Consider the following 57,256-nt stretch of genomic DNA (forward strand, 5'->3'; position numbering starts at 1 on the left):
ACGGCGAATTCATTTGTTAACATATTTGTGCCTTTTATTCCTTAATAAGCGCATTTGGCATATCAATATGAGAGATATCCCTTAATTGGTGACAAAATATGCACGGTTTGTGCAGACGAATAGTTATTGCAAGGAGGTGTGCACATGGAGAAAGAGGCCACATACTCGGAGTTGGAGAAGATGCTAGAGGCGCGTGGGGTTACGCGTCGTAGCTTTATGAAACTCTGCGGTGCAGTGGCGGCCGCCGCGGGCGTATCTTCGCTTACGGTAGCGCAAGTCGCTTCGGCTCTCGAACAGTCCGTGATTGGCGCAAAGGAAGGTAACCTCTATCCGGTTATCTGGATCGAAGGTGCGTCCTGCACGGGTTGTACCGAGGCTTTCGCTCAGATTGACGAGCCCGATCCCGCTACGGTAGTGCTCGAGCTCATTTCGCTGAACTACAGCGAAACGCTTTCGGCTGCTGCTGGTTACTCCATGGAAGAAGCCAAGGAGCAGACCATCGAGGCCGGCAACTACATTCTCGTTTACGAGGGTGCCGTGCTCGAAGGCTGGGACGGCCAGGCCCTGCGCGTGGCTGATAAGCCTGGTACCGAGCATTTGGTCGAGGCAGCCAAGAACGCCAATGCCGTTGTCGCCCTGGGTTCCTGCGCCACGAATGGTGGCTGGATGGCGGCTCATTCCGCGGTGAGCGCCGAGGTTGGCGCCACGGGCGTCCAGAAGTACCTGAAGGAAGTCGGCATCGACACGCCCGTCATCAACGTGCCTGGTTGTCCGCCGAATCCCGAATGGCTCGTTGCCATCCTGGTCGACGTTGTCCTTCTGAAGGTTCTTCCGGAACTGAATGCGGAAAACAAGCCTGCGGTCATCTTTAACCAGACCATTCACGACAATTGCCAGCGTCGTGGCCACTTCGAGAACGGTGAATTCGTTTACCAGTTCGGCAGCGAAGAGGAGAAGAAGGGCTACTGCCTGTACGCCGTGGGTTGCCGCGGTCCTCAGACGAAGTCCAATTGCGGTGTTGTTCGCTACAACCATCGTCGTAGCTGGTGCGTGGAAGCTGGCGCTCCCTGCATCGGTTGCTGCGAGGCGAACCCGAACGATCCCGGCGATAACTGGGTCGAGGTTAACACGCCGTTCTTCAAGCGTCATCGCGACCTGCGCATTGGCGACTGGATGGTGCAGCCCGAAACCATCGCGGTTGGCCTTACCGCCATCGTGGCCGCCGGTATTGCCGTTCACGGCTTCGGCATCAAGGCTTCTGGCCGCATGAAGGGCAAGGTCAAGTTTGAGGCCAAGCGCGCCGTCGACGCTAAGCGTCCCGGTACGTCGGGCGCCGACTACGACCAGGAGAAGACCATCCTCAACGCCGATGGCACCACTACTACGCTTTCCGCCGAGGAATTCCAGCAGAAGATGGAAGCCGATTACCAGGCGAAAGTTGAAGAGCTCAAGAATAGGAAAGGGGGCAACTAAAACATGGCACGTACAGTAATCGACCCGATTACCCGTATCGAGGGTCACCTGCGTGTGGAAATGGAAGTCGAAGACGGCGTCGTTACCGATGCATGGGTCTCCGGCGGCTGCTTCCGCGGCATGGAGCTGGTTGTGCGCGATCGCGCTCCCGAAGATGCTGCAATGATCGTGCAGCGCATCTGCGGCGTTTGCCCTGTCTCTCACGCGCATGCTTCCACGCTTGCCGCCGAGAAGGCATATGGCATCACCATTTCGAACAACGCCCGCATCATTCGCAACCTCGTCGAAGGTGCCCAGTTCCTGCATAGCCACATCCTGTGGTTCTACAACCTGGCTGCCCTCGACTACGTGAACCCGCTGCATGCTCTGGAAGCCAACCCGGCCGATGCCTGGGATCTGGCCACCGCTGCCGGCACTTCCACGAACACCGACTTCAAGGCCCTGCAAGAGCGCCTTACCACGTTCGCGGAGAACAAGCAGCTGTCCATCTTCAGCGGCAACTGGTTCGATTCCGAGAACTCGCAGGGCTACAAGCTGCCCGCCGAGCTCGACCTCATTTGCACCGCGCATTACCTCGAAGCCCTCACCATGCAGTCGAAGGCTTCCGAGATCGCCGCGCTGCTGGGCGGCAAGATGCCGCACATCATGACGAGCACGCCTGGTGGCACGATGTTCTATCCCACCGAGGAGAAGCTCGACGACCTGTGGTCCCTCGTCAACGAGGTGTACGACTGGGTCAAGGCAACCATGATTCCCGACACGCTGGCCATTGCTCCCTATTACGCCGACGCATTCAACTTCGGCAAGGGCTGCGGTCGCTACGTGGCATGGGGCGTTTTCGAAGATGCAAGCTTCGATATGAACAAGCGCTACCTGCCCGCTGGCGTTCTGGGCGACGGTCTGAAGCTTTCCGACGTCGACGAGTCCAAGATCAAGGAATACGTTGGCCATTCCTGGTACAAGGGCGATTCCGACCTCAACCCGCTTGAGGGCGTTACCGAACCCGAGTTCACGGAATACAACACCGATGATCGTTACACCTGGTGCAAGGCTCCTTCGTACGATGGTCAGTGCATGGAAGCCGGTTCGTTCTCCCGTCTGCTCGTTGCCTACAAGCGCAATGTCAGCTTCATCGTCGACCAGATCGACGGCCTGCTGGAAACGCTGGGCGTTCCGGGTCAGCTGGAAATCCTGCAGTCCACGCTTGGCCGTACGGCTGCTCGCCAGATCGAGACGCTCTACATCGCTGGCCTCATGAAGGAATGGGTCCAGGAGCTTATCGAGGCCGTGAAGGGTGGCGACTCGGAGTACTTCCGCACGCCTTCCACCACGACTGGCCAGGGTACGGGCTTCTGGGAGGCTCCGCGTGGTGCTCTCTACCACACGGAAAAGGTCTCCAACGGCAAGATCACCGATTACCAGATCATCATTCCCACGACGTGGAACATCGCTCCGCACGATGCCGACGGCGTTCCCGGTCCCATGGAGCAGGCCTGCATCGGCGTTCCCGTGGGCGACATGGAAAAGCCCATCAACGTGCTGCGTACCGTTCACAGTTTCGACCCCTGCACCGCTTGCGCAGTGCACATCACGGAGCCCAAGACGGGCAAGACCTTCAAGACGGTTACGAGCCCTTGGGGGGTGAAGTAAGATGGCCGAACTCGCACACTACAAGGACGCACATCCGCTGCCGTTCGTCATCACGCACTACGTGAACCTCATTTCGATGATTCTGCTCATTCTCAGTGGCTTCATCATTCACTTCCCGTACCTGCCCGCCATCATGGGCATTTGCCGCGGCGTGCATATCTTCTGCGGCATCGTGCTGGTTGTGAACTGCATCGTGCGCGTTATCCTGGCGTTCGTGCTGGATTCCGCTCCCGTTGGCGGCACGCGTCAGAAGGTTAAGGACATCAAGTCCTTCCTTCCGCAGGCCGACAACAAGGGTCAGCTCATCCCGTGGATCAAGTTCTACCTGTTCATCCAGAAGGACCATCCGTTCTCGGGTAAGTTCAACCCGCTGCAGAAGATGGCGTACGACCTCATTCCTCTGCTCATCCTGTTCATGGGCTATACGGGCTTCTGCCTGTGGTCGGTTACGGCTGACATGCCCATCTTCGCTGCTGGCACTGCAGCCATGGGTGGCCTTATGAGCGTTCGCATCATTCACTACTTCATGATGTTCGTTTTCATCATCTTCATGATTATCCATGTGTACATGGCCGTCATCGAAGGTGGCAAGCCGCTCATGAAGCTCATGTTCGCTCGCAAGGAGCATGGTGGCCTTACCTACGATATCAACGTTCACGATATCTCGGGCGAGGATCACACCGTCTAGGATTTCCTTCCTGGATTCTTTCTTGAAGGGGGCCTTCGGGCTCCCTTCTTTTTCCAGGCGGCTGATATGCTGTCTTCTAGGTTACGACGCGAAGATATGGGGTTTGCCATGAGCGAATACGAGGGCCTTACCGACGAGCAGGTGGAGCGCGAACGTGCGCTGCTCAAGGGCGTGCCCGTTTTGAATCTGGGGGCCTTGTTTCTGCCGCCCATTTGGGGTCCCGCCCATGGCATGTGGTGGACGATCGTGTTCTATCCCATTTGGGCGCTTGCTGACTCGTTGTTCTACTACGCCTATGCATCTGTCTCGGGCGTGGGGGAGAGCAGTCCGCTTGCCGTTGTGGCTGCCGTCGTTGTTCTTCTGCTGCTCACTGCCTTTACCTTCGCCTTTGCGCGACTGGCTCAGCCTGCCGCCCTGCATCGCGCCTTGGAGCATAAGGGCATGCGTAAGAGCGAGTATCTTCGCCGCGAACGCATCTGGGCGGTGGCTTCCGTGGTTGCGGGGTGCATTCTGCTTGCGTTGGCTACCTATTACAACGTCGTCGTGAAAGTGTCTCTGTAAGGTTTGCCATGAAGATTGCCGTGTTTTGCGTTGGTAACAAGCTCATGCTTGATGATGGCATTGGGCCTGCCGTGTACGACGAATTGTCCGCGTACGAGTTCTCTTCCGATGTGGAGTTGTTTGACGTTGGCTGCATGAGCATGGATTATCTGAATGCCGTCCAGGCGTTCGACCTGATCATTACCGTTGACGCCCTTGATGGAACAGGCGGCGAACCGGGTACCATCTTCCGCTTCGAGCCCGATGATATGGCTCCGCGTCCGTTTGGGGCGCAGTCTCTTCACGACCTGAAGCTATCCGATCTGTTCGAGACGGCCAAGCTGTTGGGCTACCAGGCCCAGGGCGTGTGTCTGGGTATGCAGGTGGCTAACGCCGAGCCTGCCGAGTTGACCGTCGGCCTCACTCCCCGCGTGTCAGAAAAGCTTAATGACCTGGTTGATTGCGTTCTTGCCGAACTCGTTCGCGTGGGGCAGGTCATTCGACTGCGCGAAACGGGCCAGCAGGTTGCCCCAGGCTGGCATCATACGAGCGTTTCTGCGTAGCGGTTACGCCTCGCAGCTGGGGCAGAGGTCGCATACGGGGCAATCCGCGCAGAGCGGGTTGCGCGCGCGGCAGTATTCCCTGCCAAAGTGCACCCACTGATGGTTGATGAACAGCCAATCGGGTTGCTCGTATACGCGCATGAGCGCGCGTTCGGTCTTTTCGGGCGTATCGGCCGAAGGTCCTGCCAGCTTCAGTCGGTGAGCGATTCTGTAGACGTGCGTGTCAACGGCTATGCCTTGGGGGTTGCGAAACGCCTCGCACATGACCACGTTGGCCGTTTTTCGTCCGACGCCGGGGAGCTTCTGCAGTTGGTCCATGTCGTTGGGCACGATGCTGTCGAATTCGGAGGCTAGAATCCTTCCCAGTTGCACGAGGTGCTTCGCTTTGGAGCGGAAGAACCCCAGCGAGTGAATGATTTCCTCGACGCTTTCGATGGAAGCGGCTCCAAGGGCTGCAGGTGTGGGGTATTTCTCGAAGAGGGCGGGCGTTACCCTATTCACGGCCGCATCGGTGCATTGGGCGGAAAGCACCACGGCGACAACCAGTTGAAATGGGGTTTCGTAATCGAGTGAACATTCTCCGTCGCCGTAGCGCTCATGCATGCGCTCCTCGATGAGCTTTGCGCGTTCGCGTTTCGCTGCCATTGTCTCGCGTGGCATGGCCATCCTTTCCGCAGTTCCATAGGTTTATTGTACGACGGCTCTATGGGCTTTGCGGGGTGTCGGGCATTAATCGCCGTCCACGATATAATGGGCTTGCCGCATATGCGGCTTTTTCAGGTTAGTCGAAAGGCGCATCTATGCTCATTGACGCACTCGTACATCCGCTTTCCCGTTGCGAAGATATGCAGCAGTTCTGGGGCAAGCTCGATTCGGGCGAAGATGCGGCTCTGGGCATAGCCTCTTCTGCCAGGCCCTTCATGGTGGCTTCCCGCTTCGCGCGCACGCCACAGCCAACGCTCGTCATCATTGCCGGGGAGGAGGCTGCCGACGACTTCGCTCGCAACCTTGGCGCATACGTCGGGGAAGAACGCGTGCTTCGCTTTCGCGAGCGCGACGATTATCCCTTCGGCGAAAAGGAGGCGGATGCGCGCAAAGTGGCCCAGCGGATGGAATCGCTCTGGTCGCTTGCGCATGGACGCGAATGCATCGTTGTCGCCTCCGCGCGTTCGCTTCTTCGAAAGATGCCTCCGGCGGGAAATCCCTTTTACGAGCCCATCGAGCTTTCGGTGGGTGCCGAGGCTTCGGCATTTCTGCGTGACGAGTCTGCGACGTTTGAGAGCTTCCCGCTCGCGTTGGAAACGGCTGGCTATGTTAATACAGGCGATTTGGAGGGGCCTGGCACGTATGCCGTGCATGGTGGCACCATTGACGTGTATCCGGGGAATCTCTCCTTTCCTGTTCGAATCGACTTCTTTGGTGATGAGATAGACGAGATTCGTCGTATCGTGCCATCTACGGGGCAGACCATTGCCACGTTGGAGGATGTTCGCATTTTCCCCATTCGCGAATATGCTCCCAGCAATCGTGCCATTGCTCGAGCCCGGAAGGCGCTTCTGAATCCCGCGAAGACCAACCCGGTGCTGCGCGAATTGCTCGACAAGCTCGAGGGTGGTGTTACCGACGCCCAATCGGCGGCGTTGCTGCCGTACCTCTATGATCGGACCGATACGCTCGGTGCGTTTCTCGATGCGACGTGCCTGACGGTGCTCATTGAACCGCGTTCGCTTATCGATGACGCCCTGCATGCCTATGACGATATTCTCGCCCGTGCGCAAGGTTCGTCTATTTCCCCTGATGGGTTGTATTGCCCTGCAGCAAAGCTCGATTTCGGCTCAAACCAGCGATGCACGTATCAGTCAATCATGCGTATTGGCCAAGAGCTTGATGCACAGCTTCCCGTGAAGCGAACCGATGTGGCGGGGAATTCGGAAAAGCTCTTTGGCAAGCTCATGAGCTTGTCGAATGCCGATTTCACGGTCGTTTTTAGCGTGCCCAATTTCCGGGCCAGGCAGGATATGAAACTTGCCCTGGTGGATAGGGGCATTCCCATCGTGGAGACGCTTGATGCCGATGATGCCAACGTCGAGCGCCTGAAGCGTGGCGTGGTGAACGTGGTGGACGTGGACATCCCGCTGGGGCTGATTATCCCCAAGGCGAAGCTTGCCCTGGTGAGCATTGCCGATACTCAGGGCGCTGGTTCGTTGCGTACGCATAGGCGCATCGACATCACCGAAGTCACGTTTCCCTTTAAGCCGGGCGATTATGTCGTGCATTCGGCGCATGGCGTCGCCTTGTTCAAGGAGCTCGTGCGTCAGGAGGTCGGTGGCGTCCTGCGCGACTACCTGCTGTTGGAATACGCTGAAGACGACAAGCTCTACGTTCCCGTGGAGCAGCTCGACCGCGTTACCCGCTACGTGGGCCCCGAGGGTAGCAGCCCGCGCTTGACGCGTCTGAACACGAGCGATTGGTCGCGGGCGCTCAATCGCGCGCGCAAGGCGAGCAAGAAGCTTGCCTTCGATCTGGTGGATGTCTATACGCGTCGTGCGGCTACGCAGGGATATCGCTATTCTGCCGATACTCCTTGGATGCGCGAGATGGAGAGCGATTTCCCGTATCAGGAAACGCCTGATCAGCTTGCGGCTATCGCCGACGTGAAGGCGGATATGCAGTCGGCGCGCCCCATGGATAGGCTCGTGTGTGGCGACGTGGGCTTTGGCAAGACGGAAGTCGCCCTACGTGCCGCATTCAAGGCGACGCAGGACAAAAAGCAGGTAATGGTGCTTTGCCCCACAACCATTTTGGCACAGCAGCATTACACCACGTTCAAAGACCGCTTCGACGCATATGGCGTTACGGTAGAAGTGCTTTCTCGATTCCGCACGCCCGCACAGCAGAAGGCGGCTCTCGCAGGATTCGCCGATGGCTCGGTGCAGGTGCTCGTGGGCACGCATCGTCTGCTCTCTCGCGACGTGAACCCTTACGATCTGGGCTTGGTCATCATCGACGAGGAGCAGCGTTTTGGCGTGGGGCACAAGGAGCAGCTGAAGAACCTTCGCGAGAGCATCGACGTGCTCACGCTCTCGGCTACGCCGATTCCGCGCACCATGCAGATGTCGCTTTCCGGCGTGCGCGACATGAGCCTCATTCTTACGCCGCCTGACGATCGTCGCCCCGTTGAGGTGCATGTGGGCGAGTGGGACCCCGATGTGGTCAGCGACGCCATTCGACGTGAAATGGCCCGCGGTGGCCAGGTGTATTACGTGAGCAACCGCGTGCGCGGCCTCGATGATGCCGTGGCACGCGTAGCTCAGGCCGCTCCCGAGGCGCGCGTGGGAGTTGCCCACGGCAAGCTTACCAAGGAGCAGCTCGAAAGCGTCATGGAGGATTTCGCTGCCGCGGAAATCGATGTTCTCGTGGCTACGACCATCATCGAGAGCGGCATTGACAACCCTCATACGAACACCCTCGTCATCGAGGATTCTCAGCGTCTTGGCTTGGCTCAGATGTACCAGCTCAAGGGCAGGGTTGGGCGTAGCAACCTCCAAGCCTATGCCTACTTCATGTTCCCCGAGCATATGACGCTTACCGAAGAGGCCACGGCGCGCCTCGAGGCGATTAACGAGCATCAGGAGCTTGGCAGTGGCATGCGCGTCGCCATGCGCGACCTTGAGATTCGCGGTGCGGGTAGTTTGCTTGGCGCCGAACAGAGCGGCAATATGAGCGCCGTCGGCTTCGACTTGTTTGCCCAGATGCTTGCCGAGGCGGTGAACGCCACGCGCGAAGGCAGGGTGGAGAAGAGCGATCTTCTGCCGGCCGCCCTTTCTGACATCACCGTCAACGTGCCCGCTCATACGTATATTCCCGAGGAATACATCCCCGATGCCGACGAACGCGTGATGCTGTATCGCAAGGCGGCGTTTGCCGAGGAAGTGGAAGTCGTCGACGAGCTCGAGGAGCAGACGCGCAAGCGTCACCCCGACATGCCGCAAGCGACCATCAACTTCTTCATGAAGGCGCGCGTGAAGGCGCTAGCGAACGACATGCACGTGAAGACGGTCTCGGTGGTGGGCGGCAAGCTCAACGTGGAACCGGTCCCCAAGCCCGAAGGCGATCTGTGGCTTTCGCTTCGTCGCGCGAAGGCGCGCTACGTTACGCAGACGAGCAAGCTCCAGGTTCCCATGAAGTACTTCGCGCTTTCCGATGACGTTGCCTTGCTTGATGCTGTGTATGCGCTTTTGCGTGATTTGAGAGGTCAGCGTCGCGCTTAGTACACCCGCTGGTTTATTGTGCCGGCTCCCGCTGGGCTTTTCCATTTCGGGTCGGTTACGAACAAGCCTGTTGCCTGGGGAAATGCTACAATGTCCCCACGCGAAAACGCGCCCCTTAATTCTATCGAAAGGATTATCATGGCCATCTTCCAGCGCATTACCGACATCTTGAAGGCGAACATCAACGATATGCTCGACAAGGCAGAGGACCCCGAGAAGATGGTCAAGCAGATCATCATCGAAATGAGCGAACAGGTCGATTCTGCTACCGAGGCGCTTGGCCAGGCCATGGGTTCACAGAAGCTTGCCGCTCGCCAGCTTGAAGAAGCGAAGCGTGCTTCCGCCGATTGGCAGCAGAAGGCCGAGCTTGCTCTGAAGAGTGGCAACGAGGAACTTGCGCGTCGCGCCCTCGATTCCAAGGTTGGCGTCGATCGTCAGATCGCCGAAATGCAGCAGCAGTACGATGCACTCTCTGCTCAGGTTGACAAGCTGAAGGATCAGGTGAAGGTCCTCAAGCAGAAGCTCGACGAGGCTCGTGCTCGTCAGGATATTCTCATTGCTCGCTCGCGCATGGCCGACGCTCAGCAGGGCGTTGCCACGGCCGTTGGCGCAGCTTCTTCTACCTCCGCATTCTCCAAGCTCGATAAGCTCGAGCAGAAGGTTGCGCAGAAGGAAGCTACCGCCGAGGCCTTTACCGAGCTCAATGGCATGAACGTCGACCCTACGGAAGACGAGTTCGCCAAGCTGCAGCATGCTGCCGATGTCGATGCCGAAATGGCCGCGCTCAAGGCCAAGCTGGGCATGTAGCATGAGCCTATCTACGATCGCCATCGCCCTCATCTTCCTCATCGTTGCCGGTTTCGTCGTTTCGTTTGGCTACATCCGGCAATCCACGGCGGGGAAGAAGGAGACGCCTAGCGTTTCGCCCACCAGCGTGCACCAAACCCATAGCACCATGTCGCAGGACATGAAGAGCATGCAGACGTCGCGCGTCGTCGATGCCGTTTCCGTGCTCGACGAGCTGCGCATCGCTTCGCCTTCGTATCGTCATTACTGCGAGCTCGTTGGTTCGTCTCAGTCGGAAGGTGGGGTCATTGCCCCGTATAGCAAGCGCAAGGTCGCCTATTACGACGTTCGTTGCTATCGACTCGAGAATCGCGCTGGTCAGCACTACGAAACGCTCGTTGCGCACGAACGATCCATCGACCCCGTCTGGTTTTCCGATGGCAGCAGCGACGATCGGGTCTACATCGACGTCGCTTCCTTCGGCGAGAACGTCCTCCTGGTGAATTCGAAGGACCACGTGGAGCGCCCCGATTCGGAATTCTCCCGCACGTTTGGCCAGGCAGACCACGGTGGCTCCGTTGCGCCTTCGTCGGCTGTCTTCGGGCTTACCCCTCCGGGCTTCGATTTCGATCTGGGCGATATCGATCTCGATTTGTCATTCAGCGATTTGTCCAGCGGCTTCAATGACTTTCTGGGCGGCGCGTCCATGCCGCATGGCCATCACGACTACGGCTCTGACATTGGCACGCTTATTGGGGGCATTGCCCTGGGTACTGTCTTGTCACAGATGGGGCAGGATAAGCTGCCGCAATACGCTCAGCCTCAGCAACAGCAGAGTTCCATTTCCGGTTATCGCCTGGTAGAGGATGTCATCCCACTCAATTCGCCCGTCTATTGCATTGGCGAGTTGTATCGCACGGGCGATCGGCTGAGCATTGCCAAGTCGGTTTCCACCGATCATCCCACATCGTTCTTCGCGACGAAGCCCGAAGCTGAGGTTATTTCGCATTTAGCTGGTCGCTAGTTACGTTCCATAGCAAAGGGCTCCCAGCCATGGGAGCCCTTTTTACGTATGCGTTGATGAGCGCTTAATTGGCAGGCAGCGGCCGATGCATGAGCGAGTACGATCCGTGTGCCACCAGGCGTCCTTCGCTGTCGCAAATATCGATATCGTAGAAGCCCATCGTGCGACCGCGGCGTTTCGCCGAGCATGTGGCAATGAGCTCGTTTCCCCTTGGCATATCAGTGAATTGCATCGAACTGGACACGGTCATGTTGATCTCGTTCTCGTCCCAATCGGCAATGGCACTCGCGAAATCGGCCATCGTGAGGTAAAGACCGCCCATGACGCCGCCCTTGGCGTTGTGATGTCGCTCGTCTACCGTTACCGCTACAACCGAGCTTCCCGGCTCTGCATCTACGATGCGTATCCCCGACGTTTTCATCGCGAACAGGTCGTCTGCGAAGTAGGAGCGGACGGTTTCCAGATACGCATCGTGTTCCATTGCTACTCCTTGTGTCCTAGGCGTAGGCCGTGCTTGTGCTTTTCCTTCTTCGCTTTCGCTTCAGCGGATTCTTCGGATGCCTTCTCGAGCTCGTCGAGGTAGATTTCCGCCGTGGCTTCGTCGATGAACACCGCGCCTTGCTCGCATGCGTTCATGCATGCGCCGCACCCTACGCAGTACATGGGGTCGACTTCGGGCTTGCCCGTTTCCTGGTCGAGCGACCGAGCGCCCGTGGGGCAGGCGGCAACGCATGCTCCGGCACCCGTGCAGTATTCGAAGTCGGTCTTTGATATGCCCACGGGAATCTCGGCGGCGATATCGTGCCGACGCTCCACTGCTTCCAACAGCATCTTCTGACGTGGGAAGAGCGTATGCTTCTGGCGTCCTTCGGGCGTGAAATCCGCAAAGGGGCTATTCTCGGAGAGGTTCAGGCGTGCCACGGCGCGGGCACGTTCCCGCTTTGCGTAATAGTCTTGCAGCACCTCGGAGTTTCGCAGGCGACGTTTGCCGCTGGCGATTTCCCCTACATCGGAAAGCAGGCCGGTGAACGCGGCGCGGCGGTCTGTGGGGTCTTCCTCGTCGGTGTACTTCTCGATTAGCTTCTGGCTTTCGGGAATCCTATAGCTGAACAGGACGTTTTCTCCCGTGCGCTGTTCGGCAATCTCGATGGCGCGGGGGAAGAGCTCGCCGCCTATTTCGCCTGCGCGATCGCAGTCTTCGCAGTACTTCAGGTCGCAGGCGATGGTGAGCCTAATCTTTTCGGCCATGAGTAGCGTCCATAGCTCGGGTGGAACCATGGAAAGGCAGGGAAGCACCACGACGTTCGTGTCGATGTGCAGGTCGGGAAAGATATTCTCCTTGCACGTAAGGTATGCCCTGCGTCCGCTCGTGGCGATGCGGCGAATGCGTGCGTGCAAGTCGTTCATGGTGAGATGCGTGCTGGCGAACGCGTCGCATACGCCAAAGCAAATGCCGCATCCATTGCAGACGTCGTGGTCTACGACGGGCGCGGCGTTGCCTTCGGGCAGGCTGATTGCTCCATGCGGGCATGCATGCCCGCAGCGTGCGCAATCTGAGCCTGCCTGGCGCGTGCAGTATTCGTTTACGACAACGAGCTTATGCACCGAAGACTTCTTTCAAGGTTGTGTCGATACGGGCGACCACGTCGGCGCGGTCCATGAGCTCCACGCTTTCGAAGAGCGGGGGCGAAACCATGTTGCCGCAGACGGCAACGCGGATGGGCTGGAAGACGAACTTCGCCTTCATGTCGAGCTTCTCGCACAGGCCGCGAACGGTATCCTGCAGCGGGTCACATTCCCAGGCGATGGACTCGTCGGCAATTATGTCGCGAGCGGCGCGCAGCGCTTCCTCGGCGCGAGCGCCTTCCTTCAGCAGCACCTTCTTCACGCTCTTTTCGTTGAGCGTGACTTCGGGGCCCCAGAACAGGTAGGCAAGCTTTTCGGGCAGTTCGTCGAAGCGCTGCAGGCGCTCGGCGACAAGCGCGTACATCTTCATGAAGCGCTCGGGGTCGGCGTCGATATCGGCTTCGGTGGCACCAGCCTGCACCAGCCAGGAGCGGGCTGCCTTCAGCCATTCGCTTGCGCCCATATGCTGGATGTACTGGCCGTTCATCCAGTTCAGCTTCGTCTCGTCGAATACGGCATCCTTCTTCGTGATGCGTTCGAGCGAGAACTCGCGGCAGAGCACGTCGCGCGGAATGATGGTGGTTTCGCCGTCGAGGCTCCAGCCCAGAAGCGCCAGGAAGTTCACCATGGTGTCGGGCAGGTAGCCGCGGTCGCGGTATTCTTCCACGCTCGTTGCGCCATGGCGCTTCGAGAGCTTCTTGCCGTCGCCGCCCAGGATCATCGACAGATGCGCGAAGGTGGGCGTGGGATAGCCCAGGGCTTCGTAGATGAGAATCTGACGCGGGGTGTTCGACAGGTGATCGTCGCCGCGGATGACGTGCGTGATGCGCATGTTGGCATCGTCGCAAACTACGGCGAAGTTGTACGTGGGGCTACCGTCGGAGCGCACCAGGATGAGATCGTCCATGACGTCGGCGGGGAACTGCATGGGGCCGTATACGGCATCCTCGAATTCGATGGGGCCGTGGTCGGCGGGGACCTTCAGGCGCCATACGTGCTCTTCGCCTGCATCGATACGGCGCTGAGCCTCTTCGGGGTCGATATCGCGGCAGGTGCGGTCGTATCCGCAGTACGCCTGGCCGTTCTGCTCTGCGGCAGCGCGCTTGGCGTCGAGCTCTTCCTTCGAGCAGAAGCAGGGGTAGACTTTGCCTTCCGCCTTCAGCTTCTCGAGCGCTTCGCGATACGTGTCCAGGCGTTCCGTTTGCGTGTAGGGGCCATATTCACCGCCCGCTTCGGGGCCTTCGTCCCAATCCAGGCCCAGCCAGCGCATGGCGCGCAGGATGATCTGGGTGTTTTCCTCGGTGGAGCGCGTGGGGTCGGTGTCTTCGATGCGAAGCACGAACGTTCCGCCCATCGCACGCGCAAAGGCCCAGTTGTAGATGGCCGTGCGGGCGCCACCGATGTGGAGCTTGCCGGTGGGGCTTGGTGCGAAACGTACGCGTACTTCTGATGCTGTCATAGTGCCTTCCTTCATATGCTATGCCGCGAATGGCGCGGCGATATAACGGAGTTATGCGGCATGCCTCTTCATGCGGCCGCCGAGAACAATCGAAATGATACATGCGGTTGCCGTGACAGCCAACCACAGGGCGCCCATGCCCATCCAAAATCCCTCGGGAAGCATGCTGATAAGCAAGCTATTTGCCGAGAACGTCCAATTCCCTTGGGGAAAGAGCACTTCGTGGAAGAAGGCGAAGAAGGCGTCGAAATTGTAGATGGACCAGATGCCGCAGAAGAACAGAGGCGTGAGCACGAGAGTTCCGCCCCAGCTGAGCGCACGTCCTAGCAGTTTCTTGTTGTTGCGCAGCATGACGGCAAGGATGAGCGCAACGATGGCTATGCCCATGAATACGGGTACCGCCTTGGTGATGAGCGCGTTGCAATCTTCCAGATGGCTCATGGCGTCTTCGTCGAGCCCGTACGCGTCGGATACGCTTGCCATGGCGTACATGGTTTGCAGGCTATCGTCTTCGCTGTTCAGGTTGACGGAGTTCGTCACCCGCGTCCATGCGGACGCCTTCTGCGACCCCTCGCTGCTTGCTTCTTGTGCGGCGCTCACCACGCGCGAGGCGAGCAGCTCCTTGGCATCGGAAAGCAGACCGTCGTGGCCTTCGACCGTGTAGTCACGCGTGGCAACGGCAAGCTGCACGAGCTGGTCGTAGGTGTAGGGCGAAGCGTCGGCGCTACACGTGTTTTGGGCCAGCAGTCGTGTTGTGGGTTGTGCTGCGCAGGCAGCATAGCCTGTGAACAGGTATGTTGCCGCAAGGCAAACGCAGCATAGAATGGACGCCACGTTCGCGACGAACGTGGATAGCGGGGAAGACTCGTTTGGTTTGCTCATGTTAGTGAATTGCTCGTTTCGCTTACAGGTCGCAGTCGACCCAGATGGTTGCGCTCGTAAGGTCGCCCATGGGATTACTGATGATGGCATTTGGCCCCAGGCGGCTGAACACGCCCGCGAAGGTTCCGTTGAACACGTAGAGGCCATTCAGGTTCTTGTAGGGCCTCAGCTGACGCGGAATGTCGGCGGCATCGCGTTCCAGCATGTCGGGAACGATGGGCAGCACGTCGGTCTCGTAGGGCGTGAGGTACGTCTGCACCAGGAAGGGTGCGCCAGCGGCGCCATTTGCGAATTTGCTCACGATGGCTTCCCATTCCTCTTGGGTATGCATCTGGCCTGCGTAGACGTCGGCGGCGCCATACTGGTCGGTGGGCTTGATAATCCAGCTGTCCTTGTTCGCGCGCACCTCGTCCAAATTGATGTGAGCGTCGTCGAGGAACTTCGTCTGCGGAACGTGGGCGTCAACGAAATCGCATTCCTCTTGCGTAAGGAACGCGCGCGTCTTCGGATGAAAGAGCGCGTCGAAGATCTGCTTGTCATGAACGATGTGGCCCGCGAAGCTTCCGATGAGCGCCACGGCTCCCGCACGGGTGGCTTCGATGAGCGGCTGGCTTTCGTCCCAGTGGTTCAGGATGTCGTTGGTGACGCTGCGACGCCAGATGGCATCGACGCGGCGACCAGATTTCGTGCGGAGCACGCCGTCTTCGAAGACCAGGTCGCGCACATCGGCAACGATGCAAGGGTATCCGCGCTGCGCGAAGTAGGTGCAGTACACCTTGAATTCGTCGACCACGGCGTTTTCCATGAAGTCCACGATTGCGAACGTGGGATGCTCGACGCGGTTCTCGAACGTGTTGTAGATGCGGATGAACTCGTCGACCCAAGGGTAGAACAGATCGCTTGTCTGCACAGTATGGTTCTTCTTGAATTCCTGCATGGTCTTGCTGTTCGCAAGCGAGATGTTTAGCTCGCGGTCTTCGTTCATGCCCGAGGATCCGTCGGCATTTAGCTCGCAAAATCCGCTGGTCAGGTCGTCTTCGTTCAGGAAAATGTCGAAGCGGGCGAAGGGAAGCAGTGCATCATAGCGCTGGGGAATCATAATGAGATCCGCCAGGCGCTCGTCGTATTCGAAGATCTGGCGATAGTCTGCGTCGTCCAGGTAATGGCGCATGACCTTTTCGCAGATGGTATGTGTTGTTTCTGCTACGTGCTTCATTTCGTCGTAGGTGGCGCGATCGAACAGGCGCGGCACGAACGAGGACTCGGCGAGCTCGTAGTGCACGATGGCCGTGGAATTCTCCATATATGCGAATGCAGCGCGACGGCTGTCAATATCGCCATCGAGCTGCTCGATTATCCTCGTAAACTCATTGGTGTACTGTTTGTTCAGCGTCATGGGTTCTCTCCGAAAAGTTCGAATGGTTTTTTCCGTAAAAGTGTATCATTGCACGCAAGAAAAAATACGGGCGTAGAGCCCATCCGCCGCTACTTACGAAGGAGATAGTTCCATGGCGAATGAAACCCAGGGTCGTTCCTACCTGTTTACGAGCGAATCGGTCACAGAGGGGCATCCCGACAAGATTTGCGACCAGGTCTCCGATGCCATCCTCGATGCCATCCTCGAGCGCGAAGCCGCCCTTCAGGAAGCTGGTTACGTTTCGCCCAACAGTGGTACCGCTGCCGATATCAACGAGGTGCGCACCGCCATCGAGACGTTCACCACCACGGGCATCATTACCGTTATGGGCGAAGTTCGCACCCAGGCCTACGTCGACGTGGACACCATCGTGCGTGATGTCGTGCGCGAAATTGGTTACACGGGTTCCGACATGGGCTTCGACGCTGAAACGTGCGCTGTTGCCAACTACATGCACGCGCAGTCTGCCGATATCGCTGCGGGCGTCGACGAAAGCTACGAGGCGCAGCATGGCGAAGCCGCCGAAAACGATCCGTACGACACCATTGGCGCTGGCGACCAGGGCGTGATGTTTGGCTACGCGTGCAACGAAACCAGCACGCTTATGCCCATGCCCATCTTCCTGGCGCATCGTCTTTCCGAACGTCTTACCGAGGTGCGCAAGAACGGCGAGCTGCCGTACCTGCGTCCCGACGGAAAGACGCAGGTCACCGTTCGCTATGTCGACGACAAGCCGGTGGGCGTCGAAAAGGTGCTCATCTCTACGCAGCATGCTCCCGAAGTGGAAACGCCGCAGATCAAGGCCGACCTTATCGAGCATGTCATTGCTCCCGTATTCGAGCGCGAGGGCGTCGCTTGGGAAGGAGCCGAGGTCTTCGTGAACCCCACGGGTAGGTTCGTCGTGGGTGGCCCCATGGGCGATACGGGCCTCACCGGCCGCAAGATCATTGTCGACACCTACGGTGGCATGGGTCGCCACGGCGGCGGCGCGTTCAGCGGCAAGGATGCCACCAAGGTCGACCGTTCCGCTGCGTATGCGGCTCGTTGGGTTGCCAAGAACATCGTGGCTGCGGGCTTGGCAAGCAAGTGCGAAATCGAGCTCGCTTACGCCATTGGCGTGGCACGTCCCCTTTCCATCCTGGTGGAAACGTTTGGTACCAACACGGTGGAAATCGAAAAGATCGAAGCTGCCGTCAGCCAGGTCTTCGACTTGCGTCCGGCTGCCATCATCGATGCCCTCGATCTGCGCCGTCCCATCTTCCGCAAGACGTCCGCATATGGCCACTTTGGCCGCGAGCTTCCCGAGTTTACGTGGGAAGCCACGAACAAGGTCGACGAATTGCGCGCTGCTTGCGGGCTGTAGTCCATGCGCACTGCGCAGGTAGTCCTCGACATACCAACTCAGGCGCTCGATAGCGCTTACACCTACATTGCACCCGATCATCTGGATGATTTCCAGGTCGGGTGCTCTGTTCTGGTGCCGTTTGGCGGCCGGCAGGCCGTTGGCTTCGTTATGTGCGTGAGCGAATATGCGGAAGACGACCTTGCTTCGCTCGAGGCCGATGCTGGTTGCAAGGCGTCAAAGCTTAAGCCTATTGCGTCCGTGCTCAGCAAGCCCTTCTTCGATGAGAACGGCGCCGCATGTGCGGAATTCCTTGCTAATCGCTATGTCGCACCGCTTTCCAGCTGCGTTCGCCTGTTCACGCCGCCTGGTGGCGTTCCTCGTATGGTGCGGGGTGCTCATGGCTGGCGCTTGGAGCAGCCTACGGTTGGAGAGGTCGATGACCGTTGGGTGCGGCTTCTGCCGGCAGCGGCTGAATTTACCCCACGCAAGGGAGCGGTCAAACAAGAGGCCATTCTTCAGGCGCTTTCCGCGGGCGAGTTGCGCGTTGCCGAACTCACTGCGGAATACGGCTCGGTTTCGAGCGTGCTGAAGTCCCTTGAGAAACGGGGCGTGCTTGCGGTGGAATCGCGTCGTCGCATGCGTGGCATGGAGCGCGTTGACGGCGCGGGCACGCAGATGGACTATCGTTCCGTCGGCTTCGAGCCCACCGCCAAACCGCAGCTTACCGAGGGACAAGAACGCGCGCTTGCCGAAATCGAGCAGGCTTACAACGCCCATTGCGGGCGCGTCGTGCTCTTGGATGGCGTTACGGGCTCGGGCAAGACGGAAGTCTACCTGCAGGCCATCGAGCGTGTTATCAAGGCGGGTCAGACGGCTATCGTCCTCGTGCCTGAGATTTCCCTTACGCCGCAGACGGTTGCTCGCTTCAGGGGTAGATTCGGCGACATGGTCGCTGTACTTCATTCTCGTATGAGCGTGGGGGAGCGCTACGACCAGTGGGATTTCATTCGCTCGGGTGATGCGCGCGTCGTTGTGGGCGCCCGAAGTGCGCTCTTCTCTCCGCTTGCAAATCTTGGCCTCATCGTCATCGACGAGGAGCACGAAGGTTCGTATAAGCAAGACCAGGCCCCGCGCTACGTCTCGCGTGACGTAGCTGCGTGGATGGCTCAGCATGTGGGCGGTGCGCTCGTTTTGGGTAGTGCCACGCCTTCCATCGAAACGCTCCATCGTGTTCATTTCGATGAAGCGTGGTCTTGCGTCGAGCTGCCTGAACGCGCGAACGGCAAGCCCATGCCGCGCGTCGATGTCGTGGACATGGCGAATGAATTTGGCAGCGGCAGTCGTTCCATGTTCTCTCGCAAGTTGCAGAACGCCCTGAAGGAGACCATAGACCAAGGTCGCAAGGCCGTCCTCATGCTCAACCAGCGTGGCTTCGCCTCGTTTCTGCTTTGTCGCGAATGCGGGTTCGTGCCCACGTGCCCCAGCTGCTCTACGTCGCTTACCTACCATGAGCGCGGCGCTTCCCTGGTGTGCCATCATTGCGGCTATACCATGGCGGCACCAGCGCTGTGCCCCGAATGCGGTAGCCCCTACCTGAAGAAGTTTGGCGCGGGCACGCAGCGCGTGGAAGCCGAACTGCGGGGAACGATCGAGGCGTTTGGATCCCGCTACCACGTCACGTGCTCTTCCGATGCGGAAGCGCCTTCGTCCATGCCCATTTCCGAAGGCGACATCGTCGTCGACCTCATTCGTATGGACGCTGACACGACGTCGCACAAGGGTGCTCATCGTGCGTTGCTCGAGCGCTTTGCGTCGGCCGATGCCGCCGTTTTGCTGGGTACCCAGATGATCGCAAAGGGCCTCGACTTCGACGACGTGACGCTCGTGGGCGTCATCAATGCCGATACGCAGTTGCGTCTTCCCGATTTTCGTTCGGGCGAGCGTACGTTCGATTTGATTCAGCAGGTTGCGGGGCGTGCGGGTCGCGCCGATTTGCCGGGCCGCGTCATCGTGCAAACGTATAACGCGTCGTCTGCCGCCATACGCGCCGCCGCCCGTTACGACCGCGCGGCATTCCTGAAGGATGAGCTCCCCAAGCGAAAGGCCCTGCAATATCCTCCGTACGTGCGCTTGGCCGACGTGCGCATTTGGGGCAAGAACGAAGGGGAAGTGCGCGATCACGCCATTCAACTGTACGAGCAGCTACGCGATCAGCTATCGAAGGTAGCCGTGGGCGATTGGCTCATATTGCCTCCGGTGCCATGCGTGCTTTCGCGTTTGCGTGGCAACTATCGCTATCACATTAGCGTGAAGGCGCCGCTTGGGTCTGATATCGCCACGGTGCTGGCTCCCGTCTTTCGCGCTCGCAAGGCCCAGAGCACGGTGAGCGTCGCGATTGACGTGGACCCTCAGTCGCTGCTCTAGCTTACGTAGCTCGTTACGTCGGGGCAGGCGGCGATGAGCTTCTTCAGGTTCGCTATATACGAATGGAGCAACCAGCCCGTATCGCGGCCCTGGTGGATTACGTAGCCTACCTTCATGGTCTCCTTCGTTTCCAGTGGGATGCTCGCAATGCCCGTGTACATTTCGCTGGAAAGCAGACCCGTGGAAATGGTGTAGCCGTTGCAACTTGCAAGCAGGTTAGCGAGCGTTCCGCGATCGGTGATGCGCACGTTCTTCGCGTGGGGCAGGTAGGCGAAGGGCTCCTCGGAATAATAGAAGGAGTTTCGCTCGTCCTGCAGGAACGAATAACGAGGATATTCAGCCAAGTCGCCAGGCTGAATCGTCTTCCGTTTTGCTAACGGGTGATGTTCCCCCACGAACACGTGCACGGGCGCCTCAAAGAGCGGGTAGAACATGAGATGCGCGTCATCGAACGCCTTCCAGAGCACGCGCTGATTGTAGTTATCGGTGTATAGGATGCCGATTTCGCTACGGAACTCTTTTACATCCTCGATGATCTGCAAGGTGCCCGTTTCGCGGAGGACGAACTCGTATTCGTCGCCACCGCATTCTTCCAGCGTGCGTACGAATGCTTCCACGGAAAACGAGTAATGCTGCGTAGACACTGCCAAGCGGGCCTGGTCGGAATCGTCGTGGCTGTAGCGCGCTTCCAAGAGGTCTGCTTGCGTGATGACCTGCCGTGCGTAGCCTAAAAGCTCGGTGCCCTCGTTGGTGAGCGTTACGCCGCGGTTGCTACGACGAAAGATGGAAATGCCCAGTTCGCTTTCAAGGTCCTTGATGGCCGTGGATAGATTGCTCTGCGACGAATAGAGCCGCGTGGCCGCGGCGTTGATGGAGCCGTATTCTGCTACGGCCAGTATGTAACGCAGTTGCTGCAGCGTCATCTTCGCACTCCTTTTGGCGTGAATCGCTTTGTTAGAAGTGTAACCGCTTGATGGCGAATTTGCTATCTAGAATAGCGATAACGAGAACTCGCTTATACTCAATACGTTATCTATTGCATCGGCATTTAACTCATGAAATCATTCATATGCGTCAGACAAAACGCTTTGGCGTGTTATGCAATATCGATAAGGAGCTAGGCATGGCGAAAAAGAACATCCCGTACGATCAGAAATACTACGATCCCGAAATCGAGTGCATGCCGCGCCCCGAGCTTGAGAAGCTTCAGCTCGAGCGTCTTCAGGAGATGGTGAAGTACGCCTACGACAATACCGTGTATTACCATCGTAGCTTCGACGAGGCCGGCGTTGCCCCCGAGGACATCAAGACGCTTAGCGACATTCAGAAGCTTCCCTTCATCAACAAGCAGACGGAGCGCGATACCCAGCATGTTGGCACCTTCTTCGGCGAGATGTGCTCCGTTCCCGAAGACGACGTCGTCTTCATGGCTACTTCCTCTGGATCCACGGGCGTTCCCACGGTAAGCCCCTTCACGCAGGAGGACTTCGACCTGTGGCAGGACACCGAGGCTCGTCTGTTCTGGCAGGCTGGCATGCGTCCGAACGACCGTTACGTTCACGGCTTGAACTTCGCCCTGTACGTTGGCGGCCCCGACGTAATCGGCGCTCAGCGCCTGGGCGCTACGGCCATCTGGGTTGGTGCCGTTCCCAGCGATCGTCTCATGTTCGTGCTTCAGCACTATCAGCCCACCGTCATCTGGACGAGCCCCTCGTACGCATGGGCCCTGGGCGAGAAGGCCAAGGCCAAGGGCCTCGACCCCAAGAAGGACTTCAGCATTCACACCATTATCGTTGCGGGTGAGCCCGGCGGCTCCATCAAGAGCACGCGCGAGGCCATCGAGGAGATGTGGGGCGCGAAGGTCGTCGACTTCTTCGGCCTGTCCGACATCTACGGTGCGTGCGCTGCCATGTGCGAGGCCAAGGATGGCCTGCACATCGTGGAAGATCAGATCCTGGTCGAGACGGTGGACCCCGTTACGGGCGAAGTGCTTGCTCCGGGCAGCAAGGGCGAACTGGTGTACACCACGCTCATGAAGAAGGCTCGTCCCATGATTCGTTTCCGTACGGGCGACATTGGCTACGTAAGCACCGAAAAGTGCGAATGCGGTCGTACCCATGCTCGCATTCACGTTACCGGTCGCAAGGACGAGATGTTTATCGTTGGCGCCGTGAATGTGTTCCCCTCCGACGTAGAGTATGTCGTGCGTGCCGAGCGTGGTCTCACCGGTGAATACTCCATTCGCGTTTACAATGAGAACTACACCACGCGTTACGAGGTTTCCGTCGAGCGTGCGCAGGGCTCCGATGAGGCATACGATGCCGTTTCGAAGCGTGTCGAGCAGGCGCTGAAGGCCCATACGGGCGTGCGTCCCGCGAAGGTCATCGTGTTCGATGCTGGCAAGCTGGGCGTTTCGAGCGAGCATAAGGCTTCGCGCTTCATCGACGAACGTGAAAACAACTAATAGGTTGAACGAAGGATCAGGGAGTTATCATGGCTAAGAAATTCACTGTATCGGGTCAGCATTATCTATTTAGCGTTCAGGCGTTTGCCCATACCGTGCTTGCAGGTGGCGGTGTCGAGTATTCCTATGCGTTCCGCAATGGCACCACGCGTAGCGTCATCGAGGATGTCTACAGCGGCCGTAGCCATTTGGGCGTCATCTTCGAGACCACCGAGAACGCCGATGAGCTGAATCATACGCTGGAGGAATCTGGCTTGGAGTTCACGCCCATCATCAGCAGCAAGCCTTACGTGGCGCTTCCGGCTAGCCACCCGCTTTCCAACGCGGCAAGCCTGCGCATCGAAGATCTGGAAGATTACCCCTACGTGTACTTCGAGCAGGAAAAAGGCGATTCCTACGCGTTCTACGAGGAGGCTCTGGCCAACGTGCCGCGAACTAAGCGCATCGCCACTACCGATCGCGCCAGCCTCACCGAGCTCATTTGCGCGGTGAATGGCTACACTATCACGAGTGGCATCTTGGTGGGCATTACCGACGGCAGCCTGCTGCAGACGCTGCCGCTCGAGACCGACGTTACGCTGAAGCTCGGCTACATTGCGCGTAGGGGCGAGCAGATCGAGGGCCTCAGCAAGGTGTTTGTCGATAGCCTTACGAAGAACCTCTCCCGTTACGTGCAGTTCTAAATTCGAACGTTTCCGTTAACGCATGCACCTGGGCGGCGCCGGTATTTATCGGCGCCGCCCCTTTGGCAATCTGGGGTTGGCGGTTTCTGGAAGGAATCATAGTGATTGAAGTCATATGGCATGGAAGGGGCGGACAGGGTGCCTTCACTGCTGCGCGCTTGCTTGCCGCGGGGTATAGCGCTCCCGATGGCAAACACGCGCTTGCCTTTCCCTCGTTCGGTCCCGAACGACGTGGCGCTCCCATGCGTGCGTTTACGAAACTTGACGATGCCCCCATTGGCGATAGGAGCGCATGCACTCGGGCCGACATCGTGGCCTACCTCGACGACACGCTCTTCGACGAGGGCTGGGACGAGGAATTGAAGCCCGGTGGTTTCGCCCTGGTCAATAGTGTGCGTTCATTTGACGATGCGCGCATCGTTACGGTTGATGCGGATGGGGTATCCCAGAGGATACTCGGCCGTGCCATTCCCAATACGGCGCTGCTGGCCAAGCTCACCTGCATGGTTGATGGGTTCGGCCGCGATGCGCTCGCCTGGTCGATTGAGCATTACATGCCCGCGAAGCTGCATGCGAAGAACCTTGCGGTTGTCGATGCCGTTTTGGCTACAGGCGAAGACGGAGGTAATGCATAATGGGCATTTCTTCAAAGCAGAGCGGAATCGTCATTCCCACGCTTCGCCAATGGGAATGCGTGCCTGCGCAATTCGACCGTTCGACGTGCTTCGAGGCTGGTCATCTGGTGGAACGCAATGCCGGATGGCGTCAGCAGCGTCCGGTGATTAATGCCGACTCGTGCACCTCGTGCCTGCAATGCTACATGTACTGCCCCGATGGGGCGATTCGCAAGACCCATGCCGAAGAGGGGAGCGGCCAGCCTTCTCTCTTTGTCGACCTGGATTTCTGCAAGGGCTGCGGCATTTGCGTTACCGTGTGTCGTTTCGGGGCTCTTGCGATGATTCCCGAGAAAGGATGCGACGATGAGCGATAAGCGTTTCCTTTCGGGTGACGAAGCATTCGCCGAGGGCGTGCGCCTTGCTCGGCCCCAGGTCATTTCCGCGTATCCCATTACGCCGCAGACCGTCGTGGTCGAACGTCTTTCCGAAATGGTGGAGCGTGGCGACCTGGTGGCGGAGTACCTGCACGTAGAAAGCGAGCACACGGCCCTTTCTGCGGCCATTGGTGCTGCTGCCACGGGTGCGCGTACGTTTACCGCAACGAGCAGTCAGGGCTTGCTCTACATGGCGGAATGCCTTACGTATGCTGCCGGTGGTAGGTTCCCTATTGTCATGATGAATGCGAACAGGGCAACTTGCTTGCCTTGGAATATCTATGGCGATCAGCGTGATTCGCTGGGTCTGCTCGACCATGGCTGGATTCAGGTGTACGCGCGCGATGCCCAGGAGGCGCTCGATCTTGCGCTCATGGCGTATCGAATTGCCGAAGACCCGCGCGTTGCCACGCCGGTTATGGTGAACCTCGACGGGTTTGCCCTTACGCATACATACGAGCAGGTGCATGTTCCCACGCAGGAAGCTGCTGATGCGTTCCTTCCGCCATACGCTACCGCGAATCGCTTCGATTTCGAACATCCCGTGAACATTGGGTATTCGGCGGGGCCTGCGTACAACCGCTACTACAAGTACCGCGCACATGAGGACATGTGCAGTGCGCTTTCCGTGATAGACCAGGTGGAAGCTGAGTTTGCTGCGACGTTCGGCCGTACGTACACAGGCGCCATCGAAACGTATGCTTGCGAGGATGCCGATTTCATCCTGGTTTCTCTGGGCACTATTGCCGGCCTTGCCGAAGAGGTAGTGCGCGACCTGAGGGCCGAGGGCGTGAAGGCTGGGTCCGTGCGCATCCGCTACATGAGGCCCTTCCCGTATGAGGCGCTTTGCGAAGCGCTTTCGGGTGCGGCCTGCGTGGGCGTGCTTGAAAAGGATATCTCGTTTGGCGCCGAGGGTACGGTGTTCACGAATGTGAATTCCGCGCTTCAGCGAGCAGGCGCTTCTATTCCTGCGCGCAATTTCGTGGGTGGCCTGGGTGGCGACGACATTTCCCGCGAGGATATGCATGGCATTTTCGCAAGCCTGCAGAAGGTTGCCGAGGGCGGCTCTGTTCCCCTGGTGAGCTTCCTGCGCGTGGAGGATGAAGGGGAGGTGCTCTAATGGCTATCACCGCTAAGACTATTACCGATGACGAGTTCTTCTTCGGGCACAAGGCCTGTGCTGGCTGCGGCGGTTCGCTGGTGCTGCGTCAGGCGCTCAAGGTGCTGGGCCCTCATGCCGTTGCGGCGCTTCCTGCGGGCTGCATGAGTGCCGTTGGATTCAACTTTCCCCAGCTGTGCTTTGCAAATAACGCCATGATCACGCCTTTTGCGGCAACCGCTGCCGTTCTTTCTGGCATCGAAGCGGGGCTTCGTGCTCAAGGGGCCAAGCCTGATGACTGCACGGTCGTGGGCTTTGCAGGCGATGGTGGCACGGCCGATATCGGCTTGCAGGCGCTTTCGGGTGCCATCGATCGAAACGACGACATCCTGTACATCTGTTACGACAACGAAGCGTATATGAATACGGGCATTCAAAAGAGCTCGCTTACGCCCTTTGGCGCCAAGACCACTACCACGCCCGCTGGTCGCAATGCGCATGGTTGCCTTACGGAAAAGAAGAACCTGTTCGAGATCGTTGCCGCGCATGGCATTCCCTATGCAGCTACCGCGAGCATTGGCTATCTCAATGACTTTATTCGCAAGGTCGAGGTGGCGAAGTCGATGAAGGGCACGCGCTTCATCCACGTGATTGCCCCTTGCCCAACAGGCTGGGGCTGCGGCGTCGACGAGACCATCGACATTGCCAAGGAAGTGGTAGATTGCGGTCTCTGGTATCTGGCGGAATATCGTGGGCCTGCCGTGAGCGACGTTGCGGGCGGTTTCTTCAAGCTTTCGCGTAATCCGCGTGAGTTTGCCGAGGGCGATGCTTGGGGGAGCGTGGAACATTATCTACGCCGTCAGGCGCGCTTCCGCGCCCTGAGCGACGAGGAGATAGAATCCGTTATCCAGGGTCGTAATGCCACCTGGGAGCACCTTCGCTCCATTGCCCGGTAGCGTATGCAAGAAACCCCGCAGCTTCCGTCGTTCGGGCTGCGGGGGTTTCCTTTACTGCATCGAATATGCCTTCGTTCCGTACTGCTTGAGCAGTGGGTCAATCGCGCGTGAGATCATGTTCGCTGCCACCGCATTGCTGTAGGCATCGCGTTGGATGTCCACGGTGACGGTGCCCGAAAGCCCGCCTAGGGACATGCCATTCATGAGCACGCGAATGCCCAATGGGCCCAAGGTTTCGGTGAAGGTTTCGGATAGGGCTTCCTTCACCTTCTCGGTGAATTCGTCGAGGTTAGTCGTGGGGTCGAGAATGATCGGTACGTTGACCAGCCCGAATTCTCCCGCCTCTACGAGCTTGTTCTTGTACATGACGGAATTCGGAACGATGTAGGTGCTGCCCGTGGCGTCGACGAGAGTGGTGTGGCGCCACGATACGTCGGTTACGCGCGCGACGGCGTTGTCTACGTAGAAGTAGTCGCCAGGATCGACGATGCGCCCAAGGGTGATCTGCAGGCCACCAAAGAGGTTAGCAATGGTGTCTTGCAGGCCCAGCGAAAGGGCGATGCCTCCAACGCCCAGGGCTGCGATGAATGCCGTAAGGTCATAGCCGAAGCAGACTTTTGCAACGATGATTAGGCCGAATAGCCACAGCGCCACACGTGCGATGTTCGCGAAGATGGATCCTGCGGGCAAGTCGATGTTGTCGTTGCGGCCAATGTGCATGATGATGCGTCGCACGATTCGTTCGATGACCCAGGTGGCAAACAATATAGCCGCACCCGTGAGGATGGTATTGAGGAGGGGGAATTCGGTTTGGAAGTTCTGAAGCGCTTCGAGCACGCGTTATCTCCTTTGGCGGTCGCTTTCGCTTTGTCTCTTCAATAGTAGAGTCATGCGAGGTAGCAGGTGGGGTCGATTATCTTTTTTCAGTCATTTAACGGAATCTATGGCATAATACTGCTTGCTCTGAAGTGCCAGTGTGGCGCAATGGTAGCGCATCTGATTTGTAATCAGGCGGTTGCAGGTTCGAGTCCTGTCACTGGCTCCAGGGCATAATAAAAGGCCAGCGTTTGCTGGCCTTTCGTTTTTTATTTCTCGGATTTCTTTCCGTAGCGTCGGTATGCTTCGATGACCGACATCTCGTAATCCTTGCGGTGATTGTTCACCGAGGTGTCGAGGATGAGGCCGCAGCTGAAGCTGAGCATGCCCGCGCCAACGAAGGCCACGGCCACGATGGCCGATGGGAGCCTGGGCACTTGGCCCGTGGAGTTGAATTCGCCGATAACCGGAATGCCTACGATCAGGCCGATGATTACCAGGATGAGGGCAAGCCAACCGAACAGGGCCAGCGGACGGTAGTCCTTGAACAGTTGACCGATGCACTTGAGCACCTTCCAGCCATCGCCAAACGTGGAAAGCTTGCTGTAGCTGCCTTCGGGGCGATCGCGGTAGTCGATGGGCACTTCCACGACACGCCAACGCTTGTCGACGGCGTGGATGGAGAGTTCGGTTTCGATTTCGAATGCGGGGCTGATAACCGGCATGGTCTTCGCGAACACGCGGTTGAATGCGCGGTAGCCCGTCATGACGTCGTGGAATTCGAAGCCGTAGATAACCTTGATGAGCCAACGGACCAGGTTGTTGCCCAGGCCATGGAACGCACGGTCGTTTTCCTCGCCGTAGCTGCCGTTGGAAAGACGGTCGCCAACGGTCATGTCGGCGCGTTCGTTCACCAGGGGCTCGATGAGCGAGGCAGCTGCCTCTGCGGGGTACGTATCGTCGCCATCGACCATGATGTAGTAATCGGCGTCGATTTCGCGAATCATCTGACGAACGACATTGCCCTTGCCCTGTCGCGTTTCGGTGCGGACGATAGCCCCGTGCTCGCGGGCGATGTCGCCCGTGCCATCGGAGGAGTTGTTGTCGTAGACGTAGATATCGGCTTCGGGAAGCTCGCGTTTGAAATCGTCGATAACCTTAGCAATCGTTACCGCTTCATTGTAGCAAGGGATAAGGACGGCTACCGAGCCATCGATATCGCGTGCTGTAAATTCAGACACTGTTTCTCCTTCTAACAACATGCGTGTTTGCACATATATGTTTGAAACTATAGCAGTATCTTCGATGTGCGATGGCGCTATAGCTCAAAGTCCTTCTCAAATACGAGATTCAGCACACATATGCAGGTGATTTATCCTTCGAGCTTCTCGGAGAGCTCGAGCCATTCCAGCTCGAGGGCGTCCAGGTTGTCTTGCGCTTGCTGGATTTCCTGCTGAATCGCCCCGAGTGCGGCGTAGTCGAATGGGTCGCATTCCTGCAATTCGGCCTTCTTCTTGTCTACCTTGCTCTGCTGGGTGTTCATTTTACGTTCTAGGCTGCGGAGCTGCTTCTTCATCTCGCGCAGCTCGGCATTGGAGAACCCTGCCGTGGCTTCCTTCTGCTGATGCGGGGCAGCGGGTTTGCTCTCGGCCGTTGCAGCCATGCTCTTCTCGCGTTCCAGGCGCTTCAGGTATTCGTCGACGCCGCCTGGTACGTGGAAGACCCGTCCGCCCAAGATGGCGTACTGGTCATCGGTGACGCGCTCGATGAAATAGCGGTCGTGGCTGACCACGATGAGCGTGCCCGGCCAGGTGTCGAGTAGGTCTTCTGTGATGGCAAGCATATCGGTGTCCAAATCGTTGCCCGGCTCGTCGAGGACCAGGACGTTTGGCTCATCGAGCAGGATGAGCAGCAGCTGGAAGCGACGACGCTGCCCGCCGGAAAGGTCCTTCACGCGTGCGTTGAGCTCGTCGCGGGAAAAGCCCAGGCGCTCGAGCATGGCCGAGGGGCTGAGGTTTCTGCCGTCGACCTTGTAGTACGTTTTGTATCGCGACAGAACCACGCGAACGACGTCGTCTTCGATGGGTCGAAGCTCGTCGAGGTTCTGCGTGAGCGTGGCGAACTTTACCGTGCGGCCAATCTTGATGTGGCCGAGCGTGGGGCGCAGCCTGCCATTGAGCACGTTCAGCAGCGTGGACTTTCCAACGCCGTTTTCACCCAGGATGCCAATGCGATCGCCAGGGCCAATGTTCCACGTGATTTCGTTCAGCACGCGTTTGCCCCCGCGGTCGACGCATACGTCGTTGAGTTCGAGCACTTGCTTGCCTAAGCGCGCGGTGGCCATTTGCTTCAGCTCGATGGGGTTCCGTACGGGCGGTTCGTCAGCGATGAGGGCCTGCGCGGCTTCAACGTGGAATTTAGGCTTGCTGCGTCGTGCCTGGGCGCCGCGCGAGAGAAATGCCAGCTCTTTGCGGAGCTGGTTTGCGCGCTTCTGCTTGGCGAGCGCTTCGAGCCTGTCGCGTTCCACGCGCTGCATGATGTATGCGGAGTAGCCGCCTTCGAAGGGGCTTACCATTCCGTCATGCACTTCCCACATGCTCTGGCAGGCCTCATCGAGGAACCAGCGATCGTGCGTCACCACGAGAAGGGCGCCGTCGCCTGCGGCCCAGCGTGTGGACAGGTGATTCGCCAGCCAGTGAATGGCGCCGATGTCCAGATGGTTCGTGGGCTCGTCAAGCATGAGCACGTTCCAGTCGCCGATGAGCAGGCGAGCGAGGTCCACGCGCCTGCGCTGTCCGCCCGATAGGCTTCCCACGTTGCTGTCGAGGCTTACGTCACCGAGCAGCTCTTCTACGATTCCGCGCGTCGTGCGGTCTGCCTCCCAGGTGTAGGCCCTGGTCTCGGTTGACGCCAGGATGTCGCGTACCACGTCTTCGTCGTTGAATTCGTCGTGCTGACGCAAGACGCCTATGGTGGCGTTGCTCGTTGCGATGACCTGACCCGAATCGGGCGCAACGCTTCCGGACAGCACGTTGAGCAGGGTAGACTTCCCGTGGCCGTTCAAGCCAACGATGCCGATGCGGTCGCCCGTGTTCACGCCGAGCGTGACCCCTCGGAATATTTCCTTCGTGGGGTAGTCGAGATGGACGTCTTTGCAGGTGAGCAGAACGGACACGTATTTCTCCTTCGTTTTGGGCATCCATGGTAGCACACGCTGCCTCCGTGCTATCATCATTCAGTTAAACAACCGCGAACGATATGGATGTGTATGTACGGTTTGAAAACCGAGAGCTGCTTCGATAGCGCTCATTTTCTATCTGATTACTATGGCAAGTGCGAAAACCTTCATGGCCATCGCTGGAAGGTGGTCGCCTACCTGCGTCAGCCCAGCTTGCGCACTCAGGGAACCATGCGCGATATGGTGGTCGACTTTGGCGAGTTCAAGAAGGCCGTCCGCGAGCTTACCGAGGCGTTCGACCATACGTTTCTCGTGGAAGAGGGCACGCTGTCCGATGCCACCATCGAGGCGCTGCGTGGCGAAGGCTTCGCCCCTACCATCGTTCCGTTTCGCACTACGGCTGAAAACCTGGCACGTCATTTCTACGATAGCCTTGCTGCCAAGGGATTTCCCGTCTCGCAAATTGATTGCTACGAGACGCCGCTGAACTGCGCGTCGTATTTCGGAGAAGGGGAGTAGCCGGTGAGGGTTCAGCTGTACTGCGACGGCGGATGCCGCGGAAACCAGAACGACCGCAACGTAGGCGGATGGGGCGCCTACCTTATCTGGGGCGACCATACCAAGGAACTGTGGGATGGCGAGGTTAACACCACCAATAACAAGATGGAGCTCATGGGCTGCATCCAGGGGCTGCGCGCCATCAAGAACAAGAACGTGGGCGTCGACGTCTACATGGATAGCGCCTACGTATACAACGGCATTACCAGCTGGATCTATGGCTGGATGAAGAAGGGCTGGAAGAATTCAAAGAAGGAGCCGGTTGCCAATAAGGATCTGTGGCTCGAACTCCTGGCCGAGAAGAAGCAGTTTTCGGATATCACGTTCAACAAGGTCAAGGGCCATGCCGATAACGCTGGTAACAACAAGGCCGACGAGCTTGCCAATCGCGCTATGGACGAGCTTTCGTAGCTTGATGGATGCTTGCTCTTCGCGCTTTATCCGACTATAGCGTCATGTATAATTTCGCTCACGCATAGTGGCTTAGATTGTGGATTAGGGAACGAAATGGCGGAACAACTTATTGGTGAAAGCGCCCCGCGCGAACGCTTTGGCTCGCGTTTGGGCTTTATTCTCATTTCTGCGGGATGTGCGATCGGCCTGGGCAATGTATGGCGCTTTCCGTATATCACGGGCGAGTATGGTGGTGCGGCGTTCGTTCTGCTGTACTTGATCTTCCTGGTTATTCTGGGTCTACCGGTCATGGTGATGGAATTTGCCGTGGGCCGTGCCAGCCAGAAGAGCTCGGCGAAGGCCTTCGACGTGCTTGCCCCGAAGAAGAAGTGGGGCTGGTTCGGCTGGTGGGGCTACCTTGGCTGCATGCTCCTCATGATGTTCTACACCACGGTGGGTGGTTGGATGGTCAGCTACGTTGCCAAGATGGCATCGGGCGAGTTCAACGGCCTTTCCGCCGAGGGCGTGGGGCTTGCGTTCGAGGCTACCCTTGCCGACCCCGGCCAGCAGGTTGCCTGGATGCTCGTTGCCATCCTGCTTGGGTTCTTCGTCGTTAGCCTTGGTCTGCAGAAGGGCGTCGAGCGCATTACGAAGTTCATGATGGGCGCGCTCCTGATCATCATGGTTGCGCTGGCCATTCGCGCCGTAACGCTTCCTGGTGCCGAAGCGGGCCTCGCATTCTATCTGGTTCCGGATTTCGGCAAGCTCATGGCCACCCCCGAAACCTTCCTCGATGCCGTCTTCGCCGCAATGGGCCAGGCGTTCTTCACGCTTTCCCTGGGCATTTCCGCTATGGAGGTGTTCGGTAGCTACCTGGGCAAGGAACGCAGCCTTACGGGCGAGGCCGTGCGCATTGTTGGGCTCGACACCTTTGTGGCCATCGTTGCGGGCCTCATCATCTTTCCCGCATGCTTTGCCTTTGGCGTGAACCCCGGCCAGGGTCCGTCGTTGGTGTTCGTGACCCTGCCCACGATCTTCGGTGAAATGCCCTTGGGTCAGCTGTGGGGAGCGCTCTTCTTCGTGTTCATGAGCTTCGCGGCTTTGTCTACTATCATCGCCGTGTTCGAGAATCTCATCAGCTTTGGCATGGATCGCTGGAACTGGACGCGCACGCAGGCGGTTGCCTATACCGCCATCATGGTCACCGTTCTGAGCATTCCCTGCGCGCTTGGCTTCAATCTGTGGGCTGGCGTTACCGTTCCCGGTATTGGCGATATCCAGTCGATCGAGGACTTCATCGTCTCGAATAACCTTCTGCCCCTTGGCAGCCTGCTCTACGTCGTCTTTTGCGTTTCGAAGTTCGGATGGGGCTGGGATAATTTCGTTGCCGAGGCCGATGCGGGCGAGGGCATGCATTTCCCCCGGTGGGCGCGTTTGTGGCTCACGTGGGGCGTTCCCGCGCTCATTCTGGTTATCTGGGTTTCGGGGTACGTGCCGAAATTTATGCTTTGGTTCGGTCTTTCGTAGTTCGATGCGATAGAATAACTCTGCTAATGCGCCCGTGGCTCAATGGATAGAGCATCGGACTTCTAATCCGACGGTTGTGGGTTCGAGTCCCGCCGGGCGCACCATTTAGCCTATGCTTCGGATGGCGTTTTTGTCGCCGCGAAATTGCAGCAGCCGACGTTTCGTCGGCTGCTTTCTTTTGGTATTGCCCATATTTCGCGTAGCTCGCGATTCGTATGGGGAGTTTCTTGGGTGTCGCGCGTGAGTCGTTGCGTTCTTACGAACAGCTCCAGGCAAATCGCGTATCTCCTGCGCCAATTTCGAAATTGCACTTCACGATGCCGATGTCGATCTTTGGGAGCGAGCCGCGCGACGTGGGGTTTACCTTTACCACGTTACCTGGCTCGAGCGTGATGACGAAATCCTGGCGGTTCATTGCGGTGGGCGCGAGCATGGCTGCGTTCATGGCGGATACGAACCATTCTGGTGCGGCGTCTACGCCTTTGCCTAGCTGGTAGCACTTTTCCACTGGCTTGCTTTTGCGAGGCGATCCGTGCGTTTTGCCGTATCCCAGCGCGATGACGCAATAAAGCTTTTCGCCCTTGAAGATGGCGCAAGCGGCATTTCGCTTGTTGTATGTTCCCGCAACCCAGCAGCTGTCTATGCCCATCGCGCGTGCGTTTAGGACGATGCGCTGGCCATAGTACCCAATGCGCTGTTCGATGTTTGGTTCTTTCTTTCCGACGCAACATATATATGTGTGCACGTTTTCGAAGTGTCCGTATTTGGCGAGCACTCCCTTGAAGGCTACGGGATTGTTGCGTACGAGCTGAAAACGGAGGTCGCCCTCTTGGTTCGCCTTTTCAATCTGCTCTTGCAGGATGTCGAGTGTTTTGGTGTCGATGGGCCGCTCTGTGTAGGATCGCACGGAGTGGCGCTGTTCGACTGCTTCTATGAGTTCCATTGCGTCTCCTATTCGTTTTTGTACAAGTGTAGGGGTGCCTTCCCGCTTTTCGTCATTTGTCACGGTCATGTTGATATGTCGAACGGATAGGGTTACTTGCCGTATATGTTGCGTACGTAGGGGGTGGAGAGGGTGTAATGCACGGCGATTTCGCGTTTGCATATCCCACGCTTACGTATGCAGAAAAATCGTCTATAACCCCTTTTGGAGGGGTGAAAATGGGGCTAATCGCATGAGATGGGGGAAATATGCGAAAGGGACGTATATTGACAGCCTTAGGGTCTTATGATTGTGAAAATACTACCCGACTAAACGTATAAATCCCCTGATGAACGCTCAGATTTCTGAAGAGCTCCCAAGCTTTGGATTTCCTGAAAACCCGAAAAGTCAATAGCCGTCCGCCGACTAATACCTACCGTTTACCCCGCAAAGGAAACGTTTTTTCAATACTTACAAATTCTCCTTGCATTTCGTTTCCGGGCATGCAATGGTTTGCTCGTTCCGCTTAAACGGGCCTACGGGTAAGGGCCTACCGCGGAAAATGCATATTGCAAAACGCACGAGAGAGAAAAGGAGGGCGTTCATGACCGGAGTCAACGTCAAGAGCGAGATTGGACCTCTAAAGAAGGTCATTCTCCACCGTCCCGGTAACGAGCTTCTCAACCTCACCCCCGACACACTCGAGCGTCTGCTGTTCGACGATATTCCGTTCCTGGAAATCGCTCAGCAGGAGCACGACGCCTTTGCGCAGGCTCTGCGCGATAACGGCGTCGAGGTGGTCTACCTCGAGGACCTCATGGCTGAAACCATCCGCGACAACGCGGCTCTGCGCAGCCAGTTCATCGAGCAGTGGATCGAGGAGGCGAATGTCCACACCGACAAGTGGCACAAGATCCTGCACGAGTATCTCGATTCCGAGTATGCCGATGCCAAGGCTCTGGTCGAAAAGACCATGACTGGCATCACGCTCGACGAGCTCGATATCGACCGCACCAACAGCCTGGTCGACCTCGTGAGCAGCCCCACGGAAATGGTCTGCGATCCCATGCCCAACCTGTACTTCACCCGCGACCCGTTCGCGATGGTGGGCAATGGCGTAACCATCCACCGCATGTACTCCGTCACGCGTAATCGCGAGACGATCTACGGTCAGTACATCTTCGACAACCATCCCGATTTCAAGGGCACCCCGCAGTACTACAGCCGCAAGGAAGCCTTCCACATCGAGGGTGGCGACGTTCTGAACATCAACGACCACGTGCTCGCCATCGGCATCAGCCAGCGTACCGAGCCCGACGCCATCGACACGCTCGCTCAGAGTATCTTCCACGATGAGCGCTCCAGCATCGACACCATCCTGGCGTTCGACATCCCGAACAGCCGCGCGTTCATGCATCTGGACACGGTGTTCACCCAGATCGACCACGACAAGTTCACCATCCACCCGGGCATCCTGGGCCCGCTCACGGTCTTCGAGCTCACCAAGGGCGCGGAAGGCAAGGTCAAGGTCAACCGCCTCGACTCCGACCTCGAGAGCATCCTCACGAAGTACGTGGGCCAGCCCGTCCAGCTGCTGCAGTGCGGCGCCGGCGATCGCATCGCCGCCGAGCGCGAGCAGTGGAACGACGGCAGCAACACGCTGTGCATCGAGCCTGGCAAGATCTGCGTCTACCAGCGCAACAACGTCACGAACGACTTTCTGTACAAGAACGGTCTTGAACTGGTCGTCATCCCCAGCTGCGAGCTGTCTCGCGGCCGTGGTGGCCCGCGCTGCATGAGCATGCCGGCCTGGCGCGAAGACCTCTAAGGTCTTGCCCTTTCGAACCCACGTGGTTCGTGCAATTGCTTACAAACGCCTGGAATGCCAGGCGACTTATGAAAGGAACTACATTATGCCTACTAGCCTGAGCGGTCGCGACTTCCTGAAGCTTCTCGATTTCTCCGCCGAGGAAATCAACTACCTGCTTCGCCTCTCCCGCGAATTCAAGAACCTGAAGCTCACCGGTACGCCTCACCGCTACCTCGAGGGCAAGAACATCGTTCTGCTGTTCCAGAAGACCTCCACTCGTACGCGCTGCTCCTTCGAAGTTGGCGCTATGGACCTGGGCATGGGCGTGACCTACCTCGATCCCGGCAGCAGCCAGATGGGCAAGAAGGAGTCCATCGAGGACACCGCTCGCGTGCTCGATCGCTTCTATGACGGCATCGAATTCCGCGGCTTCGCCCAGAGCGACGTCGAAGAGCTGGCCGCCAACGCTTCCGTGCCCGTGTGGAACGGCCTCACCACGGAATGGCATCCCACCCAGATGCTCGCCGACATCCTCACCATGCAGGAGAACTTCAACTACGACATCAAGGGCAAGACGCTGGTCTTCATGGGCGACTGCAAGAACAACGTTGCTCGCTCCCTCATGGTCGTTTGCGCCAAGCTGGGCCTGAACTTCGTGGCCTGCGGCCCCGAGTCCTGCATGCCTGCTCAGGACGTTATCGACGCCACCAAGCCCTTCTTCGAGGAGAATGGCTGCACCTGCACCCTCACGCAGGACGTTGCCGAGGGCGTCAAGGGCGCACATGCCATCTACACCGACGTTTGGGTATCCATGGGCGAGCCCGACGAGGTTTGGGAGTCCCGCATTAAGGAACTCACCCCGTATCGCGTAACCTCCGAGGTTATGGCCATGGCCGATCCTTCCGCCATCTTCCTGCACTGCCTGCCCAGCTTCCATGACACCAACACGGTCATCGGTGCTGAAAAGGCCAAGCAGTTCGGCATCACCGAGCAGGAAGTTACCGACGAGGTCTTCGAAGGTCCTCAGAGCCGCGTCTTCGATGAGGCCGAGAACCGCATGCACACCATCAAGGCCATCATGTACGCGACCCTGTCGTAAATCGCCGTACCATTTGCTAGATTTTTCAGGGCCGGCCTTCTCGGCTGGCCCTGCCATTTGAAAGGACATACCATGCCTTATCAGAAAGGTGAAGGCCCTTCCGTAGTTATCGCGCTGGGCGGCAACGCTCTGGGCAATACTCCCGAAGAGCAGCTCGAGCTCGTGAAGAACACCGCCAGCCACATCGTTGATATGGTGGGCGAGGGCGTGAACACCATCGTTACGCACGGCAATGGCCCCCAGGTCGGCATGATCAACAACGCGTTCGATGCCGCTTGCAAGGATCCCGCGAACAAGGTTCCGGCCATGCCTTTCCCCGAGTGTGGCGCCATGAGCCAGGGCTACATCGGCTACCATCTGTCTCAGGCCATTCTGGGCGAGCTGAAGCATCGCGGTATCATGCGTTCCACCGCCAACGTGGTTACGCAGACGGTTGTCGATCCTAGCGACCCTGCCTTCGAGAACCCCACCAAGCCCGTGGGCGCCTTCATGACTGAAGAAGAGGCCAAGGCTCTGGCCGAGAAGACCGGCTGCACGGTGAAGGAAGATGCTGGCCGTGGCTGGCGTCGCGTGGTGGCTTCTCCGAAGCCCCAGCGTATCGTCGAATTCGACGCCGTGAAGGACCTCATGGACGCTGGCTACATCGTCGTCTCCACCGGTGGCGGCGGCATTCCCGTCATCGAGGCGAACGACAGCTACCATGGCGTTCCGGCCGTTATCGACAAGGATAACTCCGCATCCATGCTGGCCGCTTCGTTCAAGGCCGACATGCTCGTCATCCTTACCGCCGTCGAGAAGGTTTGCATCAACTTTGGCAAGCCCAATCAGGAAGAGATTTCCCACATGACGGTTGCCGAGGCCGAAGAGTACATCGCTCAGGAGCAGTTCGCCGCTGGTTCCATGCTGCCCAAGGTTCAGGCTTGCATCAACTACGTGCGCCGCTACCCGCAGGGCAAGGCTCTCATTACGAGCCTCGAGTGCGCTGCCGCTGGCCTGGAAGGCAAGACGGGCACCGTTATCACGCTCGACTAACCGGGTTTATCTTGGTTGTAGGGGAGCCGCATCCGTTCGTGGATGCGGCTCCTTTTGTCTAGATTGCTCTATCTGTACTTTCATTTCCCTACGCGGGTGCTAGAATAGCCGCAATGTGCATTCGTATTAGGAAGTGACGGAAAACAACCATGCAGATTCGCGAACAACTTGAACAGCTTGTTGGCCAGGGTCTTTCGGCTGCTGTTGCCGATGGATCGCTCGCCCTCGACGAGATTCCGGAAGCTGCTCTCGAGCGACCTCGTGACACGAACAATGGCGACTGGGCTTCTACGGTTGCCCTGCGTCTGGCGAAGACGGCCAAGAAGAACCCCCGCGAAATCGCCCAGATCATCGTTGATCACCTTCCCGAGAACGGCATGATCGCTTCCTGCGAAATCGCCGGTCCTGGCTTCATCAATTTCACGCTTGCTCCCGAAGTGTTCCAGGGCGTCATTGCCCAGGTTCGCCAGGAAGGCGCCGATTACGCCAAGGGCACCATCGAGGGTCCCAACTACATCAACATCGAGTACATCAGCGCTAACCCCACGGGTCCGTTCCATGTGGGTCATGGCCGTTGGGCTGCGCTTGGCGATGCCACGGCGCGCGTCATGCGTCATGCCGGCTACAAGGTGTACGAAGAGAACTACATCAACGACCATGGTAGCCAGATGGATAACTTCGGTCGCAGCGTTGTTGCGCGTTACCTGCAGGAGCTTGGCCACGACGTTCCGCTGCCCGAAAACTGCTACGCTGGCGCCTACGTTATCGACATTGCCAAGTCCATCATCGAAAAGGATGGCGACAAGTGGGTCGATGCCGATGAGGAAGAGCGTCTGCTGAACTTCCGCGAGCGTGCCTACGCATACGAGCTTGCCGAGCAGCATCGCATTTGCGACACCTTTGGCACCACGTTCGACAAGTGGTTCAGCGAGCGTACTCTGTACGTGAAGGACGAAGAGGGCAAGAGCCAGGTCGACCGCGCTCTGGCTGCTATGGACGAGCGTGGCTACCTGTATGAAAAGGACGGCGCCACCTGGTTCAAGAGCACCGCGTTTGGCGATGACAAAGACCGCGTTCTGCAGAAGAGCAACGGCGAGTACACGTACTTCACCAGCGACGTTGCATACCACTACAACAAGATGCAGCGTGGCTTCGACCACCTCATCGACCTGTGGGGCGCCGATCATCATGGCTACATCGCCCGTTGCGAGGCCATGCTGGCCGCTTGGGGTTACCCGGGTGCCCTGGAAGTCATGCTTGGCCAGCTCGTGAACCTGTTCCGCAATGGCGAGCCGGTTCGTATGAGCAAGCGTACGGGCGAAATGGTCACGTTCGAAGAGCTCATCGAAGAAGTGGGCGTCGACAGCACGCGTTGGCTCATGCTTTCCCGCGGTGCCGATCAGACGATCGACTTCGACATCGAAGTGGCCAAGAAGAAGGATGCTTCCAACCCCGTGTATTACGTGCAGTACGCTCACGCGCGCATCTGCTCCATTCTGCGCAAGGCTGCTCCTGCCGAGCTTGCCGCCAAGGCCGAAGCTGGGGAAATCTCCATGGATGAGCTCGTTGCTCAGGTTCTTCCCGGTGAAATCGATCTGTCCGTGCTCACCGATCCCAGCGAAATTGCTCTTGCTCGCAAGATCGAGACGCTGCATGACTTCGTTCAGCTGGCTGCGCGTGACCGCGCTGCGTTCCGCATGACGCACTTCTGCCAGGATCTTGCCGGTCTGTTCCATGGCTTCTACACCAACTGCCATGTGAACGTGGAAGACGAGAAGCTGCGTAACGCCCGTCTGGCGCTCTGCGACGCAACGCGTATCGTTCTGGCGCTTGGTCTGGGTCTTCTGGGTATCACGGCCCCCGAGAAGATGTAGCAGATACCAACAGATCTAGTTGTCTACGGCGGGGTTTATCCCCGCCGTTTTTCTTCAGCGCGTTCGTTTTCTGCAACTGTTGTAATGCTGCTGATGACATTCAGGATGTTCTGGAGTCCGCCGCAGAATAGTTCGAAACATATTGCCAGCGCAATGGCGATATCGGAATTGAGATACGTCAAGATAACCAGCATGCCAATAAGGATTGAGCCTGGCTGGTTGGGTGCTCCAAACGAGAGGAACATCACGATAGCGGCTATTACGGCGATGTTGAACCATGACACTTCGCAATTGGCAATGAAGATGTATATCGAAGCGAGCAGCATGAGAATGAAGCAGTTGCCATCAAGGCTGGTCTGCGCCAATATCGGCAGTTCCTTCCCGAGCCGTTCTCGAGAGATGCCCAGCTTCTCCGAGCAGTAGCGCATATTGTAGGGCACGGCGTCGATGACGGAGCCTATCACGTAGTTCTCCTTTACGAGCGGCCACGTCTTTCGTATGAACTCTCGTATCCGTATTCCTCGGAGTTTCAGCCTTAGGGCGTAGAGGGCGAGCAGGGGAATCGTACTTGCAAACGCGATAATGCCGATGAAGAGGATTTCCAGGAAATGCGAGATGCCATCCTTTGCCAGCAAGACTTCAAGGAACAGTAGGAAGCATGCCACGGGGAAGGCTTTCATGAGTATGTTGAGTATGCCGGAGAACAGGTTGTAGCAGGCGTCGATTGCCCTTTTCAGCAAATCGAAGTCCTTGCCTATTGAATTCAGCGCACCCACGATGAGGAGCGCTACAAAGATCATCGGAATGGGGGAGATGGTTTCGAAGGGCTCGATGATGCTCGACGGTATTATCTGGTCCACCGCTGAAGCGAGCGACCAATTGGCGAACCCTATGTCGACTCGCTCTGTTATGCCGCTGGACGATAGGGCCCACTGGGCAAATACGAAGCCCATGATGAGAGCTAGAGCGACTACGCTGACGGACGAAGATATCGCGTTGATGAACAGCCTGCGCGAGGACGAATTGCGTTCGGCAACGATGAACGAATCCGTTACGTTCTTGAGCAGCGAGAAGAGCGTTACTGGTGCGCCTATCATAAGCACGGCGTTGGTGAACAGCTTTTCCAGGGGTGATACCCATTCGCTTGCCATCGTGCGCAGCTCAGCTTCATCGACGGTGAATTCGAGCACGATACCCACTATTACTGCTGCGATGACGGCGATGAGGTTTGGAAGGATGATGCTCCAGAAGCTTCTGCCTACTGAAATGGTGATGACGTTTTCGCCGTTTTCATACGAGCAGGAAAACTTGTCTGAAAAGGCATCGATGATTTTCGCCTGGGAATCCGCTGACGCGTTTTCGTCGGGAAGCAGGAATCGCTTACCCGCGAATTTTATTGTGATATCTGTGCCGCCTAGCGAGACGATGCTACTAATTTCGAGTGGTGCTTCGCTGTCGTCAACGTGCGACGCGGCATGAAGGAGGAGCGCCCTGAAGAGGGCCATCCATTCATGTTTGCTGCAGGCGGAGATACGGCGCCCCGTAAGGGACCTTTCTGCGAAATCGCTTGCTTGCGAGAGGCCATTTTCATCCGCTGTTACCTGTACTGTTTCTGTCTTAGCCATGGGGTATGCTCCAGAAAACTGACGTGACCGTCTTTTTACAAGGCTTGCCGCGGCAAATGCCATGCGCTTTATATCATTATAATATCGTTACACGCTGAATACGGGATATTTGAGGTCATCTGGGGTTGATATGGAATACAGAAAGTTTGGCGACGCCTACTATGTACGACTTGATCGGGATGACGAGATAATCTCGTCGATTCTTGAAATATGCAAGGCCGAGCATATTGCCTCGGCTACGTTCAGCGGTATCGGCGGCTGCAAGGAAGCCCAGATCCAGACCTTTGTGCCCGAATTGGGTGCGTTCGAAACTCAGGTTTATTCTGGCATGCTCGAGCTTGTGTCGCTTATGGGTAATGTTATTTCGGGTGATGAAGGCGAACTGATTAGCCACGCTCATGCCTCGTTCGCATACAAGGACGGAGACGAGCATTGCCTAGCGGCGGGGCACGTCAAGTTCATAACCGTTCTCTATACCGCAGAGATTGAGCTACGGCCCGTTGTTGGGGGCGTTATTAGGAAGAAGTTCGATCCGGAAACCGGCACAGGTTTTTGGGAGTTTCAAGGCTAAGCACGTCTGACCCAGCGCACCCATGCAGAAGATGCTTTGTGCGCCGAGTATGATTTTAGCGCTCACAAAAATGGTGGCACTTCCAAAGTGTGAACATATGAAGGAGGGGAGTGCTGGGTTCGAGTCCCCGTTATACGGTATGAAAAAAGCTCCCAACGGGGGAGCTATATAATTCAGATGGTGGACCGTCGGGGACTCGAACCCCGGACCTTGGGATTAAGAGTCCCCTGCTCTACCAACTAAGCTAACGGTCCATGTTCATATGTCTTTTGCCCTTCGAAAAGCGGCGAACGCTATTTTAGGACAACCGCTCTTGCTTTGCAAGAACTTTTTTAAAAAGTTTTGCGCTGGGGTGGATAGAGAGATTCGAACTCTCGACCTCCAGAGCCACAATCTGGCGCCCTAACCAACTAGGCCATATCCACCGTGCGCAAGTGGATAGTATAGCGGCCGATGAGGTAGGGGGCAACAGGCAATTTTCTCATCACGAATCATGCACAACTCGGCACGTTCTCACTGTAAAACAGCCTGTAAGGTGCTTGGTGATCACGGGATGCGTCCGTGGGGGTGCCGTTATCCAGATTGATTCCACTCCGGTAGCACATGAGATGTCCTTGCGAGTTCCTGCCTATGTTGACGGGGAGCGTATGCGCCACATATCCCAAGCTCATGTTCTTGTAGATTGATTAGCTCCCTTCTCTATATACAGGGGTACGTTGTCCAAATACGGCCTCGGAAAATGTGAAGATGAATCCACAAAAAAGGGGGTTGTCAAAGGGTTTGGTTCGCGTATAATCCTTTCTTGCGCGTTGCAAGTGAGCAACAAGCAAGATTCCTCGGTAGCTCAACGGCAGAGCATCCGGCTGTTAACCGGAGGGTTGTAGGTTCGAATCCTACCCGGGGAGCCATTTGTTTTTACGGCCATTTTTTGGCTCTTACATATCGGGCGTTTGGCGCAGCGGGAGCGCGACTCCTTCACACGGAGTAGGTCACAGGTTCAATCCCTGTAACGCCCACCATCAAATCACCAGGTCAGATATCTTTTTTGGCCTGGTTTTTTATTTCTCGGAAATCGTCGAAATGCCTCCAGTACGTAATAAATACGTAATAGACGAACGATGGTGAGGAGATAATACGCATTGGGTCGACCATGCGCGGATGGCATGCGGCCAATTGCGCTATACTACGTGTTCACGGGCCTGTAGCTCAATGGTGGAGCAGGGGACTCATAATCCTTTGGTTGTCGGTTCGAGCCCGGCCGGGCCCACCACTTAGATTTTCATCGGGTCAGTCGAATTTCGGCTGGCCCTTTTTAGTGTGTAAAGGTAACTGTATCTGCGATGATCATTCAGCTTGAACATATTTCCAAATCGTTTGGCGCGCGTACGCTCTTTTCCGATGTCACCTTCAAGCTTGAAGCCTACGATCGCCTTGCGCTCGTAGGCCCAAACGGCGCTGGCAAAACAACGCTGCTCAATATCATTACGGGTAATGAAGAGCCTGATGAAGGGCGTGTGCTGTATGCAAAGGGCGCATCGGTTGGCTATCTTGAGCAGGAAGCCATCGAAATGGGGGACCGCCCCCTGTTCGACGAGGTGATTTCCTCGCAGAAGGAGATCCTGGAAGCCGAGGAGCGCCTACGTGCCCTGGAGGACAACCTGGGTGATAACCCCACGGAAAAGGAGCTTGCCGCCGCTGGACGTGCGCGTGATGCGTATGAGGCCATGGGTGGCTACCTGCTCGAGTCGAAGGTGCGCAGCGTCCTGTTTGGCCTGGGCTTTGGCGAAGAGGATATGAAGAAGCGCACGGTCGACTATTCGGGTGGTTGGCAGATGCGCATTGCGTTGGCGAAGCTTCTCGTGCGTAACCCCGATGTGCTCATGCTCGACGAGCCAACTAACCACCTTGATCTTGAAAGCGTTACCTGGCTCGAGGGTTTCTTGCGCGGTTATAGCGGTACGGTCATCGTGGTTAGCCACGACCGCGCGTTCATGGACAATATGGTTGACCGCGTCGCGGAAATCGACAATGGGCATGTGAACTTCTATAAGGGCAACTACTCGGCCTACCTGAAGCAGCGCGAGGAGCGTATTGAACTGCTTCGCCAGCAGGCCGAACGGCAGCAAGCTGAAATTGCCCACATGGAGGCGTTCATCGAACGATTCCGCTACAAGGCCACGAAGGCCAAGCAGGTGCAGGATAGGGTGCGCAAGCTCGAAAAGATTGAGCGCATCGTGGTGCCTGAAGAGCGCAAGACGGTTCACTTCAACTTTGTCCAGCCGCCTCGTACCGGCGATATGGTCGTCAACCTCACGGGCGTTTCCAAGGCCTTTGGCGAGCACGTTGTCTACGATAAGCTCGACCTTTCGGTGTATCGCGGCCAGAAGATCGCACTCGTGGGCCCCAATGGTGCCGGTAAGTCCACGCTTCTGAAGATGATTGCGGGCGTTCTCGACCCTGATGCTGGCAGCATTCAGTATGGCGTGCACGTAGACAAAACCTACTACGCCCAGCATCAGCTCGAAGAGCTGCATGAAGGGAATACCGTGTTCGAAGAACTCGATCGCGTTGCACCTGGTTGGACTATTTCGCAGGTGAGGACGCTGCTGGGTGCCTTCTTGTTCCAGGGTGATGCCGTCGAGAAGCGCGTGGGCGTGCTTTCTGGTGGTGAGAAGAGCCGTCTGGCGCTGGCTAAGATGCTCGTTTCGCCCAAGCCGCTGCTCTGCCTCGACGAGCCTACGAACCACCTCGATATTCAGAGTGCTGACGTTTTGGAGCAGGCTCTTGCTGCGTTCGAGGGGACCATCATCCTTATTACGCACGATAGGCATCTCATTCGTGGCGTTGCGAATCGCATTATCGAGATTACGCCTGGTAACGTTACCGTCTACGATGGCGATTACGATTATTACCTGTTCAAGAGCGGGCAGGAAGATTCGGCTTCCATTACGGGCGGCCGTGACGAGGCATCGGCCACTTCGAAGTCTGGCCTTGCGAGCAGTCATGCGGCAACACGCGCTCAGGCTGCCAAGAAGGAGGCTTCTTCGGGCATTACCGTGAATCGCCATCCCCGTGGGGAGCGTCCCGTAAAGGATGCGTCTGCTTCTCTTACGGCGCCGAAGGGCAGTGCGCCTAAGTCGAAGGAGCAGAAGCGCCGCGAGGCTGAAGCTCGTAACAGGGCCTATGCTGCGCTCAAGAACCATCGCAAGCGCATCGCGCAACTCGATAAGCAGATGGAAGCGGACAATACGCGCCTTGCGGAGATCTTGGAGCTGCTGGCAGATCCCGATTTCTATACGAACGAGGATGCGTCGAGCGATGTCATTGCCGAACATGCCAGCATCAAGAAGCGCTTGGCCGCTGCGGAAGAGGAGTGGTTCATTCTCAATGAGGAGCTTGAAGCGGAAATGGCTCGTCAGCGGGAGGCTTCCGAAAAGTAGGCGCAATGCCTGCCGATGACCGATTCGATGCGGAGCGTGCGGATGAATTTTCGTGTTTTCATTTCGGCTTACGCGCCTGCGGTATACTAGGACACCTATGAGTACAGACATGTTTGCATACTACGCTTGTTCGATTCTGGCATTCGTGCCGGCCATCGTGCTTCACGAGGTCGCACACGGTTTTGCCGCCTACAAGCTGGGCGACCCGACGGCGAAGAACGCGGGCCGTCTCTCGGTGAATCCCCTTCGCCATATCGATCCTTTTGGCACGGTGCTGCTGCCTGCCATTCTTATGCTGGCCAATGCGCCCGTGTTCGGCTACGCAAAGCCCGTGCCGTACAATCCGCGTTACTTCAAGGACAAGCGCAAGGGCGACTTGATCGTTGGCCTTGCGGGCCCTGCCGCCAATTTGCTCATGGCCCTTGTGGGCGCCATGGTTGCATGGCTCCTGTATCCGCTTGCCACTACCAGCTTGGTGAATAGCAATGAACTCTTTGCATACTTTTACCTGCTGTTCTTGCCGTATTTCACGCTTATCAACCTGTATCTGATGTTCTTCAACCTGCTGCCCATTCCTCCGCTAGATGGATCGAGCATTTTCGCGTTCATCCTGCCGGAGAAATACTTGCGTCAGTATTACGCGGTGCAGCAATACGCCATGCCCGTTTTGCTGATTCTGCTCTTCATTGTTCCGTATTTCAGCCCCATTAATCCGATTTCGGTGTATATGAACGCTACTGCGGGCAATGTCGCTAATTTGTTGTTCCCGTTCCGTATCTCGTAGTAATAAGTAAGTAAGGATTAGGTCATGTCGGAAGAAATCTGCGCTGACAACCAAGACAACAGCACGCTCGTGGTTCCCAAGGAGCGCATCATTCTTACGGGAGACCGTCCCACGGGGCGTCTCCACGTTGGTCATTTCGTAGGGTCGCTTCGTGAGCGTGTCCGTTTGCAGAACTCGGGCGAATTCGACCGCATCTTCATCATGATCGCGGATGCGCAGGCGCTTACCGACAACGCCGATAACCCCGAGAAGGTTCGTCAGAACATCATCGAGGTTGCGCTCGACTACCTGTCTTGCGGCATCGACCCCGCCAAGACCACCATCTTCATTCAGTCGCAGATCCCCGAGCTCTTCGAGCTTACGGCGTATTACATGAACCTCGTTACGGTGGCGCGCGTGCAGCGTAACCCCACGGTGAAGAGCGAAATCCAGATGCGTGGCTTCAACGCCGACATCCCCGTTGGCTTCTTCACGTATCCCATTAGTCAGGCATCGGACATCACCGCATTCAAGGCCACTACGGTTCCCGTGGGCGAGGACCAGCTTCCCATGCTCGAGCAGACGCGCGAGATCGTTCGTTCGTTCAATCGTACGTATGCTCCCGTTCTCGTGGAGCCCGAAGCGCTCATTCCCCAGGGCGAGGCTGCGAAGCGCCTGCCTGGCATCGATGGCAAGGCGAAGATGAGCAAGTCGCTGGGCAATGGCATCTATCTGTCGGATACGCCCGAGGAAGTTGCCAAGAAGATCAAGAGCATGTACACCGATCCTGGTCACCTGAAGGTTTCCGATCCGGGCAAGATCGAAGGCAATGCGGTGTTCACCTATCTCGATGCCTTCAGCACCAACGAGCATTTTGCGGAATACTGGCCCGAGTACGCCAATCTCGACGAACTGAAGGCGCACTATCAGCGTGGTGGCCTGGGCGATGTGAAGTGCAAGAAGTTCTTGAACCGCGTCCTGGAAGATACGCTTGCGCCCATCCGCGAGCGTCGTCACGAGCTCGAGGCCGACATTCCCGCTGTGTATGACATTCTGGCTGCTGGTTGCGAAACTGCACGTGCTGCCGCTGCCGAAACGCTGCATGAGGTGAAGGATGCCATGCGCATCAACTACTTCTCTGACGTTGCTCTTATGGAAGAGCAGGCACTGCGCTATCGTCGCGTGGAAGACTAGCCCGCGGTAGATGTCGTATCGCGTTCGCACAGAGAGCTTTGAGGGCCCGTTCGACCTTCTGCTGTATCTGGTTAGCCGCCAGAGAGTAGACATCGGTGCCATCTCCATTACGGAGATTGCCGATCAGTACCTCGACGAAGTTTCGCATATGGAAAACGTGGACTTGGATGTCGCGAGTGACTTTCTGCTCGTGGCATCCACGTTGCTCGAGATCAAGGCTGCAGCCCTGCTTCCCAAGCCCAAGGACAACCTCGTGGAGGAATACGAGGAGATTGGCCCCATGGAAGCGCGCGACATGCTGGTGAAGCGCCTACTTGCATATACTCAGTTCAAGAATGCGGCTGCCGAACTTTCCGCGCGATACGATTCAGAGCTTCGCTTGCATCGTCGTAGTGCGGGCCCCGACGAGAGCCTGCTTACGCTTATGCCCGACTACCTGGAAGACGTGACGCTCGATTCGCTTGCGTACCTCTGCGCTCAGGTCATGGGCCATCGCGATCCGTTCTTGCTCGAAAGCGAGCACATTGCGGCGAAGCCCATTCCCGTGGAAGTTCATGTGCGCGCCATTCATACCCGCATTCGCAATCAGAAGCACGCCCGCTTTAGCGATTTGCTTACGAGTCGTGCGAGCAAGCCCGTTATCGTCGTCACGTTCCTGGCCATTTTGGAGCTGTATAAGCGCGGCATGGTGACGGTTCGCCAGTCCGAGGCATTCGGCGACATCGACATTGACTTTATCGAGGGCTCTGGCGAGCTCTTCCTCGAGGGCGAAGGCGCCCTCACCAGCGTTCAGGAGGCGTAGCATGTTCGAAGGCTTGAGCGAGAACCAGCTGACCAGCGCCATTCAGGCGATGCTATTCGTGACGGACGGTCCCGTTTCTACTATTACCATGGCCGACATGCTTCAGGTGGAACCTTCCGTTGTGGAATCGGCCTGCGTCGAGCTGCGTGCGCGTCTGCTCGAAGACGAAGAGGGCATTCAGCTTACCGAGGTTGCAGGTGGCTGGCGTTTGTGCACACATCCTGCCTTTCACGAGCTGCTCGAGGCCTATGTCCTCTCGTGGGATACGCGCAAGCTTTCGCAGGCTGCCTTGGAGGTTCTTGCGGTCGTTGCCTATTCCCAGCCCGTCACGCGTGCCGGCGTTGCCGACGTTCGTGGCGTCAATTCCGATAGTTCGCTGAACTCCCTGATGGAAAAGGGGCTTGTGAGGGAAGTCGGTACGTCGGATGCTCCGGGTAATCCGACGCTCTATGGAACGACGCCCGCTTTCCTGGAGAAGTTCGGCCTTCGTTCCCTGAAGGATCTTCCCGACATCACCGAGTTTGCCCCCGACGACGAGACGCGCGATTTCATTCGCACGCGCCTTTCCGCCACGCGTGGTTATATTCCGCCCGTTCGCGAGACTGAGGCGCTTGACGAGCCAGCGGTCGAGCAGGAGTCTATCGATGATGTCGAGCCTGGTCAGCAGCAGAGCATGGATGATGCGATGCGCCAGATGATGGCGGGTGCCCTGGCGGAAGCCGCGGGCGCCGTCGAGAAGATCGATTTTGACGACCTGGAATTCGAGGAGTAAGCGTGTCTGACATTCGCGATATTGGCTGGGAGGAGCGCATCGAGGGGCATGCATTCCCCATGCGCTTGCAGAAGTACCTCGCCCGGGCCGGCGTTGCTAGCCGCCGTGGCTCCGAAAGCCTTATCACCGCCGGTCGCGTAGAGGTTAACGGTATCGTTGTCACCGAGCTTGGCAGCAAGGTCGACCCTCTGGAAGATGAAGTGGCCGTCGATGGGGTAGTGGTCGTTTGGGGTTCTTCCCATGTGGTGCTGGCCTTGAACAAGCCCTCGGGCATCATCACCACCATGAAGGACTATCGCGGGCGCCGTTGCGTTGCGGATATCATGCCCTGCGATGAGTATCCCGGGTTGTATCCCATTGGCCGCTTGGACAAGGACACGACGGGTCTTTTGCTCTTCACCACTGATGGCGAACTGGGGAATGGCCTGTTGCATCCCAGTCATCACGTGACCAAGGTATACCATGCTACGGTGACTGGCATCATGACCGAAGCCGAGGCCCAGCAGCTTCGCGAGGGCGTTTTGCTCGAGGATGGCATGACGGCTCCGGCTGAAATTTCCGTCATCTCTAAGTCGCGCAATCGATGCGTGGTGGAGCTTGCCATTCACGAGGGTCGAAAGCATCAGGTGAAGCGTATGTGCAAGGCGGTGGGGCATCCCGTCGAGCATCTCGACCGCGTTTCTTTTGGCCCCATCGAAACGGGATCGCTTAAGCAGGGCGTTTGGCGTAAGCTCGACGATGAAGAGACCGCGGCTTTATATCGAGCCGCCGGTCTTGCGTGATAGTATTACGTTCTGAATTTCGGACCTCTGATGAATGCGGGGTTGCGGGTGGATACCAGCAGATACAAGAATATCGCCGTGGTTGGACTTGGGCTCATTGGCGCATCCTGCGCCGCTCGGATTCGCCAGTTTGACGAATCCATACGCGTATTTGGCGTCGATACCGATGAAGTCACCCTTGTGAAGGCCGTGCAGAATGGATGGGTTACGGGTGCTTCGCTTCCCGATGGCGAGGCGTTTGAGTCCTTCGTTCGCAACGAGTGCGAGCTGGTCATTCTGGCTACGCCCGCAACGGCTGCACGCGCCTATTTCGAGCAGCTTGTATCGTGGGGCTATTCTGGCATCATTACCGATACCGCATCCACCAAGGCTCGCATTTGCTCCGATGCCGCTGACGTTCTCCCCGATATCAGTCGCTTCATTCCCGGTCATCCCATGGCGGGCTCCGAGGTGAATGGCATCGAGGGTGCGCGCGTCGACTTGTTCGAAGGCGCACATTGGATTGTCTGCCCTAATGAGGACACTCCTGCCGATGATTACCTGGCACTCCACGAGCTGCTTACGGGCATGGGCGCGCGTGTCATCTCGCTTCCCCGTGAAGACCATGATCGAGCTATTGCCATCGTGAGCCACGTACCTCATTTTGTGGCGTCCTCCCTGGTGGAGCTTGCTGCCAATCATGCCGACGATCAAAAGGCCCTGTTCCGCCTGTGTGCGGGTGGCTTCAAGGATTCCACGCGCATTGCCGCGGGCTCGCCCGAACTGTGGGCGGGAATCGCCTTCGACAATAAGAAGGCCTTGCATGATGGCTTGGTGGAGATGAGCCAGATTATCGCTCGGTTCATTGCCGCCCTGGAGCACGACGATCGTGCGGAGCTTACCGCCCTGCTCGATCATTCTGCGAAAATCCGCAGGTCAATACCGAAGAAATGGCTGCCTGACAGCGAAAACCTGCTTGAGGTTCGCATCCCCATGGAGAACCGCAAGGGCATGGTCGCCGAGGTGACCACCATTGCCAGCAAGGTCGGATGCAACATTCAGTCAATCGAAATCGACCATCTTACCTCAAGCGCTGCTGTTCTTGATATGATACTTACCGATGAGGGGGATATCGGGCGACTCTCCATTGAGCTTCTCAATGCCGGTTTCCGCGTATCCTTGCTTCCTTTGAGTGTGAAGGAGTAGGCCATGAGCGAGCAAACTACCGTTATCAATCCGCTGCCGGCCCCTTTGAATGGCAGCACCAGGGTTCCTGGTGATAAGTCCATCTCTCATCGCGCCGTGCTCTTTTCGGCTATGGCCGAAGGCACCTCGCGTGTTTCCGGCGTGCTCGATTCGGGCGATGTGAGGTCTTCCATTCGCGCCGTTCAGGCGTTGGGTGCCAAGGTTTCGCTTGAGAAGCAGGTCGACGGCAGCCTTTCTGGCGGCATTACCGGTTGGGGAGAGCGAGGTCCCATCCAGCCCGATGGCCCCATCGATTGCGGCAATTCCGGCACCACGGTTCGCCTGCTCATGGGCGTATTGGCCCCGTGGGATATCGAGGTTGAGCTTACGGGCGACGATTCCTTGCGCAAGCGCCCCATGCGCCGCATAACCGCGCCGCTCATGAAGATGGGGGCCCAGTTCAGCCCTGCTGGCAGAGAGACGCTGCCCATCACCATTCACGGCTCGCGTCCGCTGCGCGCCATCGAATACGACGCTCCCATGGCGTCTGCCCAGCTGAAGACTGCTGTCCTGCTTGCCGGCCTGGGCGCTACGGGCAAGACGATTCTGAACGAGCCCGCCATCTCGCGTAACCATACCGAGCTTATGCTTCCCGAGTACGGCGCCGTTACCACGGCAGCAGAACGCGTTGCCACGGTGAAGGGCCCCTGCACGCTGCGTTCGTGCGAGGTGAACGTTCCGGGCGACCCTTCGTCTGCCGCGTTTCTGGTGTGCGCCGCCCTGCTGAAGCCCGGTAGCGAGGTTCAGATCGAAAACGTCAGTCTCAATGCGGGGCGCATTGGCTTTACCCGCACGCTCGAGCGCATGGGTGCTAACGTTTCCATCGAGGGCTTGGGCACGTCCGGCAAAGAGCCTTATGGCATTATTTCCGCACGTTATACGCATGAACTCGTTGGTTGCGAGATTCCCGCCGACAAGATTGCCTCTGTCATCGACGAGATTCCCGTTCTTGCGTTGGTTGCCGCCCATGCTCGCGGCCTTACCGTTTTCCGCCAGGTGGGCGAGTTGCGCGTGAAGGAAGCCAACCGCCTGAAGGCCACCATCGACGGTCTCTCTCAGCTTGGCGTCGACGCCTGGGTTGAGGGCGACGACCTCTACATCGAGGGCCAGCCCGACCTGCAGGTGCCCGACGGCTTGGTCTTTAACTCCCATAAGGACCATCGCATGGCGATGACCTGGTCTCTTGTGGGCCTTTGCGGCGATAAGCCGGTTACCATCGTAGATTTTGACTCAATTAAGATTAGCTTCCCCACGTTCCTGGGAAGCCTGGAGGGGCTTGCCCGATGATTATTGCCATAGACGGACCTTCGGGTGCCGGTAAATCGACCGTTTCCAAGGCTGTTGCCAGGAAGCTTGGTTTCTCATGTCTCGATACCGGGGCCATGTATCGTTCCATCGCGTGGTTTGCCCTGCGCGAGGGCGTAGAGCTTTCCGATGCCGCAAGCCTGGGCGTCATTGCACGCGCCAAGGAGATTTCCTTTGGGCTTACGCCAGGTGACCCGCTTCCCAGCAAGGTCTACATTGACGGTATCGACGTTACCCGTGACATTCGCACGGCTCGCATTGACAAGGCCGTGAGCGCCGTTGCCGCGCACCCCAGCGTGCGAGAGGCGCTCGTTATGCAGCAGCAGCGCATTGGCGCCAACGGCAATTACGTCGTCGAGGGCCGAGATATTGGCACTGCTGTGTTCCCCCATGCCGAAGTGAAGGTCTTCCTTACGGCCAGCGACGAGCAGCGTGCGCTTAGGCGCCTGCGCCAGAACAAGAGGCGGGGCATTGGCTCTACCGATTACGAAGAAGTGCTTTCCGATATCAAGGCGCGCGACCGCTTTGATTCTTCCAGGGCTGCTTCTCCGCTCAAGCCCGCCGAAGACGCGGTGCTGCTCGATTCCAGCACGCTTTCCATCGACGAGGTCGTGGGCTCCATTTGCGATTTGGCTCAGGAAAAGGCGGTTATGTAATGAAGTTGTTCCTGACGCTCGAGGAAATGTGGGATCGTCCCCTGGGTGGAGAGGACCGTACGCACGAGATTCCGCATTGGTGCGGCAATATTTGCTACGTAATCGTGGGTCTGGTGCTGAAGATTGCGTTCCGCTTCAAGGTGCACGGAAGGGAAAACCTTCGTGCCGCCCGCGGCAAGCAGGGACTGTGCCTTTGCTCCACGCATACATCCTTCCTGGACGTAGCGTTTCTTTATGTTGCCGTACGTCCGAGTCAATGGGTGCGCTTCATGGCGCGCGATAGCTTGTTTACGGGCTCTCAGCTTGGCGCCCAGATTATCGCGCGCGTTGGGGCGTTTCCCGTTACTCGCGATTCCGCCGATCGTACGAGCGTGAAGCGCGCGACGCGCATGTTGCGTAACAAGGAAGTCGTGGGCATTTTCCCCGAGGGTACGCGTCGTGGTAAAAGCGAAAACACGCCTTCGTTGCATGCGGGTGCAGCACTCGTGGCGCGCATGGGAAAGGCACCCCTGGTGCCTACGGCCGTGCGGAATGTCGAGAAGATCAAGCGCAAGGGCGAACGCGTGCGCTTCCCCCGCGTTCACGTGCTCTTTGGTGAGCCCATCGACGTGAAATCGTTCGAATTCCTTCCCAAGGAGGATAGGCTCGAAGGCGCTGTGTGGTACGTGATGCGTGAGAGCTTCGCGCTCCAGCGCGACGTTCCCGCCGATCAGATTGATATGGTTGAGCTGTTTCCCGAGACGAAGGATTACAGCCAGGTCTTCGCCGAACATCCGATTCGGGGGTAGCCATGGAAGTCATTACCGCATCCTGTGCTGGCGCATGCTACGGCGTGAAACGTGCGCTACGCCTTGCAGAACGAGCTGCCGAATCGGGGCGTCCCACCCAGACGCTTGGCCCGCTTATTCATAATCCGCAGGTTGTCGACCGCCTGGCCGCCAAGGGCGTGGGCGTGGCCAATGCTCCTGCGGAAGTAAGCGGCGAATGCGTGATTATTCGAAGCCATGGCGTAACCCCGCAGGTTCGCCAGGATATCGAAGAGCGCGGCGTGAGCATCATCGATGCTACGTGTCCCCATGTGCTGCGTGCCCAGCGTGCCGCCAAGGAGCTTGCCGAAGAAGGCAGGACCGTCGTGGTGGTGGGCGAGAAGAGCCATCCCGAGGTAGAGGGCCTGCGTGCGTGGGCGGAATCCGTGAGCGATCGTGTGGTGGTTGCCAGCGACGCGAGCGAACTTCCCGCCGACCTGCATGGTCCCCTTGGCGTTGTCGTGCAGACGACGCAGCGTCGCGCCATGCTCGAAGACGTGCTTTCCAAACTTGATGCACGCGGCTTGGATTACGTGCTTGAAGACACTATTTGCAACGCCACGAGCACGCGTCAGAGCGCAGCCGAGGAACTGGCTTCCACGGTTGACGCCATGGTCGTAATTGGCGGACATAATTCCTCCAATACCACGCGTCTGTATGAGATTTGTTCGGCCATTTCCCCGCGCACGTTTCATATCGAGACGCCCGACGAGCTCAAGCGCGAGGATTTCGCTGGCTGCAAGCGCGTTGGCGTAACGGCCGGCGCGTCTACTCCCGATGACATCATTCAGGAAGTCGTACGCGTTCTCTCGGAAGAATTCGATGCCTAGGTCCGCTTCGACACCCGTAGCCTGGATTAAGGACGTCTTGCCTGGCTCTCCCGCAGATGATGCCGGGTTCACGCCGGGCTGCGGCTTGCTAGCCGTTGACGGGCATCCCATCCGTGATGCCATCGACTGGCGCTGGTATACCGACGATTACGAGATCGAGCTTACGTATGTCGATGCCGATGGCGATACGGGTACGGTCGTGCTGGAGCGCGAGGAGGGCGAGACGTGGGGCTTCGATTTTACGAAGGCCATCTTCGACGACCTCATGCTCTGCCGTAACGCCTGCAAGTTCTGCTTCATGCGCCAGCTTCCCGAAGATGCGCGTGATACGCTTACGCTGCGTGACGATGATTATCGCCTGAGCTTCCTGCAAGGTACGTTCGTCACGTTCACCAATATTGGCCCCGAAGACGAAGAGCGCATCATCGAGCAGTTCATCTCTCCGCTGCGTTTTTCCCTTCACGCTATCACGCCCGAGGTCAGGCGCGACGTTATTGGCAAGCATGCCCCGCGTGGCATCGAGGTTGCAGAGCATCTTCTGGAAGCCGGCATTCAGGTGCATGCTCAGATCGTGCTCATGCCTGGCGTGAACGATGGGGAAGAGCTGCGTCGTACGCTCGAGTGGGCGTATGCGCACCCGGGAATTCTTTCCGTTGGCATCGTTCCCCTTGGGTTTACGAAGCACCAGACGTCGTTTGAGTTCAGCTTCAACGACCGGGGCATGGCGCAGCAAGTCATCGATTGCATTGAACCGTTCCAGCTCCGCGCCATGGAAGAGCGCAGCGATGCTTGGGTGTTCTGTTCCGATGAGTTCTATCGCAATGCCCATCCCGATGATTTGCTCGACTATCTTCCTCCTGCGGAGTTTTATGGCGGGTTCGATTTGTTCGAAGATGGCATCGGGATCGTTCGCTCGTTCGTGGACGACTGGAATGCCTGCCCCGATGCGCAACTTGCCTGCGCCCAGGCCATACGGGAATCGGGCAAGCGCGTTCTGTTCGTATGCGGATGCGCCCAGCGCGAGTTCTTCACGCCGCTTATTGAGAAGAGCCCACTTGCTGGCTTGCTTGTGCCGTTCTACGTGAAGAACGAGTACTTTGGCGGCAACGTCGACGTTACGGGCCTGCTTTGCGGATGCGATATCTCAGCCGCCCTGGCAACCGTCTCCTCGGAAGACGATTACGCCTTCGCGGCGCTTCCCAAGGTCATTTTGAATGCCGACGGAGTCACGCTTGATGATATGACCGTGAGCGATATGGAGGGCGCCTCAGGCCTGCATATTCATGTGGTATCCTGCGTAGCATCGGAATTTCTTCCCCAGATCGCCCAGATGTGCGGCAGTTCCGCGCGGCGATAGTGGGGTTTCTCGCAAGCGCTTCCAAGCGAAAGGCGGAATAATGGCGAAGCATCTGGTGGCCGTGGTCGGCCGTCCGAATGTCGGTAAATCCACATTCGTCAATCGTATTGCTCAAGCGGATGACGCTATCGTTCATTCCATGCGCGGCGTTACGCGCGATCGTTCCTATCACGAAGCCGATTGGAATGGCGAAAGCTTTACGCTCATCGATACGGGTGGCATTGAAATGGGTGACGAAGACGCATTTCAGACGTCCATTCGCAATCAGGCTTTCACGGCTGCTAACGAATGCGATGTCATTCTCTTCGTGGTCGATGGCAAGACGGGGATCAATGCCGACGACGAGGAGGTGGCGCGTAGCCTGCGCAAGGCGAATGTGCCCGTGCTCTTGGTCGTGAACAAGATCGACGACCCCAACAATCTCGATTCCATCTACGAGTTCTACAACCTTGGCCTGGGTGATCCTTGGCCGGTTTCCGCGCTGCATGGCACGGGTACGGGCGACTTGCTCGACGAGACGGTGAAGCTCCTGCGCGAGGCGCCCGAGCGCTTCGACCCGAACGCGGAAGACGCCATCAACGTTGCCATTATTGGCCGTCCGAATGCGGGCAAGTCCTCCATTACCAACATGCTGTCCCAGAACGATCGCTCTATCGTGAGCGACGTTGCGGGCACTACGCGTGATGCCATCGACACGGTCGTTCATCACGAGGGGAAGGCGTATCGCCTGGTCGATACGGCTGGTTTGCGTCGCAAGAGCCAGATTGACGAAGACGTGGAGTATTACGGCTTCGTGCGCTCCATGCGCGCCATCGACCGCGCCCAGGTCGTGCTTCTCATGGTAGATGGCACGCTTGGCCTTACCGATCAGGATCAGCGCATTGCCGGTTTCGCCGCCGAGCGCGGATGCGCCATGGTTATCGTGTTGAACAAATGGGACATCGTGGAAGGTGCCGAGGCGAAGGAACGCGTGCGCGACCAGGTGGCGGAACGCCTGCAGTTCGTTTCGTACGCTCCCGTTATCGCCGTTTCGGCGCTTACGGGCAAGAACACGCATCGCATTTGGGAAATGATCGACAAGGCGTATGCGGGATACAACGCCCGCGTTTCCACGAGCGCTCTCAATAACTGGCTTGCCGAGATTCGCGATTTTGGTCATAGCATCTCGCAGGGTAAGAAGCTCCTGAAGTTGAAGTACGCCACTCAGACGGCTACGTGCCCGCCTCAGATCACGTTCTTCGCAAACCATCCCGAAATCGTTACCGACAATTACGAACGCTATCTCGAGGGCCGTTTGCGCCGCAGCTTCGAATTCACCGGTACGCCCATTCGCATCAAGTTCAAACGGAAGGATTAACCCTTGCAGTCGCCCATCGTACTCATTGTCGTACTGGCCATTTCGTTTCTGCTTGGTTCGCTTCCCAGCGGTGTCATCATCGGCAAATGCATATATCACGTTGATATTCGCGAGGTTGGCTCGGGCAATATCGGCACTACGAACGCCATTCGCGCATTTGGC

50 protein-coding genes and 7 tRNA genes (1 of these 57 cut by a window edge) are annotated in these 57,256 nt (G+C 57.7%); 43 read left to right on the forward strand and 14 right to left on the reverse strand.

Annotated elements, in window-relative coordinates:
• Positions 1-144 precede the first annotated feature (144 nt).
• The 5 genes from AAY81_RS05085 to AAY81_RS05105 all read left to right on the forward strand — a co-directional run bounded on the left by AAY81_RS05085 (position 145) and on the right by AAY81_RS05105 (position 4,914).
• Positions 145-1,473: a hydrogenase small subunit gene (locus AAY81_RS05085; protein WP_066662197.1), complete on the forward strand. Its 1,329-nt coding sequence runs from the start codon at positions 145-147 to the stop codon at positions 1,471-1,473.
• A gap of 3 nt (positions 1,474-1,476) precedes the next feature.
• Positions 1,477-3,123 (forward strand): nickel-dependent hydrogenase large subunit, encoded by a 1,647-nt coding sequence (locus AAY81_RS05090; protein WP_066662198.1) that lies wholly within the window; start codon positions 1,477-1,479, stop codon positions 3,121-3,123.
• Between the two features lies 1 nt (position 3,124).
• Complete coding sequence (locus AAY81_RS05095; RefSeq protein WP_066662201.1) at positions 3,125-3,811, forward strand: cytochrome b/b6 domain-containing protein; 687 nt, start codon at positions 3,125-3,127, stop codon at positions 3,809-3,811.
• A 108-nt stretch (positions 3,812-3,919) separates the two neighbouring features.
• Complete coding sequence (locus AAY81_RS05100) at positions 3,920-4,372, forward strand: viscotoxin-A3 (RefSeq protein WP_066664975.1); 453 nt, start codon at positions 3,920-3,922, stop codon at positions 4,370-4,372.
• An 8-nt stretch (positions 4,373-4,380) separates the two neighbouring features.
• Positions 4,381-4,914, forward strand: coding sequence for a hydrogenase maturation protease (locus AAY81_RS05105; protein WP_066662203.1), 534 nt, complete (start codon positions 4,381-4,383; stop codon positions 4,912-4,914).
• Between the two features lie 3 nt (positions 4,915-4,917).
• Here the strand turns inward: AAY81_RS05105 and nth are convergent, their stop codons facing one another.
• On the reverse strand, positions 4,918-5,559 hold the full coding sequence (nth, locus tag AAY81_RS05110; RefSeq protein WP_338030606.1) for an endonuclease III: 642 nt from the start codon (positions 5,557-5,559) through the stop codon (positions 4,918-4,920).
• A 155-nt stretch (positions 5,560-5,714) separates the two neighbouring features.
• Between nth and mfd the strand changes: the two genes are divergently transcribed.
• From mfd to AAY81_RS05125, 3 genes are all read left to right on the forward strand, one after another.
• On the forward strand, positions 5,715-9,185 hold the full coding sequence (mfd, locus tag AAY81_RS05115; protein ID WP_066662207.1) for a transcription-repair coupling factor: 3,471 nt from the start codon (positions 5,715-5,717) through the stop codon (positions 9,183-9,185).
• Positions 9,186-9,323: 138 nt separating this feature from the next.
• Entirely contained in the window at positions 9,324-9,992 is a 669-nt protein-coding gene (locus tag AAY81_RS05120) for a PspA/IM30 family protein (protein ID WP_066662209.1), read from the forward strand.
• A 1-nt stretch (position 9,993) separates the two neighbouring features.
• Positions 9,994-10,995 (forward strand): hypothetical protein, encoded by a 1,002-nt coding sequence (locus AAY81_RS05125; RefSeq protein ID WP_066662212.1) that lies wholly within the window; start codon positions 9,994-9,996, stop codon positions 10,993-10,995.
• A gap of 64 nt (positions 10,996-11,059) precedes the next feature.
• Here AAY81_RS05125 and AAY81_RS05130 read toward each other — a convergent pair whose 3' ends face one another.
• Genes AAY81_RS05130 through AAY81_RS05150 form a run of 5 tightly spaced genes read right to left on the reverse strand, consistent with a single transcriptional unit; the run spans position 11,060 to position 16,358 of the window.
• The gene (locus tag AAY81_RS05130) at positions 11,060-11,476 is read right to left on the reverse strand and encodes a PaaI family thioesterase (protein WP_066662216.1); all 417 of its coding nucleotides are present in this window, start codon (positions 11,474-11,476) and stop codon (positions 11,060-11,062) included.
• A gap of 2 nt (positions 11,477-11,478) precedes the next feature.
• Positions 11,479-12,600, reverse strand: coding sequence for a 4Fe-4S binding protein (locus tag AAY81_RS05135; RefSeq protein ID WP_066662224.1), 1,122 nt, complete (start codon positions 12,598-12,600; stop codon positions 11,479-11,481).
• Entirely contained in the window at positions 12,593-14,080 is a 1,488-nt protein-coding gene (gene gltX, locus AAY81_RS05140; RefSeq protein ID WP_066662227.1) for a glutamate--tRNA ligase, read from the reverse strand. Before gltX ends, AAY81_RS05135 begins: the two co-directional genes overlap by 8 nt.
• A 51-nt stretch (positions 14,081-14,131) precedes the next feature.
• Positions 14,132-14,962, reverse strand: a complete 831-nt coding sequence (locus tag AAY81_RS05145; protein ID WP_066662230.1) for a lipoprotein intramolecular transacylase Lit — start codon at positions 14,960-14,962, stop codon at positions 14,132-14,134.
• Between the two features lie 22 nt (positions 14,963-14,984).
• Positions 14,985-16,358 (reverse strand): circularly permuted type 2 ATP-grasp protein, encoded by a 1,374-nt coding sequence (locus tag AAY81_RS05150; RefSeq protein WP_066662233.1) that lies wholly within the window; start codon positions 16,356-16,358, stop codon positions 14,985-14,987.
• A 112-nt stretch (positions 16,359-16,470) separates the two neighbouring features.
• On the opposite strand from AAY81_RS05150, the gene metK reads away from it, so the two are divergent.
• Positions 16,471-17,742: a methionine adenosyltransferase gene (gene metK / locus AAY81_RS05155; protein WP_066662240.1), complete on the forward strand. Its 1,272-nt coding sequence runs from the start codon at positions 16,471-16,473 to the stop codon at positions 17,740-17,742.
• Between the two features lie 3 nt (positions 17,743-17,745).
• Positions 17,746-20,148: a replication restart helicase PriA gene (gene priA / locus AAY81_RS05160; RefSeq protein ID WP_066662243.1), complete on the forward strand. Its 2,403-nt coding sequence runs from the start codon at positions 17,746-17,748 to the stop codon at positions 20,146-20,148.
• Here the strand turns inward: priA and AAY81_RS05165 are convergent.
• Positions 20,145-21,071: a LysR family transcriptional regulator gene (locus tag AAY81_RS05165; protein WP_066662245.1), complete on the reverse strand. Its 927-nt coding sequence runs from the start codon at positions 21,069-21,071 to the stop codon at positions 20,145-20,147. The two genes, priA and AAY81_RS05165, sit on opposite strands and share 4 nt — an antisense overlap.
• A 200-nt stretch (positions 21,072-21,271) precedes the next feature.
• Between AAY81_RS05165 and AAY81_RS05170 the strand changes: the two genes are divergently transcribed.
• From AAY81_RS05170 to AAY81_RS05195, 6 genes are all read left to right on the forward strand, one after another.
• Entirely contained in the window at positions 21,272-22,612 is a 1,341-nt protein-coding gene (locus AAY81_RS05170; RefSeq protein WP_066662250.1) for a phenylacetate--CoA ligase family protein, read from the forward strand.
• A 29-nt stretch (positions 22,613-22,641) separates the two neighbouring features.
• The gene (locus tag AAY81_RS05175) at positions 22,642-23,295 is read left to right on the forward strand and encodes a LysR family transcriptional regulator substrate-binding protein (RefSeq protein WP_066662252.1); all 654 of its coding nucleotides are present in this window, start codon (positions 22,642-22,644) and stop codon (positions 23,293-23,295) included.
• Between the two features lie 101 nt (positions 23,296-23,396).
• Positions 23,397-23,930 carry a 2-oxoacid:acceptor oxidoreductase family protein gene (locus tag AAY81_RS10680; protein WP_066662254.1) on the forward strand — a complete coding sequence of 178 codons (534 nt, stop codon included), beginning with the start codon at positions 23,397-23,399 and terminating at the stop codon, positions 23,928-23,930.
• Positions 23,930-24,286: a 4Fe-4S binding protein gene (locus AAY81_RS10685; RefSeq protein ID WP_240480550.1), complete on the forward strand. Its 357-nt coding sequence runs from the start codon at positions 23,930-23,932 to the stop codon at positions 24,284-24,286. The genes AAY81_RS10680 and AAY81_RS10685 overlap by 1 nt, the downstream gene beginning before the upstream one ends.
• Positions 24,276-25,466 carry a pyruvate ferredoxin oxidoreductase gene (gene porA / locus AAY81_RS05190; protein WP_066662256.1) on the forward strand — a complete coding sequence of 397 codons (1,191 nt, stop codon included), beginning with the start codon at positions 24,276-24,278 and terminating at the stop codon, positions 25,464-25,466. The genes AAY81_RS10685 and porA overlap by 11 nt, the downstream gene beginning before the upstream one ends.
• Positions 25,466-26,401 carry a thiamine pyrophosphate-dependent enzyme gene (locus tag AAY81_RS05195; protein WP_066662259.1) on the forward strand — a complete coding sequence of 312 codons (936 nt, stop codon included), beginning with the start codon at positions 25,466-25,468 and terminating at the stop codon, positions 26,399-26,401. Before porA ends, AAY81_RS05195 begins: the two co-directional genes overlap by 1 nt.
• Positions 26,402-26,452: 51 nt before the next feature.
• Here the strand turns inward: AAY81_RS05195 and AAY81_RS05200 are convergent, their stop codons facing one another.
• The gene (locus AAY81_RS05200; protein ID WP_066662261.1) at positions 26,453-27,238 is read right to left on the reverse strand and encodes a mechanosensitive ion channel family protein; all 786 of its coding nucleotides are present in this window, start codon (positions 27,236-27,238) and stop codon (positions 26,453-26,455) included.
• 133 nt (positions 27,239-27,371) lie between these two features.
• Between AAY81_RS05200 and AAY81_RS05205 the strand changes: the two genes are divergently transcribed.
• Positions 27,372-27,446 (forward strand) — tRNA-Thr (locus AAY81_RS05205).
• Positions 27,447-27,486: 40 nt separating this feature from the next.
• Here the strand turns inward: AAY81_RS05205 and AAY81_RS05210 are convergent.
• The gene (locus AAY81_RS05210) at positions 27,487-28,458 is read right to left on the reverse strand and encodes a glycosyltransferase family 2 protein (protein WP_240480551.1); all 972 of its coding nucleotides are present in this window, start codon (positions 28,456-28,458) and stop codon (positions 27,487-27,489) included.
• A 131-nt stretch (positions 28,459-28,589) separates the two neighbouring features.
• Positions 28,590-30,416, reverse strand: coding sequence for an ABC-F family ATP-binding cassette domain-containing protein (locus AAY81_RS05215; RefSeq protein ID WP_205630812.1), 1,827 nt, complete (start codon positions 30,414-30,416; stop codon positions 28,590-28,592).
• A gap of 69 nt (positions 30,417-30,485) precedes the next feature.
• On the opposite strand from AAY81_RS05215, the gene AAY81_RS05220 reads away from it, so the two are divergent.
• The 4 genes from AAY81_RS05220 to AAY81_RS05235 all read left to right on the forward strand — a co-directional run bounded on the left by AAY81_RS05220 (position 30,486) and on the right by AAY81_RS05235 (position 32,977).
• Positions 30,486-30,914 (forward strand): 6-pyruvoyl trahydropterin synthase family protein, encoded by a 429-nt coding sequence (locus tag AAY81_RS05220; protein ID WP_066662269.1) that lies wholly within the window; start codon positions 30,486-30,488, stop codon positions 30,912-30,914.
• 3 nt (positions 30,915-30,917) lie between these two features.
• Positions 30,918-31,364, forward strand: coding sequence for a ribonuclease HI (gene rnhA, locus AAY81_RS05225; protein WP_066662271.1), 447 nt, complete (start codon positions 30,918-30,920; stop codon positions 31,362-31,364).
• A 96-nt stretch (positions 31,365-31,460) separates the two neighbouring features.
• On the forward strand, positions 31,461-32,873 hold the full coding sequence (locus tag AAY81_RS05230; protein WP_066662272.1) for a sodium-dependent transporter: 1,413 nt from the start codon (positions 31,461-31,463) through the stop codon (positions 32,871-32,873).
• 28 nt (positions 32,874-32,901) lie between these two features.
• Positions 32,902-32,977: transfer RNA gene (locus tag AAY81_RS05235), tRNA-Arg, on the forward strand.
• Between the two features lie 152 nt (positions 32,978-33,129).
• Here AAY81_RS05235 and AAY81_RS05240 read toward each other — a convergent pair.
• On the reverse strand, positions 33,130-33,816 hold the full coding sequence (locus AAY81_RS05240) for a nitroreductase family protein (RefSeq protein WP_066662273.1): 687 nt from the start codon (positions 33,814-33,816) through the stop codon (positions 33,130-33,132).
• A 583-nt stretch (positions 33,817-34,399) separates the two neighbouring features.
• On the opposite strand from AAY81_RS05240, the gene arcA reads away from it, so the two are divergent.
• From arcA to argS, 4 genes are all read left to right on the forward strand, one after another.
• On the forward strand, positions 34,400-35,623 hold the full coding sequence (gene arcA / locus AAY81_RS05245; RefSeq protein WP_066662274.1) for an arginine deiminase: 1,224 nt from the start codon (positions 34,400-34,402) through the stop codon (positions 35,621-35,623).
• Between the two features lie 85 nt (positions 35,624-35,708).
• Positions 35,709-36,704 carry an ornithine carbamoyltransferase gene (gene argF / locus AAY81_RS05250; protein ID WP_066662276.1) on the forward strand — a complete coding sequence of 332 codons (996 nt, stop codon included), beginning with the start codon at positions 35,709-35,711 and terminating at the stop codon, positions 36,702-36,704.
• Between the two features lie 72 nt (positions 36,705-36,776).
• Complete coding sequence (arcC, locus tag AAY81_RS05255) at positions 36,777-37,736, forward strand: carbamate kinase (RefSeq protein WP_066662279.1); 960 nt, start codon at positions 36,777-36,779, stop codon at positions 37,734-37,736.
• Positions 37,737-37,885: 149 nt separating this feature from the next.
• Complete coding sequence (gene argS, locus AAY81_RS05260) at positions 37,886-39,610, forward strand: arginine--tRNA ligase (RefSeq protein ID WP_066662282.1); 1,725 nt, start codon at positions 37,886-37,888, stop codon at positions 39,608-39,610.
• A gap of 35 nt (positions 39,611-39,645) precedes the next feature.
• Here argS and AAY81_RS05265 read toward each other — a convergent pair whose 3' ends face one another.
• The gene (locus AAY81_RS05265) at positions 39,646-41,235 is read right to left on the reverse strand and encodes a dicarboxylate/amino acid:cation symporter (protein WP_074777288.1); all 1,590 of its coding nucleotides are present in this window, start codon (positions 41,233-41,235) and stop codon (positions 39,646-39,648) included.
• Positions 41,236-41,365: 130 nt separating this feature from the next.
• On the opposite strand from AAY81_RS05265, the gene AAY81_RS05270 reads away from it, so the two are divergent.
• Complete coding sequence (locus tag AAY81_RS05270) at positions 41,366-41,806, forward strand: PPC domain-containing DNA-binding protein (RefSeq protein WP_066662293.1); 441 nt, start codon at positions 41,366-41,368, stop codon at positions 41,804-41,806.
• 178 nt (positions 41,807-41,984) lie between these two features.
• On the opposite strand, the gene AAY81_RS05275 is transcribed toward AAY81_RS05270, so the two are convergent.
• A tRNA-Lys gene (locus tag AAY81_RS05275) sits at positions 41,985-42,060 on the reverse strand.
• Positions 42,061-42,154: 94 nt separating this feature from the next.
• Positions 42,155-42,231: transfer RNA gene (locus tag AAY81_RS05280), tRNA-His, on the reverse strand.
• A gap of 408 nt (positions 42,232-42,639) precedes the next feature.
• Here AAY81_RS05280 and AAY81_RS05285 point away from each other — a divergent pair.
• From AAY81_RS05285 to plsY, 17 genes are all read left to right on the forward strand, one after another.
• Positions 42,640-42,714, forward strand: a tRNA-Asn gene (locus tag AAY81_RS05285).
• A gap of 36 nt (positions 42,715-42,750) precedes the next feature.
• Positions 42,751-42,825, forward strand: a tRNA-Val gene (locus tag AAY81_RS05290).
• Between the two features lie 176 nt (positions 42,826-43,001).
• Positions 43,002-43,076 (forward strand) — tRNA-Ile (locus AAY81_RS05295).
• Between the two features lie 70 nt (positions 43,077-43,146).
• The gene (locus AAY81_RS05300; protein WP_066662297.1) at positions 43,147-45,246 is read left to right on the forward strand and encodes an ABC-F family ATP-binding cassette domain-containing protein; all 2,100 of its coding nucleotides are present in this window, start codon (positions 43,147-43,149) and stop codon (positions 45,244-45,246) included.
• A 97-nt stretch (positions 45,247-45,343) separates the two neighbouring features.
• Positions 45,344-46,030 carry a site-2 protease family protein gene (locus AAY81_RS05305; protein WP_143117379.1) on the forward strand — a complete coding sequence of 229 codons (687 nt, stop codon included), beginning with the start codon at positions 45,344-45,346 and terminating at the stop codon, positions 46,028-46,030.
• Positions 46,031-46,054: 24 nt separating this feature from the next.
• Complete coding sequence (gene trpS / locus AAY81_RS05310) at positions 46,055-47,203, forward strand: tryptophan--tRNA ligase (RefSeq protein WP_066662302.1); 1,149 nt, start codon at positions 46,055-46,057, stop codon at positions 47,201-47,203.
• A gap of 10 nt (positions 47,204-47,213) precedes the next feature.
• Complete coding sequence (locus AAY81_RS05315) at positions 47,214-48,005, forward strand: segregation and condensation protein A (RefSeq protein WP_066662305.1); 792 nt, start codon at positions 47,214-47,216, stop codon at positions 48,003-48,005.
• Between the two features lies 1 nt (position 48,006).
• Positions 48,007-48,777 (forward strand): SMC-Scp complex subunit ScpB, encoded by a 771-nt coding sequence (scpB, locus tag AAY81_RS05320; protein WP_066662308.1) that lies wholly within the window; start codon positions 48,007-48,009, stop codon positions 48,775-48,777.
• Positions 48,778-48,836: 59 nt separating this feature from the next.
• Positions 48,837-49,559: a pseudouridine synthase gene (locus AAY81_RS05325; RefSeq protein WP_066664986.1), complete on the forward strand. Its 723-nt coding sequence runs from the start codon at positions 48,837-48,839 to the stop codon at positions 49,557-49,559.
• Positions 49,560-49,607: 48 nt separating this feature from the next.
• Positions 49,608-50,744 carry a prephenate dehydrogenase/arogenate dehydrogenase family protein gene (locus tag AAY81_RS05330; protein WP_240480552.1) on the forward strand — a complete coding sequence of 379 codons (1,137 nt, stop codon included), beginning with the start codon at positions 49,608-49,610 and terminating at the stop codon, positions 50,742-50,744.
• 3 nt (positions 50,745-50,747) lie between these two features.
• Positions 50,748-52,070, forward strand: a complete 1,323-nt coding sequence (aroA, locus tag AAY81_RS05335) for a 3-phosphoshikimate 1-carboxyvinyltransferase (protein ID WP_066662317.1) — start codon at positions 50,748-50,750, stop codon at positions 52,068-52,070.
• On the forward strand, positions 52,067-52,744 hold the full coding sequence (cmk, locus tag AAY81_RS05340) for a (d)CMP kinase (protein WP_066662323.1): 678 nt from the start codon (positions 52,067-52,069) through the stop codon (positions 52,742-52,744). Before aroA ends, cmk begins: the two co-directional genes overlap by 4 nt.
• On the forward strand, positions 52,744-53,532 hold the full coding sequence (locus AAY81_RS05345) for a lysophospholipid acyltransferase family protein (RefSeq protein ID WP_066662326.1): 789 nt from the start codon (positions 52,744-52,746) through the stop codon (positions 53,530-53,532). The genes cmk and AAY81_RS05345 overlap by 1 nt, the downstream gene beginning before the upstream one ends.
• Positions 53,533-53,534: 2 nt before the next feature.
• Positions 53,535-54,380, forward strand: coding sequence for a 4-hydroxy-3-methylbut-2-enyl diphosphate reductase (gene ispH / locus AAY81_RS05350; RefSeq protein WP_066662329.1), 846 nt, complete (start codon positions 53,535-53,537; stop codon positions 54,378-54,380).
• Positions 54,373-55,737 carry a DUF512 domain-containing protein gene (locus tag AAY81_RS05355; protein WP_240480553.1) on the forward strand — a complete coding sequence of 455 codons (1,365 nt, stop codon included), beginning with the start codon at positions 54,373-54,375 and terminating at the stop codon, positions 55,735-55,737. The genes ispH and AAY81_RS05355 overlap by 8 nt, the downstream gene beginning before the upstream one ends.
• Before the next feature lie 40 nt (positions 55,738-55,777).
• Positions 55,778-57,094 carry a ribosome biogenesis GTPase Der gene (gene der / locus AAY81_RS05360; RefSeq protein WP_066662335.1) on the forward strand — a complete coding sequence of 439 codons (1,317 nt, stop codon included), beginning with the start codon at positions 55,778-55,780 and terminating at the stop codon, positions 57,092-57,094.
• A gap of 3 nt (positions 57,095-57,097) precedes the next feature.
• On the forward strand, positions 57,098-57,256 hold the 5' end (the start) of the coding sequence (gene plsY / locus AAY81_RS05365; RefSeq protein ID WP_066662338.1) for a glycerol-3-phosphate 1-O-acyltransferase PlsY. It continues 486 nt past the right edge of the window; only the first 159 of its 645 coding nucleotides appear in the window; its start codon is at positions 57,098-57,100; its stop codon lies beyond the right edge, outside the window.

Source organism: Denitrobacterium detoxificans (assembly GCF_001643775.1).
GTDB lineage: Bacteria > Actinomycetota > Coriobacteriia > Coriobacteriales > Eggerthellaceae > Denitrobacterium > Denitrobacterium detoxificans.

What these genes read in the sequence shown, in the direction of transcription:
- AAY81_RS05085 (WP_066662197.1), top strand. Translation starts at nt 145, where the DNA reads ATGGAGAAAGAGGCCACATACTCGGAGTTGGAGAAGATGCTAGAGGCG.
- AAY81_RS05090 (WP_066662198.1), top strand. Translation starts at nt 1,477, where the DNA reads ATGGCACGTACAGTAATCGACCCGATTACCCGTATCGAGGGTCACCTG.
- AAY81_RS05095 (WP_066662201.1), top strand. Translation starts at nt 3,125, where the DNA reads ATGGCCGAACTCGCACACTACAAGGACGCACATCCGCTGCCGTTCGTC.
- AAY81_RS05100 (WP_066664975.1), top strand. Translation starts at nt 3,920, where the DNA reads ATGAGCGAATACGAGGGCCTTACCGACGAGCAGGTGGAGCGCGAACGT.
- AAY81_RS05105 (WP_066662203.1), top strand. Translation starts at nt 4,381, where the DNA reads ATGAAGATTGCCGTGTTTTGCGTTGGTAACAAGCTCATGCTTGATGAT.
- nth (WP_338030606.1), bottom strand. Translation starts at nt 5,559, where the DNA reads ATGGCAGCGAAACGCGAACGCGCAAAGCTCATCGAGGAGCGCATGCAT.
- mfd (WP_066662207.1), top strand. Translation starts at nt 5,715, where the DNA reads ATGCTCATTGACGCACTCGTACATCCGCTTTCCCGTTGCGAAGATATG.
- AAY81_RS05120 (WP_066662209.1), top strand. Translation starts at nt 9,324, where the DNA reads ATGGCCATCTTCCAGCGCATTACCGACATCTTGAAGGCGAACATCAAC.
- AAY81_RS05125 (WP_066662212.1), top strand. Translation starts at nt 9,994, where the DNA reads ATGAGCCTATCTACGATCGCCATCGCCCTCATCTTCCTCATCGTTGCC.
- AAY81_RS05130 (WP_066662216.1), bottom strand. Translation starts at nt 11,476, where the DNA reads ATGGAACACGATGCGTATCTGGAAACCGTCCGCTCCTACTTCGCAGAC.
- gltX (WP_066662227.1), bottom strand. Translation starts at nt 14,080, where the DNA reads ATGACAGCATCAGAAGTACGCGTACGTTTCGCACCAAGCCCCACCGGC.
- AAY81_RS05145 (WP_066662230.1), bottom strand. Translation starts at nt 14,962, where the DNA reads ATGAGCAAACCAAACGAGTCTTCCCCGCTATCCACGTTCGTCGCGAAC.
- AAY81_RS05150 (WP_066662233.1), bottom strand. Translation starts at nt 16,358, where the DNA reads ATGACGCTGAACAAACAGTACACCAATGAGTTTACGAGGATAATCGAG.
- metK (WP_066662240.1), top strand. Translation starts at nt 16,471, where the DNA reads ATGGCGAATGAAACCCAGGGTCGTTCCTACCTGTTTACGAGCGAATCG.
- priA (WP_066662243.1), top strand. Translation starts at nt 17,746, where the DNA reads ATGCGCACTGCGCAGGTAGTCCTCGACATACCAACTCAGGCGCTCGAT.
- AAY81_RS05165 (WP_066662245.1), bottom strand. Translation starts at nt 21,071, where the DNA reads ATGACGCTGCAGCAACTGCGTTACATACTGGCCGTAGCAGAATACGGC.
- AAY81_RS05170 (WP_066662250.1), top strand. Translation starts at nt 21,272, where the DNA reads ATGGCGAAAAAGAACATCCCGTACGATCAGAAATACTACGATCCCGAA.
- AAY81_RS05175 (WP_066662252.1), top strand. Translation starts at nt 22,642, where the DNA reads ATGGCTAAGAAATTCACTGTATCGGGTCAGCATTATCTATTTAGCGTT.
- AAY81_RS10685 (WP_240480550.1), top strand. Translation starts at nt 23,930, where the DNA reads ATGGGCATTTCTTCAAAGCAGAGCGGAATCGTCATTCCCACGCTTCGC.
- porA (WP_066662256.1), top strand. Translation starts at nt 24,276, where the DNA reads ATGAGCGATAAGCGTTTCCTTTCGGGTGACGAAGCATTCGCCGAGGGC.
- AAY81_RS05195 (WP_066662259.1), top strand. Translation starts at nt 25,466, where the DNA reads ATGGCTATCACCGCTAAGACTATTACCGATGACGAGTTCTTCTTCGGG.
- AAY81_RS05215 (WP_205630812.1), bottom strand. Translation starts at nt 30,416, where the DNA reads ATGCCCAAAACGAAGGAGAAATACGTGTCCGTTCTGCTCACCTGCAAA.
- AAY81_RS05220 (WP_066662269.1), top strand. Translation starts at nt 30,486, where the DNA reads ATGTACGGTTTGAAAACCGAGAGCTGCTTCGATAGCGCTCATTTTCTA.
- AAY81_RS05230 (WP_066662272.1), top strand. Translation starts at nt 31,461, where the DNA reads ATGGCGGAACAACTTATTGGTGAAAGCGCCCCGCGCGAACGCTTTGGC.
- AAY81_RS05240 (WP_066662273.1), bottom strand. Translation starts at nt 33,816, where the DNA reads ATGGAACTCATAGAAGCAGTCGAACAGCGCCACTCCGTGCGATCCTAC.
- arcA (WP_066662274.1), top strand. Translation starts at nt 34,400, where the DNA reads ATGACCGGAGTCAACGTCAAGAGCGAGATTGGACCTCTAAAGAAGGTC.
- argF (WP_066662276.1), top strand. Translation starts at nt 35,709, where the DNA reads ATGCCTACTAGCCTGAGCGGTCGCGACTTCCTGAAGCTTCTCGATTTC.
- arcC (WP_066662279.1), top strand. Translation starts at nt 36,777, where the DNA reads ATGCCTTATCAGAAAGGTGAAGGCCCTTCCGTAGTTATCGCGCTGGGC.
- argS (WP_066662282.1), top strand. Translation starts at nt 37,886, where the DNA reads ATGCAGATTCGCGAACAACTTGAACAGCTTGTTGGCCAGGGTCTTTCG.
- AAY81_RS05265 (WP_074777288.1), bottom strand. Translation starts at nt 41,235, where the DNA reads ATGGCTAAGACAGAAACAGTACAGGTAACAGCGGATGAAAATGGCCTC.
- AAY81_RS05270 (WP_066662293.1), top strand. Translation starts at nt 41,366, where the DNA reads ATGGAATACAGAAAGTTTGGCGACGCCTACTATGTACGACTTGATCGG.
- AAY81_RS05300 (WP_066662297.1), top strand. Translation starts at nt 43,147, where the DNA reads ATGATCATTCAGCTTGAACATATTTCCAAATCGTTTGGCGCGCGTACG.
- AAY81_RS05305 (WP_143117379.1), top strand. Translation starts at nt 45,344, where the DNA reads ATGAGTACAGACATGTTTGCATACTACGCTTGTTCGATTCTGGCATTC.
- trpS (WP_066662302.1), top strand. Translation starts at nt 46,055, where the DNA reads ATGTCGGAAGAAATCTGCGCTGACAACCAAGACAACAGCACGCTCGTG.
- AAY81_RS05315 (WP_066662305.1), top strand. Translation starts at nt 47,214, where the DNA reads ATGTCGTATCGCGTTCGCACAGAGAGCTTTGAGGGCCCGTTCGACCTT.
- scpB (WP_066662308.1), top strand. Translation starts at nt 48,007, where the DNA reads ATGTTCGAAGGCTTGAGCGAGAACCAGCTGACCAGCGCCATTCAGGCG.
- AAY81_RS05325 (WP_066664986.1), top strand. Translation starts at nt 48,837, where the DNA reads ATGCGCTTGCAGAAGTACCTCGCCCGGGCCGGCGTTGCTAGCCGCCGT.
- aroA (WP_066662317.1), top strand. Translation starts at nt 50,748, where the DNA reads ATGAGCGAGCAAACTACCGTTATCAATCCGCTGCCGGCCCCTTTGAAT.
- cmk (WP_066662323.1), top strand. Translation starts at nt 52,067, where the DNA reads ATGATTATTGCCATAGACGGACCTTCGGGTGCCGGTAAATCGACCGTT.
- AAY81_RS05345 (WP_066662326.1), top strand. Translation starts at nt 52,744, where the DNA reads ATGAAGTTGTTCCTGACGCTCGAGGAAATGTGGGATCGTCCCCTGGGT.
- ispH (WP_066662329.1), top strand. Translation starts at nt 53,535, where the DNA reads ATGGAAGTCATTACCGCATCCTGTGCTGGCGCATGCTACGGCGTGAAA.
- AAY81_RS05355 (WP_240480553.1), top strand. Translation starts at nt 54,373, where the DNA reads ATGCCTAGGTCCGCTTCGACACCCGTAGCCTGGATTAAGGACGTCTTG.
- der (WP_066662335.1), top strand. Translation starts at nt 55,778, where the DNA reads ATGGCGAAGCATCTGGTGGCCGTGGTCGGCCGTCCGAATGTCGGTAAA.